Genomic DNA, 56,655 nt, shown 5'->3' on the forward strand with positions numbered 1-56,655 from the left:
AAGGCCTCGTCTGAGCGACCCCGATGCGAGCGCCGGCGAGGTGAAGGCCGATCCTGCGAGCGCGCTGTGCCTGTCCTGCGGCCTGTGCTGCGATGGTGGGCTGTTCGTTTGGGTCTCGCTGAACGACAGCGACCGGGAGCGTCTTCGATCGAACGGACTGTACGCTCCCGAGCGGCTGCCACATCCTTGTCCGAACTACAGCACGCCGGCGTGCACCATCTACGCGATCAGGCCCCGGCAGTGCCGCGAATACCGATGCGAGGTCTTGAAGGCGCTCGGCGATGGCGAACTCGACGAAAAAGTCGCGCACGGCCTGGTCGCCGAAGCACTGACCATGCGAGCCCGCGTGACCACGCTGCTACCCGAAGGAACCTCGTTCGCCGGCTTCGCCGAGGATTTGAAGACCGGCGCGCCCGAAAGCCGTTCACCCGCTCGACTGCCGGCACTCGCCCGGTTTCTCGCCTATCGCATGTTTGTCGAGCGTCATTTCCTCAGCCCCGATTCCCACTGGCTCTCACGGGAAAAAGCATAGCGCCGCCGACGGTATCTTTGCAGCCGCAGACCTGTCCTGTAGTGGCCGCAAATCATGGACCATTTCGCCGCCAAGATCGAAACGCTCGAGCATCAGTCGATGCGCTCGTGGATGCAACGCGACCGCAACGCGATGAAAGCACTCGCCTCGCGCGATTTCATTTTCCTGCTCGGGTCGACCAAGCCGGCGATCCTCGACCGGGCGAGTTGGCTGGAGGCGGCGACCACCCGCTTCCGCCTGACGTCTTATCGCTTCGGCGAGGTCTACGTGCGGCGGCACGGTTCAGCGGCGGTGTTCGCCGCGCCGATTACGCTCGAAGCGTCGCTCGGGGAGGACGACTGGTCGGGCACGGCGTGGCTGACCGACCTATGGGGCCGCTCCGCGGTCCGCCGCAAATGGCGGCTGATCGAACGCGTGCTCTCACGCCCCGACACCAACGAGAACGCCCCGCCCGCGATCCGCTCGATGCAGCTCTGGCGCTAGGTCGCCGGCTCAGTCGCCGGTCAAGATTCGGTCGACCAGTTCCTTCACCGTCGGGGTGAAGTTGTTCGAGTAGAACGGGTCCTGCTTGAAACGGTAGGCTGCGTGCCCCGCGAACATCAGATTGTCGGCGACCGGCTGGCCATGCGCGATGTCCTGCAGGGTTTTCTGGATGCAGAAGCTGCGCGGGTCGGCGAGGCGGCCGGTCGTGTAGTCGTCGTGATCCTTCCAGCTCGAAAACTGGCAATGGGACAGGCAACCCATGCAGTCCTTCTGGTCCTGGCGGATGATGTCGCGGCTCGTCGGAGTCACGTAGACGATGGTGTCGTCTGGCGTCTTGAGCGCCTCGGTATAACCTTGCGCGAACCACGCACAGGCGCGTTCGTAGTCCTTCGGTGCTACCCAGAAGTTCTTGCCGCGCACGCCGACATCGAGCTGCCGGGTGTGCTCGCCGGCGGCCACTTTGCTGAACGGGATTTGCCGTTCGGAGCGGTGAATGAGGTCCCACAGGAAATCGTTCTTCACCGCCGAGCTGTAGAAGCCAGTGGGTGAGAACTTGTGCAGCAGCACGTCGCCGTCGTCGAGCTCGCGCAGCGCGTCCTTCCAATCCTGCGGGATCGGGCTTTCGACGGTCAGCAGCGGACGGGTGCCGAACTGGAACACGATCTTGCCGAGCTCGGGATTGTCGATCCAGTCGTTCCATTCGCGCAGGAACCACACGCCGCCGGCCATGACGATCGCGGTGTCCTCGGACACGCCTTCGGCGCGCATGGTCTCGCGCAGCGCCTTGACCCGCGGATAGGGATCTTCGGGCTTCAGCGGGTCTTCAGCGTTCGAGAGGCCGTTGTGCCCGCCAGCAAGCCAGGGATCCTCATAGACCACCGCGGCCATCAGGTCTGCGACCTTGCTGTAGCTGCGCTTCCACAACGCGCGAAATGCGCGCGCGGAGCTGATGATCGGCAGATAGTGAACGTTGAAGCGCTGGGCGATCTCGGCCAGCTTGTAGGGCATTCCCGCCCCGCAGGTCACCCCGGTGACCATGCCGCGGGTCCGTTCCAGCACGCCTTCTAGAACCTGCTGCGCGCCGCCCATTTCCCACAGCACATTGATGTTGATCGCGCCCTTGCCACTGGCGACATCGTAAGCGCGCTTCACCTGCTCGACCGCGCCGTCGATGGCGTAGCGGATCAGCTGCTCGTGCCGTTCCTTGCGGGTTAGCGCGTCGTAGACCTGCGGGATGATCTTGCCTTCGGCGTCGTAGCTGTCGGCGTTGACCGCGCTGACCGTGCCGATGCCGCCCGCGGCCGCCCACGCGCCCGAACTCATATGATTGGTCGCCGAGACGCCCTTGCCGCCTTCGACCAGCGGCCAGACTTCGCGTCCGCCGTAGAGTATCGGCTGCAATCCCTTGAACGCCATCGAGCTTACCAAATCCTCTGTTGCCGGGTCAGTGCGCCGCGGCGCCGGCGGTTCCCGGGTCTTGCCGGCACCCCTTGATCGCTTGCGGTTCAGGTCGCTTAGCCGCTCGCTTGAACTGTGCATAGTACCCCGCCAGTTCGGGGGCGTCCTTGAACGTCTCGAGCGTGAAGCCGACCCGCTCGAACTCGCAGCTCAGCAGCAGCGGATCGATGCCGTGACGGTTGGTCGGACGGTTGACGTCGACCACGATGATCCGGCCGTCGGCCTTGAGCGACGGCCATAGCCGCCAGAGGAACGCGTAGGGCTCCTGCACCTCGTGGTACATGTGGATCAGGAACACGCGATCGAACGAACCGTCAGGCAGCTTGGGGTCATCCGGCGTGCCGAGCCGGATCGACACGTTGTCGAGCCGTTCGCGCTCGACCCGCTGCCCAAGCCGCTCGAGTGCGCCGCGGTCGATGTCCTCCGCCAGCACGCGCCCGTGGGCGCCGACTTTCTCCGCGAGGCGGATCGTGTAGTAACCCTCGCCCGCGCCGATATCGGCGACGGTCATGCCCGGCTTGATCTCGGCGAGGTCCATGACTTTCTGCGCCTCGCCGACGCTGTCGCGTTCGGTCTCGGTCGAGAACTGGTTCGAGCCGAGCTCCGATACGGCACGCTGGGCGCGCGGGAAATCTCGCGATGTCTCCGGACGATCGGCGTTCTCATCCGAAGCCGCCGGATTGCAGCCCGCGAGCAGCAACGTCAGCAACGCAATCTGCGCGCGAAGGCGCATCAGTCGGCATCCTCGACATCGACGCTCTCGCCGGTCACCCGCTGCGCCAGGGCGGCGGAGATGAACGGGTCGAGCGCACCATCAAGCACATCATCCGGTGCGGGCGAGGTGTACCCGGTGCGCAAGTCCTTCACCATCTGGTACGGCTGCAGGACGTAGCTGCGGATCTGGTGGCCCCAGCCAATGTCGGTCTTGCTCGCGTGCTCGGCGCTGGCGGCTTCCTCACGCTTGCGCATTTCCTCTTCGAACATGCGCGCCTTGAGCATGTTCATCGCGATCTCGCGGTTCTTGTGCTGGCTGCGGTCGATTTGGCTCGCGACGATGATGTTGGTCGGTACGTGAGTGATCCGCACCGCGCTGTCCGTCGTGTTCACGTGCTGTCCACCCGCGCCCGATGCGCGGTAGGTATCGATACGAAGGTCAGCGGGATTAATCTCGATCGAGATATTGTCGTCGATCACCGGATAGACCCACACCGAGCTGAAACTGGTGTGCCGCCGCGCGCTCGAATCGTACGGACTGATGCGAACCAGGCGGTGGACGCCGCTCTCTGTCTTGGCGTAGCCGTAGGCGTTCTCGCCCTTCACCAGCAGCGTCGCGCTCTTGATGCCCGCCTGGTCACCCGAGTGGTAGTCGACCAGATCGACCTTGAAGCCGCGCCGCTCGGCCCAACGGGTGTACATCCGCTGGAGCATTTCGGCCCAGTCCTGGCTCTCGGTGCCGCCCGCGCCCGCGTGGATTTCGATGTACGTATCGTTGCCGTCAGCCTCACCGGATAACAAGGCCTGCACCTTGTCGGCATCGGCTCGCTCGGCGAGACGCGCGAGTGTTTCGAGGCCCTCGCGCTCGATTTCGGTGTCGCTCTCGGCCTCGCCCATTTCGACGAACTCGACCGCGTCGCCCATCTCGGCGGTGATTTGGTTGACCGTGCCGATCGCCGCATCGAGCCGCCGCCGTTCGCGCATGACCGCTTCGGCGTCCTTGGGGTCGTTCCACAGGTTGGGGTCCTCGACCCGGGCATTAAGCTCGTCGAGCCGGCGCAGCGCGCGCTCCCAGTCGAGCGACTGGCGCACAAGCGCCAGCGCTGCATTGATGCGATCGATATGGGCCTGCCCTTCGGCACGCATGGGAACGTAACTCCAATGGAAATGCGGCCCGCCGCTTAGCGGAGGCCGGGGGGAAGCGAAAGGTGCGGACGCGCGATGATCAGGTGCGGCGTTTCGCCTGCAGCTTCTTGACCGCGTCGAGCGTCAGGCGGACGTGGTCCTTGTAGTCGAGATCGGAGTGCACGAACACGATCCGGCCCTTGCGATCGATGACGTAACTGGTTCGTTCGGTCAGGCCGGTCTGCTTGCCTTCCGAAACCAGCGCCGCCTGATATGCCGAAACGATCTTGGGCGTGGCTGCGGCAACGGCGAACTTGTCGCGGCATTCTTCCGTCGAAAAGCGCTTGAGCGTCTCGATATCGTCGTTCGACATCCCGATGACCGTCGCGCCATACTTGGCGAACTCGGGCGTCATCTCGGCGAATTCGTGCGCTTCGAGCGTGCACCCCTTGGTGAACGCCTTGGGGTAGAAATAGAGCACCACCGGGCCCTTCGCGAGCGCGGTGCGCAGGTTGAAGCCGAACGCCTTGCCGCCCAGCGCGGCCTGGGTGGCGAACATCGGCGCCTTCGCTCCCATAGGAAGTGCAGCGCTGGCAGGAACTGCCGCGAGAGCAGCGGCGGCGAGGAGTGCGGCTAGCTTCTTCATGTCCGTTCCTTCCTTGGCGTCCGAACCAGGCTCAATAGATACCGCCCTGCTCTTCGACGAAGTCGGTCTTCGCCGCTTCCTCGTTCTTGCGCGTGACCGCCGCTTGTGCGTTGGCTTGGCGGCCGCGGCGAATGAGCTCGAGGATCTCGTTGCGCTTGGAGGCGATCTCGTCCTGGCGAGTGGCCCGCGGCGGTTCGGTGTCGGGCTTGAAGGCCTCCCAGATGACCGCAGCCTTGGCGTCGCCGGTTGGCCATGCATCGAACACCCGCTTGCCACTCTGGCGATCGATCCGGACCATGCGCACGCCGGCAGGGGCGACGAACGGCTCGTCCGACCAGCGGTCGCGGGTCGCCTTGACGAAATCGATGAAGATCGGCGCACCGGTGTTGCCGCCTTGCACCCACCCGCCGAGGTTCCGCGGCTTGTCGAACCCGATGTAGGCCCCCGCGACGATATCGGGCGAACCGCCCACGAACCACGCGTTGGTCGGGCCGGTGGTGGTGCCGGTCTTGCCGAACAACGGCAGGCCGAGCGACGCAACGCGAACCGCGGTACCGCGCTGGACCACGCCTTCGAGCATGTGGACCACCTGATAAGCCGTGCGCGCGTCCATCACTTGCCGCCCTGAGGCGCCGATGCGCGGCATCGCCTTGCCGTCCCATTCCGCCATGTTGCAACGGGCGCACTCACGCTTGTCGGCGCGCCAGATGACCTTGCCGTTACGGTCCTGCACGTAGTCGATCAGCGTCGGGTTATGCATCCGGCCGAAGTTCGCCAGCGTGGCGTAGGCGTTGACCATCTTGAGCACGGTGGTGTCGCCCGCACCGAGCGCAAATGCCGGATAGGGCTTGTACGAACCGATCCCCATCCGCTCGAACGTGCGCACCACGTTGGGCATGCCGGCGTCCATCGCGATGTGGACAGTCATGAGGTTGCGGCTCTGTTCGAGGCCCCAGCGCATCGTGTGCACCCCGCCGCCCCCGCCGCCGAAGTTGCGGAAGCACTTCTCGCCCAGCGCCGCACCCTGATAGAAGCAATAGGCCTGGTCGGGCACTTCGCTCGCTGGGGTCATGCCCTGGTCGAGCCCGGTCGCGTAGACGAACGGCTTGATGGTGGAGCCGGGTTGACGGAGCGCCTGGGTGGCGCGGTTGAAGTCGGTCAGCCGGTTATCGAACCCACCCTGGAGCGCCATCACCCGACCCGTCGCGGGTTCCTCGACAACCATGCCGCCCGAAACCTCGGGGATGGTGCGCACGGCGTAGGAATTGCCGACCGGCGCCACTGCAATCACGTCGCCAGCCTTCAGCGCATCCGGCATCCCGGTCAGAGGCGCGGTGTCGCCATCGGAGAATCCGATCGTTCCGCTGCCGCCGCTGCGCTTGGTGACGACGCCGATGCGCCAGTCCTTGTACCCGATCCCGAGCGGCGAAGCGGCAAGCTGCGACTGCCAGGTATCATTATCGACATCGATATGCGCGACCGGGCCGGTCCAGCCCTTGCCCGCGCTGTAGCGCAGGATGCCGCCCCGCAGGGCGTCGCGGGCCGCGATCTGCAGTTTCGGGTCGAGCGAGGTCCGCACCCACAGTCCGCCGGCATAGACGCTGTTCTTGCTGTCCTCCGCCGTCTCGCCGAACTTGGCCATCAGCTCGCGGCGGACCTCTTCCAGGTAATATCCCGCATCGACCGACGGCACGCTCGAGCGCGAAGGCTTGAGGCCCAGCGGCTGGGCCTTCGCAGTCGCTGCCTGCTGCGCGGTGATGAAGTCGTTCTCGACCATCTGGTCAAGCACGAAATTGCGCCGGGCGATGGCCTTCGCCTCGTACTTTTTGCGCCCGTATTGTTCGGGCGCCTTGGGCAGGATCGCCAGGAACGCCGCCTCGTGCAGGTCGAGGTCGCCGACGTCCTTGTCGAAGTAAGCGCGAGACGCCGCTTGCACGCCGTAGGACCGGCGGCCGAGCGGAATCTCGTTGAGATAGAGTTCGAGGATCTGCGGCTTGGTCAGCACGCCCTCGATCCGCCGCGCCAGGATCATCTCCTTGAGCTTGCGGGTGACCGAGTATTCGTTGCCGAGCAGGATGTTCTTGGCCACCTGCTGGGTGATGGTCGAGCCGCCGACCGCACGCTCGCCCGAGCCAGCCTTGCGGGCGTAATCGAACACCGCGCCGATCGTGCCGGTGATGTCGACACCGCCGTGGCTGAAGAAGGTCTTGTCCTCGGCAGCAAGAAAGGCCTCGATCAGTTCTTGCGGGAAGTCCGCATACTGCAGCTGCACCCGCCGCTCGCGGGCGTAGGAATGGACGATCTGCCCGTCGATCCCGCGGACGATGGTGGGGAGCGGCGGCTGGTAGTCGACCAGAGTTTCGGCGTCGGGCAAGTCCTTGGCCAGGACCGCCCACCCGATCAGCATCAGGATCAGGCCCGCGCCGATCAGGCTGCTGAGCCAGCGAAACCAGCGTTTCTCGCGCCAATTGCCGCGGAACCACTGCGCTACGCCTTGGGTATCGCGGCGAATGCGGTAGCGGAAATGATCTAGGGTGGTGCTGTCAGCCATGAATTGCGCGGGCCTTAGCATCGCCCAACGGCTGGTGGAAAGGTCAATCCTGGCGCGATTGCCGGGCGAAATAGATGCGGATCGCGCGCGCAAGTACGTCGGCGAATTTCTGACGGCCCTCCGGCGATGCCAGCTGGCTCGCCTCGTCGCGGTTTGAGATGAAGCCGGCTTCGTAGAGCACCGACGGCACATCCGGCGCGCGCAACACGGCCAGCCCCGCCGACCGCCGCGTCTGCGGGTGAAAGCGCAAAATGCCGGTCCCTTCGCGAGCGATCAGGCGCGAAAATTCCGCGCTATCGGCTTGGGTGCGGCGCTGGGATAGCTCCACCAGGATCGAGTTCACGGCATCGCTTTGGCCGGACAGTTCGATTCCGTTCACCGCGTCAGCCGCATTCTCGCGCGCCGCAAACCGGGCCGCGGCCTCGCTCGAGGCCTCGTTCGAAAGCGTGTAGATGCTGGCGCCCTCCACCTGGTCTTCGGTCCCAGCCGAATCGGCATGGATCGAAAGGAACAGGTCCGCGCCCAACTCCCGCGCGATCGCGAACCGCTCGCCGAGCACGAGGAAGCGATCGTCGTCGCGCGTGAGCGCCACGCGTATCCCGCCCTCCTTTACCAGCTCGTCCCGCAGCGCCGTGGCCAGCCCCAGCACGAGGTCCTTTTCGCGGAACCCCTGTCCGCTCGCGCCCGGGTCGTGCCCGCCATGCCCGGCATCGATCACCACCAGCGGCCGCGATTTATCGGGCGGACCATAAACGCGCGGCAGATCGACCGGCTCTCCCGCTGACGGCAGCTCGAAGCGGATCACGTAACCTCGACCCAATGCCGGCACCGGCAACGTCAATCCGAACGCATACAACGCCGCCAGGATCGCCACCGGCGCAAGGAAGACCAACCAAAGCTGCGCTCGCAACGACATTGCGCACGATGGTTAAGGCGTTGCGTCATGCGCGCGCAATATGGTTGCTCCCAATAACCCACGATGCTAGCACGCGGGCCGACCGGGGCGACTGCCCGATTGTGCCTGACGAAGCGCTCACTCACGCGCCAAGCATGGGCCGGCCCGGCCACCGACCGACGCATCCGCGACGGTTCGTTACCAGGTTGACGCAAGTGATGAGCTTCCCCTCCCAGCAGATCGCGTCGCCGCCCTCGGGCGGCCGCGCGGGCTTCGCCGGCCGGGGCGCGTATCACGCGCACCAGCGCATCCTTGCAGACACATCATCCCGGCCCGCCGCCCTGCGCGCGGGCCGGTTCGTATTCGCCGCCCGGCTCTGCAAGCCGGCCGGCGGTTCACCCATAGCGCGCGCGCCCTCCCCTTCACTCGATGGAGATCGAGCCCGGCCGGCACGCGCACGGAGAAATTACAATGGCAACGCGCATGCTTATCGATGCGCGCCACCCGGAAGAAACCCGGGTGGCGGTGGTCCAAGGTAACCGGATCGAAGAATTCGATTTCGAGTCTGCCGAACACAAGCAGATCAAGGGCAATATCTATCTCGCCAAGGTCACTCGGGTAGAACCGAGCCTGCAGGCGGCGTTCGTCGATTTCGGCGGCAACCGGCACGGCTTCCTCGCCTTCAGCGAGATCCATCCGGACTACTACATGATCCCCAAGGAGGATCGCGAGCGCCTGCTGGCCGAGGAAGCCGCGGCGGCCGAAGAGGAAGCCGAGCTCCGCGCGCAGGAGGAAGAGGAAGGCCACTCTCCCGGCGAGGAATACGACGCCGATGACGAGACCGGCGAGTCGCTGGTCGAGGAAATCGCCGAAGACGGCGTCGAGGAAATCGACACCTCCGAGAAGGACGACGTCGCCACGATTGAAGGCGGCCACGTCGAAGACGGCGAAGACGACGAGCGTACCGACGAGGAGACCGACGGATCTAACGGCGATGATCGCCGTGGCCGCGGCCGCGGGCGCCGCCAGGGCAAAGGCGGCCGCAGCCGCGCCAAGGAAGTCGACGAAGTCCGCGCCAAGCGCATGGCGCTGCGCCGGCGCTACAAGATCCAGGACGTCATCCAGCGCCGCCAGGTGCTGCTGGTCCAGGTCGTCAAGGAAGAGCGCGGCAACAAGGGCGCCGCACTGACCACCTACCTCAGCCTCGCCGGTCGTTACTGTGTGCTGATGCCGAACTCGAGCCACGGCGGCGGCATCAGCCGCAAGATCAGCTCGGCAGCGGACCGCAAGCGGCTGAAGACGATCGTCAGCGACCTGTCGCTGCCGCGCTCGATGGGCCTGATCGTTCGCACTGCCGGCCTTCAGCGCACCAAGCCGGAGATCAAGCGTGACTTCGACTACCTCGCCCGGCTGTGGGACGAGATTCGCGAGACCACGCTAAAGTCCAGCGCGCCGGCGCTGATCCACTCGGACAGTGACCTGATCAAGCGCGCGATCCGCGACATATACAACAAGGAAATCGAAGAGGTCGTGGTCGAGGGCGAGCAGGGCTATCGCCTTGCCCGCGAGTTCATGAAGCTGTTGATGCCGAGCCACGCGCGGCGGGTGAAGGCGTACTCGGATCCCGTGCCGCTGTTCCAGCGCTACGGTGCCGAGGATCAGCTGCGTGCGATGTACGATCCGGTCGTGCAGTTGAAGAGCGGCGGGTATCTCGTCATCAACCCGACCGAGGCGCTGGTGTCGATCGACATCAACTCGGGCCGCTCGACCAAGGAGCACGGGATCGAGGCGACCGCGCTCAACACCAACCTCGAAGCCGCGCGCGAGATCGCGCGTCAGTTGCGCCTGCGCGACATGGCTGGCCTGGTGGTGATCGACTTCATCGACATGGAGTACAACAACAACATCCGGAAGGTCGAAAAGGCCATGAAGGATGCGTTGAAGAACGACCGCGCGCGCATCCAGGTCGGCCGCATCTCGGGCTTCGGTCTGATGGAGATGAGCCGCCAGCGCCTGCGCACCGGCGTGCTCGAGGCGACCACCCGTGAATGCCCGCACTGTGACGGCACCGGTTTGGTCCGCACGGCGTCGTCGGCCGGTCTCAGCGCCCTGCGCCTGATCGAGGACGAAGCGGCCAAGGGTCGCGGCACGGTGATCAGCCTGTTCGCCTCGACCGAGGCGGCGGTGTACCTGCTCAACGCCAAGCGCGCCGATCTCGCCGAAATCGAGGACCGCTACGGCGTCAACGTCGAGGTCCTGCCGGAGGGCGAGCAGGAAGGCGCCAAGATGCGCGTCGCCAGCAGCGGCCCGCGCCCGACCACCCCGCCCAAGTTCGCGCCGATCGTCGACGAGATCGACGACGAGCCGATCGAGGACGAGGACGACTACGAGGCGGAAGCCGAGGAGCGGTCCGACGAGGACGAGCGTCCGCGCCGGAACAAGCGCCGCCGTGGCGGCCGCAACCGCCGCGATCGGGATGACGCGAACGGAAACGAAAGCGCCCTCGCGTCGAGCTCTGACGATGGCGCGGACGAAGAGGCCGGTGAGGCTCGCGCTGAGTACGCTGACGCGGAAGGCGACGAGGACAAGCCCCGCAAGCGTCGCCGCCGGGGTGGCCGGCGCAGGCGCGGCCGCGGTCGCGGCGAAGGCGATGAGGCTGTCGCCGGTGAAGAGACCGAAGCAATCGACGAGACCGTAGGCGAGCAGCTGTCCGACGACATCGCGGTCGTCGCGGAGCCGAGCGACGAAGGCGCCGCCGAAGAGCAGCCCAAGAAGCGTTCGCGCCGCAAGAAGGCCGAGGCCGAGCCCGTCGCGGAGGTCGCAGCGGCTCCGGAGCCTGAAGCGACTGCTCCCGAGGCGACCGAAGAGAAGCCAAAGCGCAGCCGCCGGAAGAAGGCTGAACCCGAGGCGGTTGAGGCCGCTGCTCCGGTTCCCGCCGAAGATGCTCCGACCAAGCCGAAGCGTTCGCGCGCGAAGAAGGCCGCGCCCGAGGCAGCTCCCGCGGAGGCAGTCAGCGCCGATCCCGTCACCGCGCCTGCAGAGGAGACGGTGACAGCTGAAGCCGAGGAGCCCGCCTCGCAGCCGGCCAAGCGCGGCGGCTGGTGGCAGCGCACCTTCGGCGAGTGACGACCAGCGAAGCCGCCGCCGCGCCCCCGGCTCACCACCGGGCCGGCGGCGGCTTTCGCAATCCTCCCGGCAGTCCGCGCCAGACCGCCACGCTGCGCGATTTCCTGCGCTTCATGCTGGTCGATATGCGCCGCGCGAAGGTGCCGGCCATCCCTGCCGGCCATGTCGCACCCACCGCGCCCGACCTTGCCGCGCTTAGGGAAAACGAAATCGCCTGGCTTGGCCACGCTTGCTTTGCCTTGCGCATGGCCGGCGAGCTGGTCCTGACCGATCCCTATCTGGGTCCAACCGCTGGTCCGTTCGGATTGGGACCGAAGCGGTTCATCGCCTCGCCCATCGCGGCGCGTGAGCTACCCCGCGTCGACCTGATCGCGATCAGCCACAATCACTACGACCACATCGATGTCGGCGCGCTCGAGGCCTATCGCTGGCGGGAAGAGACGCCGGTGATTTGTCCGCTCGGAGTGGCATCACTCATCCGCCGGTGCGGTTTCACCACGGTAATCGAGCTCGACTGGTGGCAGGATTGGCAGCTCGACGGACTGGCTGTGACCTGTTTGCCCGCCGTGCACTTCTCCGGCCGCGGTCCGTTCGATCGCAACCGCACGTTGTGGTGCAGTTTCGCCTTCCAGTCCGACAGCCGCAAAGTGTGGTTTGGTGGCGATACCGCGCCGGGTGCGGTGTTCCGCGAGATCGGCGAGCGCGCAGGCCCGTTCGACCTCGCGATCGTCGGCATCGGCGCCTACGAGCCGCGCTCGATCATGCAAGCCAGCCACGCCACGCCCGAGGAGGCCATCGGCATCGCCCGAGACCTGAAAGCGCGCACCGCATTGGGCATGCATTGGGGCACGATCATGCTCACACCCGAGGATCCGTTCGAGGCGCCCGAGCGCTTCCGCACGGCCGCGCTCGAGCAGCAATTCGGGGAGGCCAATGCGTTGACCATGCCGATCGGCGGCGTGCGGGCGTTCTGAGCCGGATGGCCGTCTCCGCCCTTGTCCTCGCGGGTTCTCGCCCCGGTCCCGATCCGCTCCTTGCTGGGACCGGGCTTGCGAGTAAGGCCCAACTGCCGATCGCCGGCGTCCCGATGCTGGCGCGCGTCCTCACCGCGCTCCAGACCGCGCCGGATGTCGGCAAGATCACCGTGGTGGCGCAAGATACCGCGCCCCTCGCCGCCGATCCGCAGGTCGCCGATGCCGCTGCTGGTGTTGCATGGCTCGACTCCCCCGGGTCGATTGCCGACGCGGTGCGGGCCGCGATCGAAACCGCGGACGGACCATTGTTCGTGACCACGGCGGATAACGTTCTCCTCACCCCGGCGATAATCGCGCAGTTCCTGGCCGACGCCAACGGCAGCGATGTCGCAGTCGGCCTCGTCGAGCGCCGCTCGATCGCCGCGGCTGGCCATTCGACCCAGCGCACCTGGCTCAAGTTCCGCGGAGGGCAGTGGTCGGGCGCGAACCTGTTCTACCTCGGCGGGCCGCAAGCCCTGCCGCTGGTCGAGTTCTGGCGCGGGCTGGAGCAGGATCGCAAAAAGGGGATGAAGATCGTCGGCGCGGTCGGTCCGTTGATGTTGCTCGGGGCGCTATTGCGGGTGGTCGACATCCACGGGTTTGCCGGGCGCGTCGCGCGGCGGTTCGGCCTTAATGGCAAGGTTGTGCCAATGGCAGACGCCGCCGCCTGCATCGATGCCGACAAGCCCGCCGATATCCCGGTGATCGAAGCGATCCTGGCGCAGCGTCAGGCTGCGGCGAGAGCCTCGTCTACCGCTGCCAGCGCGAGCGCCAGTTCCTCGTCGTAAGGCATCGTCGCGTCGAGATCGACGATCCGCGCTCCGTGGAAACGGAGCTGCGGCACCGTGGCGACCTTCTGCTCGATCAACTTGCGATCGTGATCTGGCTTGCGCGCCATCACCGTATCGACGTCGATGTTGAGCCGGATGACCAGGGTCGGCACCCAGATCGCCATACCGGCATAGAGCGCGCGCTCACGATGCTGAAGCGCCGCGATGGCCGCGTTCGGCGCCTTGCCGGCCAGGATCGGCCCGTCGTGCAGGCCAGGCACCTCAAGCTGCGGATAGCGATCGGTGACGATCGTCACCCCTTCCCTGCGCCGCTCCAGCAAGGCATCGAACCGCGCGCGCCGCTTGCGTGAGCGGCGCAGCGCATAACGCGCCGCCAGCATCCCGGGGATTGTCGCCTGCGGATCGCGCAGGGTATCGGCCATCCCTTCGAGATAACGCTGCAGCGGCGCGCCGATCAGCGGCCAGCGGCCGATCGCCCTGCCCTGCTCACCGGAGCCGAGCCCGAGATAGCCCATCTCGGTTGGACGGCTCTTCGCGACATGCGCGAGGATGTCGGCCGCCAGGGTCGACTTGCCCGACCCGTCGCTGCCGACCACCGCGATCAGCGGCGCGACCGGACGCTCATCGCGCACGGTCGCCACGCTCAGCTCAGTTCCTTGAAGAACCCGATCATCTTGAGGCCGCCGATGACGAAGCGCACGACGATCAGCGCGGCGTAGGCATAGACCCACGAACCGTGCAGCGCGGCAACGTCGAAGCCGGTCCGCGCCCACCAGGTGAGGAACACGCCGGTCGCCAGCAGGAACAGCTTGTTCTGTTCGCGCCAGATCATCCGCTTCCACCAGAACGGGTACTTCGGCGGCACCCATCCGTGAAAGCGCGGCATCAGCGAGGGTACGTCCTTGGCCCATGCGGCATGTGCCTCGCCGAACTTGCCGCGCAGGAATTCTTCCTCGTAAGTCGAGATCCGCTCGTAGATCAGCACCCCGAGCAGGAACACCAGCGCGCCGAACACCCAGCTACCCGACAGCATCGCGAGCCCGGTGAAGTTTAGGATGCGGCCAACGTAGAGCGGGTTGCGCACCAGGCTGTAAGGCCCGGTCGTATTCAGCTCCGAGGCCTCGGCCGCAACCTTGGCGCGGCCCGAGGTGCCCAGGGCAGCCCACCCACTGGTAAACACACGCACAAGCGCGCCCAGGCTGGCGACGCCGAGCGACAGCCAGAACCACGCGCAATCGCCCTCCATCGTGCGGAACGGTCCCATGTCGCGGGTGCACCACGCGATCAGCGTCGCAATCGCGATGACCGTGTAGATGTAGGTGCCGCGGATGAAGAACAGGCGCTTGCCGCTGCGGGCGAGTTCGTGCTGGTACATGGGAGTGGGGTCGCCGTGCTGGCCCGCCGCGAATGCGCGCGCGGGCGAGGAAAATCCGGCGCGCCCTTAGCGGGAGGCGCCCCGTTTCGTCAATGGACCGGGGTCCCCGCCCGGACGAGCCGCAGGCGCAGCGCCACCTTGCCGAGCGAAGCGCGATCGTCCAGCGGCAACGAGATCCGCAGCGACGCCCAGATCGACAGCGCGCCGATCACGATGATCGCCGGGATGGCCAGCTCGTTGGTCAACGCGACGTCCGCGATGTCCGCTGCGATGCCGCCGATCAGCGCGATCGCGGCGACCTTCAGCGTGACGAGCGGAAAGCGCCGGTCGAAGGGATGCAAGTTCTCAGTCACGAGGAGCTGGATCATCGGGATAAGGGCCATGGTCACGAAGCCGATCGCCATCGCGAGGGTGATGCCAGTGAGCGCATCGAGAGGTCCCACAATCTCGCGCCCCGCCAGCACCGCGACCGCAACGCCGAACACACTGGCGGTGATCTGGTGCTTATAGTGCGCGATGACCTGCAGGACTGGCAGCGAGATACCCACCACCGCTTCCAGCGCACGGCCGAAGACCAGGATCACCACGGCCGCAGCAGCCACGTCGGCCTGTCCGCCGAACAGGCTCAGGATCGAATAACGCCCTCCAGCGATGACCGCCGCCAGCGGAAAGGCGATCGCGACGATCACCCGGACCGCGTAACTGTAGATCGCGGCCACTTGCGCGCGGTCGGCCTTCTCCGCACTCGCCGCGAGGGGAGCCATCACGTACACGAAGGCGATCCGCACTAGTTGCACCACGCTCGAGAGCTTGCGGGCGATGGTGAACAGCCCCGATGCCTTTGCGCCGGCCGCGCCAGGCAGCAACTGGTTGAGGATCAGCGCCGGGGATTCGCTGAAGATCCGCGCGACGATATTCGACGGCAGCACCGACAGGCCCGCCCAGAAGGTATGCCGCGCGCACTCGCCCCACCAAGCCCCGGTAAACAGGAGATCGAGGCGGTAGTACTGGCGCAGAAGCCGCACGCACAGGATTGCGGTGAGGAACAGAGAAATGATGTGCGCGATGAACAGCCCGCGCAGGCCCATCCCCAGTAGGAAGAACAACCCCGCCAGCACGAGGCGGATGATCTGCTCCCACACGATCCTGAGACGGATTTCCGCGCCGAACACCATGCGTGCTCGAAGCGCCGAGGTGGCGATCTCGACAAACGCCCACAGCGGCAGGGTCCAGATGAACAGGCGCACCGCCGGTATCAGCAGGTGCTCGTCGTCTTCGGCGACGTTGAGCAGCGGCGCGAGATCGGCCGCGTAGAACGAGATCAGCGCGGCAATCACGATGCACGGCCCCACCCCGAACAGCATTGCTGTGCGCAGCGCCTCCGCCGCCTCTTCGTCGGTCGCGGACTTCGGCACGGTGCGCTGCATTGCGCTGGTCATACCGAGGTCGAAGATGTTCTCGATCAGGTTCACCGTCGACCACATCACCGCGTACATGCCGTATCCGGCCAGGCCGAACATCAGCACGTAGAGCGGCTGCGCGACGATCTCGACCACCGCACCCATGCGCGCGAGGATCGTCGAGCCGAGCCCGCGGGCTACGCGGCGGCTGTCGATGCTTTCGGGGGGAGTCTCGCTGTCGCTCATCGGACAGCGGCGCCGTATCGGCAAATCGGGCGGAGGGAAAGCATGGCCGTGCAATCAGGTGTTTGGATGTTGCGGTTATGACAATCGCCCGCCCTTGCCCTCTTGACCCGACGCGTTAGAGAGACCGCGACCGACACCTCGCAGGACCGCCGCCGATGGCCACCTTCACGCTGCCCAAGAACTCCAAGATCAACGGCAAGGGGCGCAGCCACCGCGCCGAGGGCGCCCAGCGGATCAAGTCCTTCCGCATCTATCGTTTCGACCCCGATAGCGGCGAGAACCCGCGCTACGACACGTTCGAGATCGACCTCGACGACTGCGGGCCGATGGTCCTCGACGCGCTGATCAAGATCAAGAACGAGATCGATCCCACGCTCACCTTCCGCCGCTCGTGCCGCGAGGGCATCTGCGGGTCGTGCTCGATGAACATGAACGGCCGCAACGGCCTCGCTTGCACCACCGCGATGGAGGACCTCGACGGCGACGTGCGGATCACCCCGCTGCCGGCGATGCACGTGATCAAGGATCTGGTCCCCGATTTCACGCACTTCTACGCGCAGTACGCCTCGATCAAGCCGTGGCTGCAGACCGTCACCCCGACGCCCTCGGGCAAGGAGCGGCTGCAGAGCCCTGAGCAGCGCGAGCGCCTCGATGGTCTTTACGAGTGCATCCTGTGCGCATGCTGCTCGACGGCGTGCCCCAGCTATTGGTGGAACGCCGACCGCTTCCTCGGCCCGGCTGTCCTGCTCCAGGCTTATCGCTGGCTGGCCGATAGCCGCGACGAGATGACCGGCGAGCGGCTCGAAGCGCTGGAGGACCCGTTCCGCCTCTACCGCTGCCACACGATCATGAACTGCGCCAACGTCTGCCCGAAGGGTCTGAGCCCGGCCAAGGCGATCGCCGAAATCAAGAAGCTGCAGGTCGAAAAGCACGCCTGAGGTGGAGCGCGAAGAAGACAAGCGCTTCTTCCGCTACAAGCCGGCGGAGGACCACCCGGGCTGGTACACCTGGAACATCATCGACGAGACCCGCTTCAACCACGCGGTGATGGGCCCGATGCTTATCCGGCTCGAAGGCGACAAGTGCCGGGTCCGCATGACGCCCGAGCGCAAGCACTCCAACCTGCAGGACATGATCCACGGTGCGGTGACGCTGGCGTTGATCGATATCTCGCTGTTCGCCGGGATGCGCACGCTCACTGACAACGAAGGCGCGCGGGCGGTGACGCTGGAGCTGTCGACCCAGTTCATCGGCGCGGGGCGGATGGAAGAACCGCTCGATTCGGTGGTCGAGGTGCTGCGCGAGACCGGGCGCATGGTCTTCATGCGCGGGCAGGTCGAACAGGCTGAGCACCTCGTCGCGTCGTTCTCGGGACTGGTTCGCAAGGCGCCCCGGCCGTGAGCCAGCTGATGGCGCGTTACGACGCGCTGGTTGCCGCGGGCGAGCTCAAGCCCGACCCCGACCAGCAGAACGCCGCGCGTGCACTCGCCGCGTTGCAGGGCCAGCTCGAGGCGGCCGAAAAAGGCGGCTTCCTCGGCAAGCTGCTCGGCCTCAAGCCAGCGACCATTCGCGGCATTTACCTGTGGGGCGGCGTGGGACGCGGCAAGTCGATGTTGATGGACCTGTTCGTCGAGACGCTCGCAATCCCGGACAAGCGCCGCGTCCACTTCCACGCTTTCATGCTCGAGGTCGACGGCCTGATCCGCGAGGAGCGCGCGAAGGAAGCGGGCGACCCGATCGCTCCCAGCGCCGCGCGCATCGCCGAGCAGGTCCGCTGCCTTGCCTTCGACGAAATGGTGGTCACAAACACCGCCGACGCGGCGATCATGGCGCGCCTGTTCACCGCGCTGATTGTCGACGAGGGCGTCACGGTGGTCACCACCAGCAACCGGCCGCCACGCGACCTCTACAAGGATGGGCTCAATCGGTCGCTGTTCCTGCCGTTCATCGACCTCGTCGAGCAGCGGTTCGACGTGATCCCGCTCAACGGCGCGACCGACTACCGGCTCGACCGTCTCGCCGGCATCGACACCTGGCATTCGCCGCTGGGAGACGAGGCCACCGCCAAGGTGCGCGAAGCCTTCTTCCGCCTCACCGACTACAACCCCGAGGATGCCGCCAACGTCCCCAGCGCCGAGATGGACCTCGGCGGCGGCCGGACGCTGCATGTTCCCAAGAGCCTCAAGGGCGTCGCGGTATTCAGCTTCAAGCGGCTGTGCGGCGAGAACCGCGGCGCGGCTGACTACCTCGCGATCGCCCACGCCTATCACACGGTGATCGTGGTCGGCATCCCGGTGATGGACCGCGACAACCGCGACCAGGCGCTGCGCTTCACCAAGCTGATCGACGCGCTCTACGAAAACAACGTCAAGCTCTTCGCCACCGCCGCTGCCGAACCTGATGCGCTCTATCCGTCAGGCGACGGCAGCTTCGAATTCGCCCGCACTGTCAGCCGGCTCGAGGAAATGCGCAGTGCCGAATACATGGCGCACGGTCACGGCGTGGAGGGTTGAACCGCCTGAGCCGGCTCGCCACATAAGGATCATTCCGGCGGCAACACCCCGCCGATGTGGACTGAATCCCATGATCGACATTCGCCCTCACGCCGGCCTGGCGCACCGCGACCACGGTTGGCTCGACACCCGCTATCACTTCAGCTTTTCCGACTACCACGACCCCTCCCGCATGGGCTGGGGTGCGTTGCGCGTGTGGAACGACGACAAGATCGCGGCCAAGAGCGGATTTCCGCCGCACTCGCACAGCGACATGGAGATCGTCACCTTCGTGCACTCGGGCGCGATCACCCACCAGGATTCGCTCGGCAACCGCGGCCGCACCGGCGCGGGCGACGTGCAGGTGATGAGCGCCGGCACGGGCATCACCCACGCCGAGTACAACCTCGAGGACGAGGACACGACGCTGTTCCAGCTCTGGATCATCCCCGACCGCGCCGGCGAGCAGCCGAGCTGGGGCGCGCGCGAGTTCCCGCACGACGACCGCGCCGGACGCTGGGTCACGCTGGCGAGCGGCCAGAGCGGCGCTGACGATGCCCTGCCGATCCGCGCCGACGCCAGCGTGCTGGCGGCCACCTTGCGCGCGGGCGAGAGGGTTTCCTACCCGGCCGATGCCGGGCGGCACCAGTATCTCGTCTCGATCAACGGCAAGGTGCGGGTCAACGGCCACGACGCCGGGGCGCGCGACGGGGTGGCGATCACCGGCGAGAGCGCGATCGAGGTTGAGGCGATCGAGGACGCGGAACTGGTCCTCGTCGATACCCGCTGACGCCTAAGCGGCGCCCAGCCGCGTCAGCGATTTGTCCAGCATGAGCAGCTGCCACAGCAGCCGCGAGTGATCGCTGCGGCCGGAGATATGCGCTTCCGCGAGCGCGGAAATCCGGCCGCTGTCGAACCATCCCGTACGAGCGAGCGCGGCGCCGCGCCCGATCGCGCGTGCCTCGCTCGCCAAGGGCCCGCGCAGCCACTGCGCGATCGGTGTCACGAAGCCCTGCTTCGGACGGTAGAGCACCTCGTTAGGTAGGTACCGCTCCATCGCGTGCTTGAGCAGCCACTTGCCCTGCCCGCGGCGGATGCGCAGGTTCTCGGGGAGTGTGGCGGCGAACTCGATCAGCCGGTGGTCGAGCAACGGCTCGCGCGCCTCCAGGCTCACCGCCATGCTGGTGCGATCGACCTTGGTGAGAATATCGCCCGGCAACCAGAACATAAGATCGGCATACTGGGCGCGGTCGAGGCCCGAGCGCGCGGGCGCGCCGCGCATCAGCGCGGTAAGAGGTTGCTCGGCACGATAGTCACCCAGCTCTCCCCGAAACGCGTCGCTGTAGAGGCTTGCGCGGATTTCCGGCGCGGTCACGGCGAGTGCGCGAGCGTATCCCTCCTCACCCGAAGCGGCGAGTGACTGAAAAGTGGTCTTGGCCCTGAGCGCACGCGGTGCCCAGTCGGCCTTGGGCCAGAGTTTTCCGAGTGCGCCGAAGACCGGCGCGCGCAGTCCGTGCGGCATCAACGAGCGGGCGCGTTCTTCGGCGGCATGGAACCCCTGGCGCCGGTAACCGGCGAACGCCTCGTCCGCTCCATCGCCCGACAACGCCACCGTGACCGTCTCGCGCGCGAGCTGGCACACCCGCCAGGTCGGCAGTGCGGAGGCGTCGGCGAACGGCTCGTCGAACATCGCCGCGAGCCGGTCGATTTCGCCGAAATCGTGGGCCGAGACGATCCGCTCGCGGTGGTCGGTCGCGAACCGTGCGGCGACCTGTCGAGCGTACGAGGTTTCATCGAGGCCCGCCTCGTCGAATCCGATCGAGCAGGTGCGCACCGGCTCGCGTGAGGCTTCCGCCATCAGCGCGACGACGCTGGAGCTATCGACGCCGCCCGACAGGAACGCGCCGAGCGGCACGTCGGCGACCATCCGGCTCGACACCGCCTCGCGGAGGCGAAAAAGCAGCTCGGCTTCGAGATCCTCAGACCTGTCGCGCCGCCGCTCGGCAAACGAGATGTCCCACCAGCGCACCGGAGCGGCCGGCGGCGCATCATGCTTGAGCAGGCGGTAGTGGCCCGCGGGCAGCTTCTCGACACCCGACAGGATCGAGCGGTGATCGGGCACGTAGCCCCACGTCAGGTAATCCTCGACCGCCAGCGGATCGATTTCGCGCCGTAGCAGCGGGTGGGCGAGCAGCGCCTTGAGCTCGGACGCAAACGCCAGGCTGCCATCGCTCAGCAGCGCGGTGAAGAGCGGCTTCACCCCGAGCCGGTCGCGTGCGAGAAACAACTCGCGCCGATTGAGGTCGTAGATTGCGAAGGCGAACATGCCGTTGAATCGGCTCAGGCACGCGGGCCCCCACTGCTGCCACGCGGCCAGGATGACCTCGCTGTCGCCTTGCGTGCGGAAGCGCGCGCCCAGCGTCTCAAGTTCGCGCCGCAACTCCCTGTAATTGTAGATTTCGCCGTTGTAGACGAGCATCGCTCGCTCGTCGAACGAGGGCATGGGTTGCGGCGATCCAGCAAGGTCGATGATCGACAGCCGGCGATGGCCGAGCCCCACTCCGGGCGCTGTCCACACGCCTTCCCCGTCCGGCCCCCGATGCGCGATCGCATCGCACATCCGGCTGACCCGCGCGGGATCGACTGGCTTGGGCGTGCCGCAATGAAAGATCCCCGCAATCCCGCACATAGGCGCGCGGCCTAGCCTAGCTGGAACAAGGCGGCAAAGGCGATTGCGGCCCCGACGATCCCGGCCATTGCCCAATCCGGCGCGATGGCGCGCGGCGCGATGCGGCTGGCGATTGCGTCGGCTTCGCCGGCTGAGAGCCCGGCGTCGGCGGGCTCGCGCTCGAAGTAACGCCAAGCAACCCCCAGCACCGCCGCGATGACGACCGCGAAGAACACCCAGCCATAGACGATGTGATCGAAGCCCCCGGCGCGCTCCGCGCCGACGTATTGCGCGACGAAGATAGTGCCCCATGCGCGCACCCCGTTCGCGAGGATCGAGGTCACCGCGGCGGCGATCACGAACACAATGCGCCGCTTCCAGTTGGCGAACGACGTCCAAGCGACCAAGGTCCCGAGCGCGATCATCGCGATCAGGAACTTCACGCCCGAGCATTCCTCCGCGACCACGAAGCGGCCCGCGGGGGTATCGATGAACAGCCCGTGGAGCTCGGCCGGCACCCCGCTGACATGCGTTAGGGCGATTGCGATGCGGGCGGTCACCTCCTGCAGCGGCACGACGATTTCGTCGCCGAACGGTACCAGGAACAGCGCGTAGAACAGCGGGAATGCCAGCACGAGTGCAGCGCGAACGCCGAGCAAAGCCACCACACTTCCCTGGAGCGCAAGCACCGCGCCGGCCTGCGCGATCAGGTTGATCCCGGCGAGCCTGCCGATCGCGCACAGCCCGAGACCTGCCGCAGTGGCCGCCAAGCCTGGCCACCACGCGACGGGGGCGAGCTTCGCCAGCGTTTCGCGCCGTAGCCATACCAGCCAGGCCAGGATCGGCGGAATGAGCAGGATATGAGCGTAGGTATCGATGTCCCACCACTGGTGGGCCATTTCCCGCCATTCGGGCCATGTGACCGCGAACAGCGCCGCGCACGCCAGCACCAGGCGCGTCAGGGACGCCCGCCACGGACTTGCTGCGCCGCCCACATCCCGGCCCCAGAGCGCGGCGGCCTCAGGCGGCATTGCGCGACTCCGGCACCCCGAGCCCGACGATATCCTCCAGCGGTGCGAGGGCAGCAGCCCAACACTTGTGATCGACGACAAATCGACGGGCCGACGCGCCCATGGCCAATGCGGTACTCCCACCTGCCAGAAGCGCGCACGCGTGCTCGATCAAGCCGGTGTCGTTCTCCGCGATGGCGTAGTCCCGTCCATCGACCGCATCGATGCCGGTCGCGGCTTCGGGCGTCAACAACACCGGACGCGCCATCGCCATGGCTTCGAGCACCTTGTTCTGCACGCCTCGCGCGATGGCGAGCGGCGCAACGACCAGGTCGGCGGCGGCGAGGAAAGGCCGCACATCAGGCACCTCGCCCCACACCCTCGTGCCGTTGACGCCATCGAACGCGCGCACCTCTGCCGTGGGCGCGCGCCCGACGATGTGAAGCTGCGCTGCGGGATGCTGCTCACGGATCGCCGGCATCAGAGCGGTCGCCGTGCGCTGAGCGGCCGCGATGTTGGGGGGATAATCCATCTGCCCCGTGAAGACGATGTGCGGACCGCACTCGTCTTGCAGCGCGGGGTGCGGAGCAACCGCTTGCGGATCGAAGAGCGCCGTGTCGATCCCGTTGCCGACCGCCACGATGTTGGCCCGACTAGCGCCGATGCGGCTGCGGAACAGCGCCGCCTCTGCCTCGGTTATCAGCAGTGTCGCATCCGCGCGTTCGGCAAGGCGCGCCTCCTCCGCGGCCAGCAGCCGCCCTTCCCGCGCATCGATCCATCCGCGCGGGCCCCGACGCTCAGTCGCGTAAGCCTCGAACTTGGCCGAATCGACGTCGCACAAGTCGACAACAAGACGCCCGCGCCAGGAAGCGGGAACATATTGCCACATCTGCCCGGAGAACACGAAGATCGTCTCGATCGGCCGGGTCGCGAGGGTGCGCGCGATCCACGCGCGCAAATCCGGACTGTCGAAGGCGGTCATGCTGACCGCCTTACCGCTTACTAATGCGCGCAAACCCGCCCTCCCCAGGCTTGCCGGACGACGCGCGAGGCAATGGCTGGCTGCAACCTTCGCCAGGAGCGGCTCTGCTGCGAAATCCCCGTCCGTCTCACCGAGTGTGGCGACATGGACCGGCCCGAGCGCGGCAAGCGCCTTCAGCAGGTGATGCGAGCGGATCTTGTCGCCGCGATCCGGCGGAAACGGGATCCGGTGCGCGATGAACAGCGTCTCGCCCATCATGCCAATCCGCGCGCGATCGGGGGTCCGAGGCGGTTGGCGACAGTGAGCGGCAGCCGCTTCCACAGCGCGATCTTCGCCGAGTACGCCTCGCTGGTCGGGTCGACGTTGCGCGGCGCGTGGCCTGGCGCATGCCATGCGGCGTAGGTCAGCGGCTCGGGCGCGAAGCCCCAGTTCTTCTTGTACGCATACGGACCGCTACCGACCTTCGAGCGTCCGAAATCGAACGTGTGGCAACCCCGCCGGCGGGCGTGACACATGAGCTCGTAATACAGCCGCTCGTTCGCCTTCGTGGCGCGCGCGGCGAAGGTGCCCCCACCCCAGTAAGGCATCGCGACACCGCGATGGTAGAGCGTCAGGACGCTGGCGATCGGCACGCCGTCGAGGTGCAGCGTCACGATGTCCGCGTCATCGGAAAACGCATCGAGCACGGCATCGAACAGCGCGCGCGGGAACACCGGTGTGCCGAGGTTGCGCACGCTTTCGGCGTAAACCGCATAGTGCGCCACACGGTCGGCCTCGCCGGTGCCGTGACTGACTACGAACGGCAGCTCGAGGCCTTTGCGCAGATCCGCTCGCTGCTTGCGCGGAACGGACAGTAACTGCGCTTCGTCAGTGTCGGCCAATGGCGCGGCGAAGTTGGCGTGCTTGCCGCTGACGACATGCCAATCCTCCGGCGTATCGCCGCCACGGAGCTCGACAGACGTGCAGGACCGGCGCTCGGCCAACTCGGCTGCCGCCTCGCCAAGCCGGGCAGCAGTTGTTGCGCTATCGGTCAGGATGCCCCCGCCCACCGCAAACCCGCTGGAAACCAGCGCAGCCGGAAACAGCGGCGAGCGCACCTCGGTCAGCGGCAGCCAGCCCGTCAGCGCGCCGCGCTTTTCGGCGATCAGGCCAAGCGCGCGCTGGCCGGTGCCCCGCTCTACCGCGCGCAGCCAGGCGGGGCGATGGAACGGGGCCGCGTCCCGCTCGGCCACGAAGCTCTCGATGCGGGCAACCTCGTTACGGTCGCTGAGATCGACCAGAGATACCCTGTCGAGCGCCGGAGAGAACGGCGCGTTCATGCAGCCAGGCTGGTCGCAAGCTCGGCCTCGCGGTGGGCGAGCAGGTCCATCCGGCCCCAAGCGAACTCATGCACCAGCTCGGTCAGCTTGCCGGCCATCTTGTCGAGGTTGGTGTAGTGCCGCAGCTTCGAGCGCATCGAGGCGTTGGGCACCCGCGGCTGCTCCGGGTCGACCTCCCACGGGTGGAAATAGAACACCGCGGGCCGCCGCTCGGTGCGGTTGACCTGGCGGATCGCCCAGCGGCTGAAGCCGTAGGGCAGCACGCGGAAGAAGCCGCCCCCGCCCGCCGCTACGCGCCGTCCGCCGAGGATCGCGGTGGTCACCGGGATCTCGACCAGGTCGTGCCAGGCGAGCGGCGTAAAAGCGAAGCGCGGCGCCTCGCGCCAGCCATAATGATCGTGCGCCACCGGCGCGACCGAGGAGCTGTAGGCATAGCCCTGCTCGGCGAGCTCCATGTAGGCCCACGGGGTGCGCTGATCGATCGAGAAGCTCGGCGCGCGGTAGCCGGTGACGGGAGCTCCGCTCGCGTCTTCCAGCACCTTGCGCGCGCGGGCGATGTCCTCGGCGAAGGTCCTGCGGTCGAGCGTGAACACGCGCGCGTGATCCCACCCGTGGCTGGCGACTTCGTGACCCGCTTCGGCAATGCGGCGGATCAGCGCGGCGTTGCGGCGCGCCACCCAGCCCAGGGTGAAGAAGGTCGCCTTCACGTCGGCCTCGGCAAACATGTCGAGGATGCGCAGGACGTTGTCGCTCACGCGCAGCGGCAAGCTGTCCCAGCTATCGCGCGCGATCACGTTCTCGAACGCGCCGACCTGAAACCAGTCCTCGACGTCGACCGAGAGGCCGTTGACGATCCTGTGCTGTGGGACGGTGAGCACCGTCATGGTCGCTCGCCTTTCGTCAGGCCGCTGCGCGCGGCTTATCGCTCTCGAACCATTCGATCAGCATGGTCAGCACGTGGCGGACCGCGTCCTCCTGCTCAGCGAGGCGGTGTTCGATCGCCTTGAGTCGCTCGGTCCATTCATCAGACATCGCTGCCGGCTTCGCCTCGGCGAGTTCGGCCACGGCTCGCTGCAATTCGAATATCTGCACATCGCGGTCCGCGAGCAGGTCCTCGACCCCCGCGGGCGGTGACGCCGGAACCGGCGCGGGCTCGACTTTCGCCAGCGGCTGCGGCGCGGCGGCGGGAAACGCGCTGTCGCCCTCCATCTCCTTGCGCACCGACGCGAGCATCGCGGAATCTATCCGCGTGCGCTGCTCGACCGCGCCCAGCAGCAGGAGCCGGCTCATGATCTGGTTCACCCGGCGCGGAATGCCGGTGGTGGCGTCGAACAGTTCGGCGAAGACGCGCTGGTCGAAAGCCGGATTGCCGTCCCAGCCGACGCACTGCAGGCGGTGGGTGATGTAAGGTTCGATCTCACTCGCGCCCATCGCCTCGAGGTGGTGAGCCGCGATCACGCGCTGGCGGAGCTGCTCGAGCTCAATATGCTCGGCCAGCATCTGCTTGAACTCGGGCTGGCCCAGCAGCAGCGTCTGCAGCAGCGGATGCGCGCCGAGCTGGAAGTTCGACAGCATGCGCAGCTCTTCGAGCGCCTCCACGCTGAGGTTCTGCGATTCGTCGACCACCAGCAGGCAGCGCCGCCCGGCGCGTGCCTCTTCGTGAAGAAAGCCCTCGATCGCGCCCAGCGCCGAGGCCTTGTCGTGCCCTTCGATGTCCAGCCCGAACGCCTGCGCCGCCACGTGCACCAGTTCCGCACCGTCGAGGTTGCTGGTCACGATCTGGCCGACCGTCAGCTGCGCGGGATCGATCTTGCGCATCAGGTGCGCGACGAGGGTCGACTTGCCCGCGCCCACCTCGCCGGTGATGACGATGAAGCCCTCACCCTGCGCCAGTCCGTAGCCGAGGTAGCTCAGCGCCTTGCGGTGCGTCGCGCTCTCGAAATAGAATTGCGGATCGGGCGTGAGCTGGAAGGGCCGCCCGGCCAGGCCGTAGAAATCATCGAACATCGTCAGTGGTCTTTCCTTGGCCCTCAGTGGAAGTCGTAGCGCAGGCCGAGCAGCGCCGATGCGGTGGTGAGGTTCTGGCCCGCGACCGATCCGTCGAGATGGTCGATCCCGACCGCGGCGTTGGCCGACAGCCCGTCGATCAGGTAGCGGCGATAGGCAGCCGATGCCCCGAGCACGGTCGCATCGCCCGCCCCCGCAACGCCGCTCGTCAGCCAGTTGGCGTAAGCGTTGACGTTGAAGTTCGAACGCGCGTCAATCTGGCCGGACAGGTAGGCGGCGAGCCAATAGCTCTCGTCCACCACGCCGTTCGCGGCAGCGAGCACCGTTCCGGGAGCCGCGATGAACTTGCGGCGGTCGTAGCCCGCGCCGATGCCGGCGCTCATGCGGCCGATCTGGCGAGCGTAGCTTGCATTGATCCCGCGGCCACGGAACACCGCCGAGCGGATCGAGCCGAGCACGCCAACGAGGCAGTTGTTGCCCTGCAGGCTGGCGACGCAACCGGTGACATCGCCGGTGATTGCGTTGCGGTTGGCGACGAAGTCGGTCGGCAGCGCGGCGAGCGCGTTGGTGAGCTGCCCGCCGAACCCGGTGATCCCGTCGTACACCGACAGGTTGACCGAACTGCGGCTGCTCGGCGCCCAGGCGAAGCTGCCGTAGTAGGTCGTCGAATCGTAGCGCTTGCCAATGTGCGCCTCGGCCGAAGTGCGCGTGCTCGGGCGCCACATCACGCCGACATCCCAGATCAGTCCGTCGGTATCGTAGGCGAGTTGGCGCGGCGCGCTCTTGTCGGTGACGAAGCGGCCATCGGCGCCGATGACCGGAACCCCGCCCGCGGTGCGCACGGCATCGCGGCTGGAGATCTCGACATCCTCATAACCGACCCCGCCAACTGCGGCGAGACCCGGCGTGAGCGGTACGCTGACGTCGGCGCGAACGTGCATGTCCCTTACCCGCTGGTCGAGGTTGGACACGTCTTCCTGATAGAAACCGCCGCCGACGCCGACACCAACCGGCAGGACCTCGCCGGCACGCGTTCCGACGTGCACGTTGGCGCTCTGCGCCAGGCTATCGTCGAACACATCGACTGCCGGCCCGCCGGGTGTGGCGGCGATGGCGTCGGGCGCTTCGGCGCGGGTGTAGCCGACGCGGTAGTTGGCATTGATTTCGGCGTCCCCGGTCCGCGTGTGCAGATTGGGCCCGGCATAGGCGGAATAGAGCCGGCTCTCGTTGGCCCCGCCCCGTCCGGTGCCGACCGTCGCGCCGCCATTGGCATCGACGCGGGTGCGCGTGGCGAGTGCTCCGGCCTCAACCGACAGTGCATGTGGCACCACGCTCGCATAGCCGCGCGCGACGCCTGAAACGGTGGTGCTGTCCGCGACCCCGTTGTCGTAGCCGAAGGTCCGTTCGACCCGGACCGAGGCTGCAACGCCGTTGTTGCGACCTTGCACGCTCACATCGGCGCCGGCGGCAACCTGGGTGTAGGTCACGCTGTCGCTGTTGGGCGAAAGCTCGGCGCTCAGCACCTGATTGGCCTCGATGTACGGCGCGACGCGCACTTGGCGCGTCTGCTGGCCTTCGGGCTCCTTCGCGGCGGCGGGCGCGGCGATCGCCATCGCGGCGACCCCCATCGCCAGACGGTATGTCCACTTGGTCATGGGCTTACCCCTCGTACCCATAGTAGGTCCCGAAGCGCCGCCCGCTCGGGCTGAAGTGCGTCGCGTTGAGCAGCAGCTTGATGTCGGGACAGGCGCCGAGCAGCTGCACGGCATCTTCAAGAGCATTGCGCCCGGTCTTGTCGGCGCGCGCGACCAGCACGGCTTGGCCCACGTGGCGCGCCAGATCGGCGGCCGGCGACGCGGCGAGCGCGGGCGGGCTGTCAAATACGACCATTCGCTTGGGCGCGCCGCGCGTCAGGCGGTCGAGCACTTCGGTGGTGCGTGCGCTGGCGAGCCACTCGCTGTCGGCGTTGGTGGCGTTGCCCGCGGGCAGCACGAACAGGCCGGGAATGTCGGTCGCCATGACCAGGTCCTCGACCTTGAGCGAGGGATCGGCGAGCGCGTCCATCAGACCGGGCGCCTTGGGCAGGCCGAGCGTCGAGAGGATCGATGGCTTGGCGAAATCGGCATCGACCAGCACCACCTCGCCGTCGCGCTCCCCCGCCATCGCGATCGCGAGGTTGGTGGCACAGAAGGTCTTTCCGTCGCCCGGAAGCGGCGAACAGATGAGTACGCGGCGCGCGGCGGCGTCGCCGGCCGCCTCGGCCGAGGCGATCACCTGCCGCTTGATGATGCGAAATTCCTCGAGCAGCGCGGTCGCGCCGGCTTCGGGGACGATCATCCCGCGTTCGCGCAGGCGGTCGCGATCGATCTCATGACGCGCGCCTGCGAATTGGACCGCGTGTTCCACAGGAGCGACTAAGGGCGGCTCGGCAACCGTAGCCTCGGGCATTGCGCTAGGTCGGGCTTCCTGCGCGGGAGTGGGTGCGACAACCGGTTCCGGTGCCGGACGCACGCGCTTCGCCGCCGGCGGGACCAGGTGGGTCGGCACCGGGGCCGCGCGGAAGGAGTCCAGTCCGAAGGTGCCGCTGGCGCGCTCGAACAGCGACCGCTCCTCGGCGCCCTCGCCCTCGCCCGGAAGCGGGATCTTGCTGTGCTCGGTCATGCCACCATCCCCCGCTGGACGAACTCGATGGTGAGCAGCACCACGAACAGGCCGGCGAGCGACGCGCTGCCGGCGTAGAACATCTTCATCCGCTTCTTGCGCAGCGCCTTGGCCGTGTCGGTCAGGCTCTCCGAGATCGCGCCGAGCACCGGCAGGTCGAGCGCACGCTCGAGACCTGATGCGGTGGCGAAGGTCGAGCGCAACTGGGTGATACCGAAGGCGGCGCCGACGCCTGCGCCGAGGCCGAGGATGAGCACGCCGAACAGCAGCAGCGGGCGATTGGGCGAAGCGGGATTGCGCGGGGTCGACGGGGGATCGACCACATCGAATTTGAAGCTCGACCGTTCGCTCTCGACCTGCCCGCGCAGGCGCATCTCCTCGCGGTTCTGGAGGAGCTCGTCATACTTCTTCTTGAGCACTTCATAGTCGCGGCTGATGCGGTTGGCCTCGGCGGAAACCGCAGGTTCGGTCGCCTGGTCGGCCATCGCGCCGCTGACGTCTGACTGCAGCGCGGCCTTGCGCGCCATCAGCGCCTGCACGTTGGCCTCACGCTCGGCCTTGATCGAGACTAGGGAGGTGTAGGCCGGGTTCGGCATGCCGCCCGCGGCGCCGCCGCCCGAGCGCTGCAACAGCGCGATTTGCCGCTTGAGCGCAGCGACATCAGGGTGCGCGTCGGTCAGCCCGCGCGCCTGCATGCCCGCGAGCTGCGCCTGCGCCTGGCCGAGCGCGGTTCCATCGCCGCCCCCGCTCGACAGCGTGCGCGGAGTACCGGCGAGCTGGCCGTTGATCGCGGCGAGCGCGCTTTGCGCAGCCGCCAGGTCGGCGTCGACCCCGCGGACTTCCTGCCGGGTCGCCGACAGCCGGCCCGCGATAGCAGTGCTGCCGCCGACGAGATCAGGGTGCGCAGCCTCGAAGGCGGAGAGTTTCTGCTCGGCCGCTTCGAGTTCGGTTTTGCGTTGCTCGAGCTGCTGGTCGAGGAACACCACCGTTTCGGCCACTTCGCCGCGGTTGCCGGCGATGTTCTCCTCGCGGAAGATATCGATCAGCTTCTGGACCACGTCTTGCGCCAGTTTGGCGTTCTCGGCGTCCGACAGGCTCGACTTGCCGACCAGCGCGGTGATCGTGAACAGGTTGTCTTCCTGGCTTTCGACCTTCACGCTTTCGGCGAGGCCGGCGACCGTGCGCTCCATCTGGCGCTGGCTGGCGATGCCCTTGCCAAGCTCGGTGCTGCGGACGACCTTTTCCAGGTTCACCGCCCCCGCCAGCGTCTTGCGAACACGCTCGATCTCGCCCTTGCCGCCGTTGGCGATCTTGAGTTGGTCGGACAGCACATCGTCGAGCTGGACGAATATGCGCGCCTTCGATTCGTACTTGTTGGGGATCATCGCCACGGCCATCCAGCCGAGCAGGCACACGCCCCAGGCAACGCCCAGTACCAGCCACCGCCGGTGCCACGCCGATACCGCCGCCGCGCGCAGTTCCTCGAAGACCTCGTTCATTGCGTCAGGGCCCTCAGAACATGCTTTCGGGGATGATGATCACGTCGCCCGGCTGGAGCATGACGTTGGCGCGGCTCTCGCCCTTCTTGAGCAGGTCGCCGAGGCGCAGCGCGTATTCGCGCTGGCGGCCGAGCTGCTTGTCGAAGCGGATCAGCTTGGCCTTGTTGCCCGCGGCGAACTCGCTGAGCCCGCCGACCGCGATCATCGCGTCGAGCACGGTCATGTTGGCGCGGTAGGGAATGCTCGCCGGCTTCTCGGTGGCGCCGATCACGCGGACCTGCTGGCTGAAGGTGCCCGCGAAGTTGGTCACGATCACGCTGACCAGCGGATCCTCGATATACTGCGACAGCTGGAGGCGGATGTCCTCCGACAGCATCGCCGGGGTCTTGCCGACCGCGGGCATGTCGTTGACCAGCGGCGTGGTGATCCGGCCGTCGGGACGAACTTGGATTTTCTCCGCGCTCAGCTCCGGGTTGCGCCAGACATTGACGGTCAGCTCGTCGAGCGGGCCGATCACGTAGTCCTCACCCGGCCCTTCTTGCATTGCCACGAACGAGGCCGGCGGAAGCTGCCCGCCGCTTCCCGTCGTCGTGCATCCGCTGAGCGCCATCGCTGCAGCGGCAATGCAGCCGAGAATTCGGGCGGGACGGAAAAAGCGCATCGATGCATCCTTGCCTGAAGCGGCCCATGCGGTGCATGTTCCGGGAGCGACCCGGCACACCGCTTGGACGCGTGTATCCGGCCGCTATCTCGCGGAAATTGGTGAACATACCGTTAGGCTTGAAGCCGCTTAACCAGCCCGGTCCCGGCGCGGGACAGCGTTAGCGGAAAGGTTAAACCAGCAGCTCGCGCGCCGGCCCCTGGCCGAGGAACATCGCCGGCGAAGCGCTTGCGCCGTAGGCCCCGGCGCAGAACACCGCGACCAGATCGCCCACCTCCGCGCGCGGCAGGTGCGCCTTGTCGGCGAGGCGGTCGAGCGGGGTGCACAGACAGCCCACGACGTTCGCCTCTTCCTCCGGCGCGGCATCGAAGCGCGAGGCAATCGCGACCGGGTAGTTACGCCGCACCACAGTGCCGAAATTGCCTGAGGCGGCGAGCTGATGGTGCAATCCGCCGTCGGTTATGACGTAGATTTCGCCGTGACTTTCCTTTCGATCGACCACCGAACACAGGTAAACCCCCGCTTCGCCGACCAGATATCGGCCCAATTCGATGCACAATTCGGTGTCCACCAGTGTTTCGGGCAGTGTTTCGAGGTGTTTGGCCAGCTGTTCACCGACCCTAGTGAGGTCGACCGGCGTGTCCCCCGCAAAGTACGGAATGCCTAGCCCCCCGCCCATGTTTAGCTTGGGCAGCGGACCGTTACCGATCTCCCGCGCCAAACGGTCAGCGAGGGCGAGCACGTTGCCCTGCGTCTCCGCAATCGCCTCGGCATCGAGCGCCTGGCTGCCGGTGAAGATGTGCAGCCCCTGCCAGTCGGCGCCGGCGGCAATGATCTCCCGCGCCAGCGCCGGCACCCGCTCGGCATCCAAGCCGAACGGCTTGGCACCGCCGCCCATCTTCATGCCCGAGCCGCGCAACTCGAAGTAGGGATTGACCCGGACCGCGAGCCGCGGGGTCTTGCCGAGCCGATCTGCAATCGCCAGCGCGCGGCGGACTTCGTTTTCGCTCTCGCAGTTGAGCGTGGCGCCGGCATCAATCGCGCCTTCGATTTCGCTGTCGCGCTTCCCTGGCCCGGCAAAACTGACCAGCGCCGGATCGATCCCCGCCGCGATCACCATCGCCAGTTCGCCGCCGGACGCGATATCAAAGCCGTCGACCAGACCCGCCATATGCTCGAGCACCGGTCGCCAGGAATTCGCTTTCACCGCGTAGTGGATCGCGAGCCGCTCCGGCATTGCCGCTCGCAGCTCGGCCACCCGGCGATCGAGGTGTTCGCGCGAATAGACGAACAGCGGAGTGCCGCCCGCCTCGGTGACGAGGTCGCTGACTTTCCGCCCACCGATCGCCAGCTCGCCGTCCAACGCGGTGTAGCCCGCAGGAATGGGACCGAGCGGCTTCATGCGGCGAACTCCTGCGCGATGGCGTTGCGGTCGAGCTTGCCGTTAGGATTGCGCGGCATGACGTCGTAGCGGCTGATCAGACGCGGCTGCATGAAGTTCGGCAGCGCGGCGGACAGCGCCTTCTTGAGCGCATCCTCATCTAGATCAGGCCCGCGCACCGCAAGGCATACTGCCTGGCCCAGCTTGGGGTCGGGAATGCCCACGGCGACCGCTTCGGCCACCAGTCCCGTGGCCACCGCCGCATCCTCGACTTCCTGCGGACTGATGCGGTTGCCCGCGCTCTTGATCATCGCATCGCGCCGGCCAACGAAATAGAGCAGCCCGTCGGCCTCGCGGCGCACCCGGTCGCCCGACCACACCGCGGTGCCGCCGTAGGCCGAAGCAGCCGGCGCCGGCTTGAACCGCTCGGCGGTCCGCTCGGCGTCCTGCCAATAACCCTGCGCCACCAACGGCCCGGCGTGGACCAGTTCGCCCTCCTCGCCGTCCGCGGCGATTTCGCCATTGTCGGCGACCACCAGGATTTCGGCGAACGGGATGCCCTTGCCCATCGACGTTGGATGGCTGTCGACCAGCGAAGGGTCGAGGTAGGTCGAGCGGAACGCCTCGGTCAGGCCGTACATCGGGAACAGGCGCGCGGCGGGAAAGATGCGCCGCAGGTCGCGTACCAGACCCTCGGTCAGCGCGCCGCCGCTGTTGGTTAGGCGGCGCATCGAGGCAGTTGCGTCAGCGGGCCAGTCGATCTCGGTAAGTTGAACCCACAGCGGCGGCACCGCGGCCAGCGTCGTGACGCCATGCTTCGCGCACGCCTTCGCGACGTCGCGCGGCAGCAAGTAATCAAGCGGCGCCACTGCCCCGCCCGCATACCAGGTCGAGAGCAGCTGGTTCTGTCCGTAGTCGAAGCTCAGCGGCAGAACGGCCAACGTCACGTCATCCGACGCCATGTCGAGGTAGTGCGCCACGCTCACCGCGCCGAGCCACATGTTAGCATGGCTCAGCATCACCCCCTTGGGTTTGCCGGTCGAGCCGCTGGTGTAGAGGATCGCCGCCAGCTCCTCAGGATCGTGGTTCGACGGCCCAAGCGGCTCGCTGCCGGCAATTGCGTCCGCCAGCTCCTCCTCCGCCACCGACACGCAGCCCGGCGGCACATCGCCGTCCTCGAGCGTCGACAGCCGCGACCCCGTGCCGATCAGCAGCACCGATCCGCTATCGGCGAGAATATGCGCTGCCTGTATCCGCTTGAGCAGCGGGTTGATCGGCACGTGCACCAGCCCCGCCCGCGCACAGGCGAGCGGCAGGAGACAAGTGGCCTCGCCCTTCGCCGCCCAGCTTGCGATCCGGTCACCCTTGGCGGCCATGGTCAGCAGCCACGCCGCGAGGCGCCCGACACGGTTCCTTAAATCCTCGAAGGTTAACGTGGCCGCGCGCAGGATCAGCGCCGGTGCCCGTCCCTCGCCCCGTTCGGCGAGGTGATCGAGCGGCCGGGGCCGCGAATCGGGCGCTGAAGGCATGGTTACTCCGAAGGGACACGAACGCGTTGGTCGCGGTCAGCTATCACGGCACGGTTAACGTCTTGCAAGACGTGGCGAGCGCGCCGGGCGGCCCGTTCGATCGCCCGGAGTGGTTCGCGCTGCTTGCCGACGGCGGTAGCGAACCGTTGGTCGTGCTGGCGAGCGACGGAGCAGAAACCGTGGCTTTGCCGCTGACCGATACCGGGAGCCGGATCGAACCGCTACGCAACTGGTATGCGTTCACCTGGCGCCAACTTGGTGGAACGGGAGCTAGCCTCCTGGCCGCCGCGGCTCGCGAGCTGCGAGAACGGGGTCACCGCGTGACCCTGTGGCCGGTGCCCGATGAAGACGGCTCGGCAACGCGGCTCGCGCGGGCCTTCGCGGACGCCGGCTGGGCGGTCCGCACCGAGCCCTGCGATCACAACCATGTGCTCCCGGTCGAAGGCCGCAGTTTCGCCGAATACTGGGCGGCGCGCCCCGGCCAGATGCGCACGACACTGAAACGCAAGGCGAAAAAGGTGTCGGTCGAAATCCACGATCACTTCGATGCGGAGGCATGGTCGGCCTACGAAACGATCTACAACGAGAGTTGGAAGCCCGAAGAAGGCGACCCGGCCCTGCTGCGAAAATTCGCCGAAGCGGAAGGCGCGGCCGGCCGCATCCGCCTGGGCATCGCCCGTGCCGACGGCGAGGCGGTCGCAGCCCAATTCTGGACGGTCGAGAACGGCACCGCCTACATCCACAAGCTCGCGCACCGCGAGAGCGCGAAGCCGTTGTCCGCGGGGACCACGCTCAGTGCCGCGTTATTCGAGCGGGTGATCGACGTCGACCGGGTGGACCTCGTCGACTTCGGCACTGGCAACGACGCTTACAAGCGCGACTGGATGGAGGTGGACCGCCCGCGCTATCGCATCGATTGTCTCGATCCGAAACAGCCGCGCGCCTGGCCGGCGCTCGCAAAGCGTTTACTTGCGCGTAAACCAAGCGCCCGCTAGGGGCCGCGCGCATTTCGCGTGAGGGACCGTATGACGGTTGATCAGCATCACTTGGGGCCAAGCCGAACCGAGATCGACGCCAAGCTGCGTCGGATCCTGGTCGACGCCCTTGGTCTCGACGAAGACCGCGTGGCGGGGTTCGATAACGACACCGGCCTGTTCGGTCACTTGCCCGAGCTTGACTCCATGGCTGTCGCCGGTCTCCTGACCGAGATGGAAGACCAGCTCGACATCATCATCGACGATGAGGATGTCGATGGCGAAATGCTCGAAACCTACGGCGGCCTGCTCGCCTTCGCCGAGGCCAAAGCCGCTTCGGCGTGACCCCTTTCGAACTCATCGACTGGCCGTGCCCCGCCACTACCGGCGAGCGGCACGATGAATTGGCGCTCGTGTTCGACCGCGGGCGTGCGCAGCGCGTGCTCGTGCTGCCGGCGTGGTTCGATGAGGCGAACAAGCTGCGGCGTCAGACCGTCGAGGTCATGCGCCGGCTCGATTTGTCGGACGTCGATAGCGTACTGCCGGATCTGCCTGGTAACAACGAAAGTGCGGCGCCGCTCGCCGAACAGACGCTCGAGAGCTGGCGAGAGGCAGCGAGGGCGGCGGCCGAACATTTCCGGGCCACGCATGTGCTGACTATTCGTGCCGGGGTCCTGCTGACACCCGACGGCATCCCCGGGTGGCGCTATGCCCCGACCAGCGGCGCCAAGGTTCTGCGCTCTCTGCTGCGCGCGCGCACCATTGCGTCGCGCGAAGCGGGCCCTGCCGAGCGGACCGAGGACTTGCAGGCCCGCGCCCGCCGAGAGGGGATCGAGCTTGCCGGATGGCGCATCGGCGCGGAAATGTTCCGCGAGCTGGAAGAGGCTGAGCCCGCCACTCAGCTGATCGATATCGAGCAAGCCAGCGTGGGCGGCTCCGGCCTCTGGCTCCGTGCCGAGCCGGACGAGGATCCCGAGCAAGCCGATGCGCTCGCCGCCATGATCGCTATCCAGTTGGGCGGCGCGTGAACCGTCTTCACCTCACCTTCGAGTGCGCCGACAGCACGCTGGCAGGCACGCTCGACATGGCGTGCGGCGCCAGCGGCCTATTGCTGGTGAGCGGCGGTAACGAAATTCGTTCGGGCGCTTTTTCAGGGCAAGCGGCGCTGGCGGCGCGGATTGCCGCGGCCGGCTATCCCGTGTTCCGCTTCGATCGGCGCGGGATCGGCGACAGCGATGGTGAGAACAAGGGGTTCCGCAAGAGCGCCAAGGACATCGCCAGCGCGCTCGTCGCGTTCAAGGTGATCGCGCCGCAAATGCAGCGGGTGGTCGCGTTCGGCAATTGTGACGCGGCCAGTGCACTGATGCTGGCTGAGGGCGCGGATTGCGATGCGCTGGTGCTGTCCAATCCCTGGACCATCGAGGAGGGCCGCGACGAACTGCCGCCCGAGGCGGTGCGGGCGCGCTATGCCGAAAAACTCAAGAACCCGCGCGAGGTGGCGCGATTGCTCACTGGCGGGGTCAACCTCCGCAAGCTGGCGAAAGGCCTGATGCAGGCCGGCAAGCGCAAGGCGGCGCCGACTACGCTGGCGGGTGAGATGGCCGCGGGGCTTACCGCGTTCGGCGGGCCGGTGCGCATCCTACTCGCGGGCGCGGATCGGACCGCGCAAGTTTTCGCGAGCAACTGGGACGCGTCCGACTCCCGGGTCGCACGCTGCGAAGGCGCCGGGCACGCCTGGGCCGAACCGCAGGCGCGCGAGTTCCTTGACCGGCACTTGCTGCAAATGCTGCGCGGCTAGCGCACGAACAGGCTGGCGAGCTCGACGTGAGTCGACCAGCGGAATTGGCCCACCGGACGCAGTTCGGCGAGATGGAACCCCGCATCAACCAGCGTGCGAGCATCCTTCGCCCAGCTCGCGGGATTGCAGCTGATGTAGACGACCCGCGGGACCGCGCTCTCGGCGATCCGCGCCACCTGCTCGCGCGCCCCGGCCCGCGGCGGATCGAGCACCACGCCATCGAAGCGCGAGAGTTCGTCGGCCTGCAACGGGTTGCGGAACAGGTCGCGGTGATGCGCTTCGACCGGCCCTCCCGATCTGCTTGCCGCGAGCCGGCACGCCAGATGGGCATCGCGCGCCGCCTCGTACGCAGCGACTCGGCCTCCAAGTGCGAACGCAAATGTGCCGAGGCCCGAGAACAAATCGGCCAACATCGTAGCTGGGCCGAGCCACTCGCGCGCCGCAGCGACCAGCGCCTGCTCGCCGTCCGCGGTCGCTTGCAAGAAGGAGCCGACTGGTAGTGGAACCGGTGTGCCGCCCAAGGTGATGGTGACCGGCTCGGGCTCGAATACGGCTTCTGAGCCGTAACCCATGTCGACTGTCAGCCGCGCCAAACCGTTGTCGTTGGCGAACGCCAGCGCGGCCTCGGTCGCCGCCAGTCCGTCCATCGAGAAATTGCGCAGCCCGCAATCGACGCCCTGGTCGGCGAGCGTCAGGTCGATGTCGACGCCCCACCGCCCCCGCTGACTCGCGAGCATGCGGCGCAGGGGCTCGACGAGTGCGAACAATTCGGGCCGCAGCACGTGGCATTCGCGCATGTCGACGATCCGGTGCGAGGCCAGCTCGCGAAAACCGACCACCACGCGGCCGTCCTGGTTCGCGGCGTGCAGCGTGGTCCGGCGGCGCGAACGCGGCGGGGACAGGTGCGGGTCGGCGAGCACTTCGGGCTCGAGCCTCTGCGAACGCGCCGCAAACACCGCCCGATCGCGCACGAACGCCGCCAACGCCGCTTCGTCGAGATGCTGCAGCTGGCACCCGCCGCAGCGGCCGAAGTGACGGCACGGAGGGGTGGCGCGTTGCGGGCCCGGCTGCACGCTGCCATCGGACTGAATGACGTCACCCGGCGCGGCGAACGCGACGTGACGGCCGCTCGCGGTCACGCCATCGCCCTTCGCGGCGACGCGGATGATTTCCTCAGCTTCGGTCACAGGAAGCGGGCGTACGCTATTGAGATAGCTTGTGAAAGATCGCCGGCGGTCATCGCCGGGCCCGCCACCCGCGTTGCTTCGGCGTGCAGCCACACCGCCTCGCCTGCGGCGTCGAAGGGATCGCTCCCCGTAGCCAAACGGCTCGCGGCGAGACCAGCCAAGACATCGCCAGTGCCAGCGGTGGCGAGCCAGCTTGGACCGGGCTCGAAGAAAGCCAACCGGCCGTCCTGAGCCGCGAGGACGATATCCGGGCCCTTGGCCAGCACCGTCGTGCCCGTCAGCTCGGCAAGCGCTCGTGCCCTGTCGACCTTGCCTGTCCCATCGATCCCGAACGTCTGGCAGAGGACAGAGAGTTCACCCTCATGCGGAGTCAGCAGCAATCGCTGGCCTGCGACACCCTCCAACAGATCGTCATCGAGCAGGTGCAGCGCGTCGGCATCAACCACGGTCGGGACGCCGCGTTCGAGGACCTCGGCGAGCCGCTTTCGTGCATGCCCATCGCGGCCAAGGCCCGGGCCGATGAGCAACGCCGACCAGCGCCTGTCCTTCAGCGCATCACCAAGCGGCGCATCGTCGACCACCAACGCCGCCGGCGCAGCGGGAGGTGCACTATCGGACAGCAGTTTGACGTATCCCGCCCCGCCCCGCATCGCCGCCTCGGCCGCCAGCAAGGCGGCGCCCGGCATTGTGCCGCCGACGACACCAACCAACCCACGCGAATATTTGTGCGCGTCCCTCGCGGGGACTGGCAGTCTAGGACGCGGAAACACGGTCGCCGCGCCACCCACTGGCTCGATGCCGATGTCGACGCATCGGCGCTCGCCCATCAGGCCGAGCGCCGGCATCATAAAATGCGCAGGCTTCCACGCGCCCAGCGCGAGCGTGAGATCGCAGGGGACGACGGGGCCGAGCAGCGCCCCGTCATCGGTCGCGACACCGCTCGGCAGATCGACGGCGACGACGAAATCATGTCCAGCCGCGAGTGATTGCAACAATGCGGCGTGCTCAGCCGACAGCGGGCGCGACAAGCCTGAGCCGAACAGGCAATCGACCAGGATACCGCCGTGCGCGGTCGCGCTGATCTCACCCTGCCAAGCCGCGCGCGCTGCACGTGCCGCATCGGTCGCAGGCTCCATCGGGGCGAAAACGCGAACCGTCAGTCCACGATCGCGGAGCTCCCGCGCAATGACATAGCCGTCCCCGCCATTGTTGCCCGGCCCGCACAGCACCGTCACCGGGCGGCCCATCGCGACGCGCCAAATCCAGTCTGCGGCGCCCTTGCCGGCGCGCTGCATTAATTCGTCAACCGAGACTCCGCGCGCGACCAGCGCCTCCTCTGCCTCGCGCATCTGGACGGCGGTAAGGACCTGATCAGGGCTGCGCATCGAGATCGGCGGGGAAGCGGTAGCGATCAGGCCCGACGGCCACTTCCATTATCGGAGGATCGCCGCGGAGGGAGCTTACCGCCTCGTCCGCCCCGTCGATCGCGATCATGCTCTTGCGATCGAGTGCGATGCGGAAGCGGCGGAATGCACCGTTGGGATGGCGGACGACGAACTCCGGCCCCTCTTCGCCGGCGACCCTCTCGACCAGACAGTCGGGGCCGAACTGGCCGCCCTCACCCTGCGCGCACTCGATCCGCTGCGCGCCATCGTTGGCTTGCGGCTGCGCCTCGCCCTGCGAGCACGCGACCAGCGCCAACAATGGAACCGCCGGCCAGCGCTGCATCAGGCGCGCCTTATCCGCGAAAGATCGCGCACCGCGCCGCGCGCCGCGCTGGTAGTCATCGCCGCGTAAGCCTGGAGCGCGGTGGAAACCGCCCGCTGACGCGGCTTTTCCGGAAACCATCCGCGCTCGCCCTGCTCATCGGCGCGGCGCGTCAGCTCTTCCTGCGGGACGACCAGCGTGATCGAGCGCTGCGGGATGTCGATCTCGATCCAGTCACCGTCGCGGACCAGCCCGATCGTGCCGCCCTCGGCCGCCTCGGGGCTGACGTGCCCGATCGACAAACCGCTCGTGCCTCCCGAAAACCGCCCGTCGGTGATCAACGCGCACGCTGCCCCGAGGCCCTTCGATTTGAGGTAGCTGGTCGGGTAGAGCATCTCCTGCATTCCCGGCCCGCCGCGCGGCCCTTCGTAGCGGATCACCACCACATCGCCGCTGACGACCTGGTCGGTCAGGATCGCGGCAACCGCGGCATCCTGGCTTTCGTAAACCTTTGCTGGCCCGCCGAAGCTGAGGATGCTCTCGTCGACCCCCGCGGTCTTCACTATGCACCCGTCCTTGGCGAGATTGCCGTGCAGCACCGCCAATCCGCCGTCCTGGCTGAACGCGTGCTCCTTCGCGCGGATCACCCCAGCCTGCCGGTCGGTGTCGAGTTCATCCCAACGCCTGGCCTGGCTGAAGGCGGTCTGCGTCGGCACCCCGCCCGGTGCCGCACGATAGAAGTCCTGCACCGCCGGGCTGTTGGTGAGCCGCACGTCCCAATCGGCGAGCGCATCGCCCATCGTCGGCGAGTGGACCGTGGGCAGCGCGGTGTGAAGCAGCTGCGCCCGGTCGAGCTCGCCAAGGATCGCCATGATCCCGCCCGCGCGGTGAACATCTTCCATGTGCACGTCGCTCTTGGCCGGGGCGACCTTGCACAGGCACGGCACCTCGCGGCTGAGCCGGTCGATGTCGGACATCGTGAAGTCCACCCCCGCTTCGTGCGCGGCAGCGAGCAGGTGAAGCACGGTGTTGGTCGAGCCGCCCATGGCGATATCGAGGCTCATCGCGTTCTCGAAAGCTTCGAAGCTGGCGATCGAGCGCGGCAGCACACTGTCGTCGCCCTCGCCGTAATAGCGGCGGCACAGCTCGACCGCGAGGCGGCCGGCGCGCTCGAACAGGCCCTGCCGATCGGCGTGGGTAGCGAGAACCGAGCCATTGCCCGGCAGCGAGAGCCCCAGCGCCTCGGTCAGGCAGTTCATAGAGTTGGCGGTGAACATGCCCGAGCACGATCCGCAGGTCGGACAGGCCGCCTTCTCGATCGCGTCCACTTCCTCGTCGGTGAACTTCTCGTCGCCGGCGGCGACCATCGCATCGACCAGATCGAGCGCGACTTCCTTGCCCTTCACCACCACCTTGCCCGCTTCCATCGGGCCGCCGCTGACAAACACCACCGGGATGTTGATCCGCAGCGCCGCCATCAGCATGCCAGGCGTGATCTTGTCGCAGTTGGAGATGCACACCATCGCGTCGGCGCAGTGGGCGTTGACCATGTACTCGACGCTGTCGGCAATCAACTCTCTCGACGGGAGCGAGTAAAGCATCCCGTCGTGGCCCATGGCGATGCCATCATCGACCGCGATGGTGTTGAATTCCTTGGCGACCCCGCCCGCCGCCTCGATCTGCCGCGCGACCAGTTGGCCGAGATCCTTGAGGTGCACATGCCCCGGCACGAACTGGGTGAAGCTGTTGACCACCGCGACGATCGGCTTGCCGAAGTCGCCGTCCTTCATCCCCGTCGCGCGCCACAACCCGCGCGCGCCGGCCATGTTGCGGCCGTGGGTCGAGGTGCGGGAGCGGAGTTCGGGCATCGGTCGGGTCCTTGGCTGGAGCGCGAAGCCTAGTCCAGCGCACCGCGGCGCCCCAGCGGCTTTTCCTTACGCCGCCTCAAGCATGAGTGCCACCTGTCCCGCGACTTCGGCGAGCAGCGCGGCCCAGCGGGCTTGGCCGGCCTCGGTAGCGATCTGGTCCTGCCGCACCTCGATGCCGAGGTAGGGAATGCCGCGCGCCTCGGCATGGCGGTTCATCGTCGCGTTGAGCACTTTGCCCGAATAGGGCTCGTTGTCGCCGACGGTGAAGCCGCGCTGGCCGAGCAGGGGGATCGCGTGGCGGGCAGCGCGGTCGTCGGTGTTGTAGAGGATGCCGACCTCCCAAGGCCGCGCGGTGGGCGCGCTCCGGAGCGCCGGGGTGAAGCTGTGCAGCGAGACGAGCACAAGAGGTTCAACCTCGTCGATCCAGTGCGCGAACGCGGCGTGATAGGGGCGATGGAAGCGGCTCAACCTCCGCTCCACATCCGCGCCGATGTTGCCCGGGATGGTGTGGCCGTCGCTGACCGCGGGGACGACCGCTGGATCGTCCTCGTCCCGGTTGAGGTCGCAGACCAACCGGCTGACGCAGGCGATTTGGGCCGGAATGCCATGCCGGCGCGCCATCCGTTCGGCGACGCCCTCCACGCCGATATCGATCGCGATGTGCTCGTTGAGCAATCCGGGATCGATGCCCAGCACGACGTCGTCCGGCACATGGTTTGAGGCATGATCGGCGATCAGGAGCATGCCGTGCCGGCGCGGCGCCGGTCCGACATGACGCCACGGCTGCCACTCGGCGATCATGGGCGGAGCTTTCCGGTCATTTGCCACCAATCGGGATGATCGCGGGCAATGCGCTGCGCTGCTACGTCTCGTGCCTCGGGATCGGCATAGAGCGCAAAGCAGGTAGCGCCCGAGCCGGACATGCGGGCGAGGGTCGCAGCGTCGCGCAGGGTCGAAAGGACATCGGCAATCTGCGGGGCGAGCGCGATGGCGGGCGCTTCGAGATCGTTGCGCCCTCGTTCGGCGATCTGCGATGCGGGACCGACGGGCAGCGGCCCGCGATCCTCGCCATCCCATCCGGCGAACACCGGCCCGGTTGCGAGAGGCACGCGCGGGTTCACGAGCAGCACAGGAGTGCTTCCCAGATCGTTGACGACGCTCGACAAATCCGTGCCCGTGCCGTGCCCGAGACACATCCGGCTCTCGACACAGGCCGGCACATCCGCGCCAAGCGCTACTGCGCGGTCGCGCCAGTCTTCGGGCAGGCCGTGAAGCTCGTCGACGATCCGGAACACCGCCCCCGCATCGGCCGAACCGCCACCGAGCCCGGCAGCGACCGGCAGGTACTTCTCGAGCGCCACCGCGAGACGCTGCGACCGCGGCAACTTCGCGAGCGCCCGCCCAGCAATGTTGCCAAACGGATCAGTCAGTTGTGAGGCGAACTCGCCAACCACCGTCAACTCATCTTGCTCGGCCGGCCGCGCCGTCAGCACGTCCCCCGCGTCGACGAATGCAAACAGCGTCTCGAGCTCGTGATATCCGTCCTCACGCCGCCGCCGGACATGCAGCGCGAGGTTGATCTTGGCGTAGGCAATCTCGCGCAAGGCGCGGATCACATGTTCGGGTAGTTCGGTCCGCCGCCGCCTTCGGGCGTGACCCAGGTGATGTTCTGGTTGGGGTCCTTGATGTCGCAGGTCTTGCAGTGGACGCAGTTCTGCGAGTTGATCTGGAACCGCGGCTCGCCGGTGCTTTCATCGACCAGCCATTCGTACACGCCCGCCGGACAATAACGCTGAGAGGGGCCGGCATATACGCCGAGCTCGCTGCGCTTCTGCAGCTCATAGTCGGCGACCACGAGGTGGCACGGCTGGTTCTCGGCGTGGTTGGTGTAGCTGTAGGCGACGTTGGTCAGGCGGTCGAAGCTGATCACTCCGTCGGGCTTGGGATACTTGATCTGTGGATGAAGGTCCGCACGTTCGGTCATCTCGCTGTCCCAGTGATGCTTGAACGCTGGGATGATCGGCATTTTCAGGTAGCGGAGCCACATGTCGATGCCGGCGACGATCGTGCCCATGTCGCCGCCGAACTTGGCGACGGCGGGCTGCGCGTTCTGCACCAGCTTGAGCTCGGTCGCGATCCAGCTGTCGCGCACAGCCGCATCGTAATCCATGAGCGCGGTCTTCTCTTCGCCGCGCGCGATCGCGGCGGCGACCGCTTCGGCGGCGAGCATGCCGCTCTTGATCGCGGTGTGGCTACCCTTGATGCGGGGGACGTTCACGAAGCCCGCCGCGCACCCGATCAGCGCCCCGCCCGGGAACGCAAGCGTCGGCACCGATTGCCACCCGCCCTCGTTGATCGCGCGCGCGCCATAGGCGACCCGCTTGCCGCCTTCGAGATACTCGCGGATCGCGGGATGCTGCTTCCAGCGCTGGAATTCCTGGTACGGGCTGACCCACGGGTTGCGGTAGTCGAGCGCGGTGACGAAGCCGATCGCGATCTGGTTGTTGGCCTGATGGTAGAGGAACCCGCCGCCCCAGCTCTCGCTTTCCGACAGCGGCCAGCCCTGGGTGTGGATCACCCGGCCCGGCACGTGCTTGTCGGGATCGATGTCCCAGATTTCCTTGATGCCGAGCCCGTAGACCTGCGGCTGGCAATCGGCCTCCAGGTCGTACTTCGACTTCATTCGCTTGGTCAGGTGCCCGCGCGCGCCCTCGGCGAAGAGCGTGTACTTGGCGTGGATCTCCATGCCGGGCTGGAAATCGCCCTTGTGCTCGCCGTCGGCGGCGACGCCCATGTCCTGCGTGATCACGCCCGCGACCGCGCCGTCCTCGCCGATGATCACCTCGGCAGCGGGGAAGCCGGGGAAAACCATCACGCCGAGCGCCTCGGCCTGCTCGCCGAGCCAGCGGGTCATGTTGCCGAGGCTACCGGTGTAGCAGCCCTCGTTCGACATGAACGGCGGCATCATCAGGTGCGGCAGGCTGGTCTTGCCCTTCTTCGACAGGACCCAGTGCCAGTTGTCGGTGACGCGCACCTCGGCCATCGGGCAGCCCTGTTCGCGCCACTCGGGAAGCAGCTCATCGAGGCCTTTGGGATCGACCACGGCGCCCGACAGGATATGCGCCCCGATCTCGCTCCCTTTTTCGAGAACGATGACTTCGAGCTCGGCATTGATCTGCTTCAGCCGGATCGCGGCGGCAAGGCCGGCGGGGCCTCCGCCGACGATCACCACGTCGCACGGCATCGATTCGCGTTCAATCATGGCTGTTCGGCCCCTGTTCGGTCGGTCAATGAAGCGCTTGATTGCAGGCGCGGGCGAGGTCAAGACCCGATGCCGTGCCCAGCCCGTCTCCTCTCCAAGCCGACCTCGCCGCCGCCCTCGACTGGTGGCGCGAGGCAGGGGTCGATGCGGTGTTCGACGACGAGGCGAAAGGCTGGCTGGCAGAACCTGTCGCGAAGGCCGATGCGGCGGCGCCGACGTCCTCGAAGCCCGCTCCTCCAGTGCCCGCTCCGCCACCCGAGCTGCCCAAGCTCGGCGGACCGCGCGAGCAATGGCCGAGCGATCTGGCGACATTCCGGACCTGGTGGCTGACCGAGCCCTCGCTCGATGAAGGCGGCCTCGCACCGCGCGTCGCCCCGTCGGGAGAAACCGAGGCCGAGCTGATGGTACTGGTCGCGATGCCCGAGGAAGGCGACCGCGAGACGCTCCTGTCAGGTCCAGGCGGCGCACTGCTGGATGGTTTCCTCTCGGCAGCCAGATTGTCGCCGGATCAGGTCTATCGCGCCGCCGTGCTGCCCCGGCACACTCCGCTTGCCGACTGGCCGTCGCTGGCCCCGCAGGGACTCGGTGCGCTGCTCGCACATCACGTGGCGCTGGCGCGCCCCAAACGGCTGCTGGCCCTGGGGCGGAACATCCTGCCGCTTTGCGGGCACGATCCAGCGCAAGGCGCTCAAAAGTTACGCTCCTTTAACCATGAAGGCGGCAGGGTACCCGCGCTGGCTGAGGCGGGGCTCGAACGGCTGCTGGGCAATTGGCAGCTACGAGCCCGTCTGTGGCAGCGCTGGCTGGACTGGACGGACGGGCAAACATGGGACGAAAGGCACGGATAGCTTGGGCCGCGGCGGGCGCGTTCGCATGCGCGGTATCCACGCCCGCCCTCGCCAATTCCAGCGCCGCCGAATACTTCCGCGCCCGCGCCGTTTCGAGCAACGTTCCCGAACTGCTGAGCAAGAGCGAGCGCGACTGGTACAAGTCGCTGTTCGCCGCGATCGACTTCAAGGACTGGACGCGGGTCGATGCGATGTTCGCCGAAAAGCCCGACGGTCCGCTGCATCAGATCGCCCGCGCCGAGTATTATCTCGATTCCGCCAGCCCCAAGATCGAGCTGCCCGCGATCGAGGCGTGGCTGGCGCACGGCACGAACCTGCCGCAGTCGGCGCAGATCGCGAACCTGGGCCTCAAGCGCGGGCTGACCGCGATGCCGGACCTGCCCGCCGAACAGCAACTGGTGTCGCAAGGCTATGCCCCGCGCCGGGTGCAGCCGAGCAGCGTCAACGACGGCACGATGCCGGCAGAGATCAAGGCGGCGATCCTCGAACGGATCAAGGCCGACGATCCGGGCGGCGCGCGCATCCTCCTCGATGGCGTGGACGCGGGCCTCTCCAGCGAAGCGCGGGCGGAATGGCGCCAGCGGGTCGCCTGGAGCTATTACATCGAGAACCAGGACGCCGCCGCGCTCGCAATGGCGAACACGGTGCGCGATGGCGGCAGCGGTGCGTGGGTCGGCGAAGGCGACTGGGCTGCGGGTCTTGCGGCGTGGCGTCTCAACGATTGCGCCGGTGCGGCTGACGCATTCGGGCGCGCGGCGACATCGGCGCAGAACCTCGAGCTGACTGCGGCGGCGTACTATTGGTCCAGCCGGGCGCTTGTCCGCTGCCGCCAGCCGGAGAAGGCGGCCGAGCAGTTGCGCGGGGCCGCGCGGCTCGACGAGACGCTGTACGGCATGCTTGCCCGCGAGGCGCTCGGGCAGGAATTGCCGGGCGGCCGCAAGACCGCGGACTTCGATCTGGCGGATTGGCAGCGGCTGCGCGATGCGCCCAACGTGCGCACCGCGGTCGCGCTGGCGGAGATCGGGCGCGACTCGCTGGCCGACGAAGTCCTGCGGCACGAGGCCAAGATCGGCCCGGCGAACGAGTACGATGCGCTAAGCCGGCTCGCCCGCGAGCTGGGCCTGCCCTCGACTCAGTTGTGGATGGCCGCCAACGCTCCCCGTGGGGCCAAAGCTGAGGTGGCGCTGCGCTACCCCGCCCCGCATTGGCAGCCCAGCAATGGCTGGCAGGTCGATCCCGCGCTGGCCTTTGCCCACACGCTGCAGGAATCGCGCTTCCAGACGAACGCGGTCAGCCCGGCGCAGGCGAAGGGCCTGATGCAGATCACACCGATCACCGTGCGCCAGCACGCGCCGCGGCTGAACATGAATGCGAGCTACGTGAACCTGTCGGATCCCGCGACCAACCTCGCGTTCGGGCAGGAGAACCTCGAGATGCTGCGCGACAGCTCGGCGACGGGCGGACTGCTGCCGAAGATCATGGCCGCCTACAACGCGGGCCTGTCGCCGGTGACGCGCTGGAACAGCGAAGTCCGCGACCAGGGCGATCCGCTGCTCTACATGGAGAGCATCCCGTACTGGGAGACGCGCGGCTACGTCGCGATCGTGATGCGCAATTACTGGATGTATGAGCGGCAGGCGGGCGGTGCCTCGGACAGCCGCAAGGCGCTCGCGCAGGGGATGTGGCCGACGTTCCCAGAGCTCGCCGGCGGCGGTGCGGTGCGCCTGACCGCGGCACGCTGATGGCCATCGACCCGGCGCGCGAGTTCCGCGCCGTCAACATCGCCGTCCTCACCGTCTCCGACACCCGCACACCCGAGACCGACACCAGCGGCGACATCCTGGCCGAGCGGGTCAAGGGCGCGGGCCACAAGCTGGTCGCGCGCGCGATCGAGCAGGACGATGCCAGCTTGTTAGCCGACCGGCTCAACACGTGGATCGACGATCCTACGATCGACGTGATCGTCACCACCGGCGGCACGGGCCTGACGGGACGCGACGTCACGCCCGAGGCATTCGACCAGGTGAAGGACAAGGACATTCCCGGGTTCGGCGAGCTGTTCCGCATGATCAGCTATCGGTCGATCGGCACCAGCACGGTGCAGAGCCGTGCGTGCGCGGTGGTGGCGCGCGGTACTTACCTGTTCGCGCTGCCCGGCTCGAATGGCGCGGTGAAGGACGGCTGGGACGGCATTCTCGTCGAGCAACTCGACAGTCGCAATCGGCCCTGCAACTTCGTCGACCTGCTGCCCCGGTTGCGCGAAACCTGACCCCTTCCGACTCGCGAATGTTCCGTGTATGTTCTCGTGCATGGAACGCCGTCTCGAACCTCCGGTAGCCGGACGCGGCGCGCAGGGCGCGGCGGTGCCGACGCGATTCGGTCTCGCCACGCGGGAAGCGGACGGCGACTGGCGCGATTACATGGAACTGTTGGACGGCCCGCCGGTCAAGCTGCGGACGACGGTCACCGAAGAACATCCCAAGACGATCCTCAGCTTCAACACCTCACCCGACATCGGCTTCGATCGCTCGGTCAACGCCTTTCGGGGCTGTGAGCACGGCTGCATCTATTGCTTCGCGCGGCCGACGCACGCTTATCATGACCTCTCGCCCGGGCTTGATTTCGAAACCAAACTGTTCGTGAAGCCCGACGCCCCGCGGCTTCTGCGCGAGACTCTCGCCAAGCCGAAGTACCGTCCTCGGCCGATCGCGATGGGGACCAACACCGATCCGTATCAGACGATCGAGCGGACCTGGCGCATCACCCGCCAGGTGCTGGAGGTGTGCCTCGACGCGCGGCACCCGGTGACCATCACCACGAAATCCGACCGGGTGCTCGACGATCTCGACCTGCTCGCCGAGATGGCAGAGCAGCGCCTGGTCGCGGTGTGCGTGTCAGTGACCTCGCTCGATCCGGTGCTGTCGGGCAAGCTCGAACCGCGCGCGGCAGCGCCCGCCAAGCGACTCGCGGCGCTCGGCAAGCTGGTCGATGCCGGGGTGCCGGTGCACTGCTCGGTATCGCCGATCATCCCGGCGATCACCGACGGTTTCATGGAGGAGATCGTCAGCCGCGCTGCCGCGCTCGGCGTGCGCTCCGCGGGGTGGATCCCGCTGCGCCTGCCGCACGAGGTCGCGCCGCTCTTCCGCGAATGGTTGTCGGTCCATTTCCCCGAGCGCGGCGACAAGGTGATGAGCATCGTGCAGTCGATCCGCGGCGGGAAGGACAACGATCCCGACTTCTTCTCCCGGATGAAGCCGAGCGGGGTGTGGGCCGATCTTCTGCGCGCGCGCTTCGCTCTCGCCTGCAAGCGCGCCGGGATGCGCAAGGACCGCTTCGAGCTTGACTGCACCCGGTTCCGTCCGCCGGCGATGGGTGGGCAGCTGCGCCTTCTCTAAACAGTGAGATCGCGCTGCATGTAGAGCGTGTCGAGCACGCGCCCGAACTTGCGCCCGACGTTGCGCATGCGGCCCGCCTCGACGAACCCGGCGCGGGTGTGCAGCGCAACGCTGGCGGGCTCGGCACCGCCGATCACGGCGATCATTTGTTCGAAGCCGAAGTCCTTCGCCGCATCGATCAGCGCATCGAGCAATACACCGCCGAGGCCGCGTCCGGTTAGGCGGTGGTCGATGTAGATACTGTCCTCGCAGGTGCCCGCATAGGCTGGCCGGTCGCGGAACTGGCTGGCGTAGGCGTAGCCGGCGACCTGGCCATCGTATTCGACGACCAGGAAAGGCCAGCCGCGACCCGTAAGCGCGCCGATCTTGTCGCGCCAGAAGGCGGCGTCCGGCGGCTCGGTGTCGAAGCTCGCCGTACCGGTCAGCACATGATGCGCGTAGATCGCCGCGATCGCGTCCGCATCGCCGAGGACGACGGGACGGATCACCGGCGCCATCTCAGGCCGCCGTCAGGAAGGCGTCCTCGTCGAGCGCCATCACGGCTTCCGCGCCCGCCTCGATCTTCCGCCGCAGCGCGCCGGCATCGGGCCCGAAGCGCTCGAAGAAGTAGCGCGCGGTGGTGAGCTTGGCGCGATAGAACGCCTCGTCCCCGCTGCCCTGCGCCAGTGCGGCGGTGGAGGCCTTGGCCATCCGCAGCCACATCAGGCCAAGGCACACCACGCCCATGATATGCATGTATTGGTGCGCGCCGGCGCCCAAGTTGTTGGGGTTGGCCATCGCGTTCTGCATGAACCACATGGTCGCGGCTTTCTGCTCGCTGACCGCCTTGCCGAGCGCTTCACCCAAAGGAGCGAGGTCGCCCTTGGCCGCCGCCACTTCGTCGTCGACCAGCTTGAAGAACGCTTGGATCGCCGCCCCGCCCTTGCTGGCGAGCTTGCGGCCGCACAGGTCCATCGCCTGCACGCCATTGGTGCCTTCGTAGATTTGCGCGATGCGAGCGTCGCGGACGAACTGCTCCATGCCCCACTCGGCGATGTAGCCGTGCCCGCCGAAGACCTGCTGCATGTTGACCGCGACGTCGAAGCCCTTGTCGGTGCCGTAGCCCTTGATCACCGGCGTCAGCAGGCCGAGCAGCGCATCGGCATCGGCGCGCTCCTCCTCGGTCTCCGCATTGTGAGTGAGATCGACCAGCAGCCCGCCCCACAGGTACAGCGCGCGCATCGCTTCGGTGAACGCCTTGGCGTCCATCAACATCCGCCGCACGTCGGGGTGGACCATGATGGTGTCGGCCTTCTCGCCCGGCTCGGCGGGCCCGGTAAGCGCGCGACCCTGGCGCCGGTCGCGCGCATATGCGACCGCGTTCTGGTAGGCGACCTCGGCTTGGCTCAGCCCCTGGATGCCGACCCCGAGCCGCGCCGCGTTCATCATGATGAACATCGCGGCGAGGCCCTTCATCTCCTCGCCGAGCAGGTAGCCGGTCGCGCCGTCGTAGTTCATCACGCAGGTCGAGTTGCCGTGGATGCCCATCTTGTGCTCGAGCGAGCCGCACTGGACCGCGTTGCGCTCACCCAGCGAGCCGTCCGTGTCCACCAGGAACTTGGGCACGATGAACAGGCTGATGCCCTTGCTGCTGTCGGGCGCCCCCGGCGTCTTGGCGAGGACGAGGTGAATGATGTTCTCGGCGAGGTCGTGCTCGCCGGCTGAGATGAAGATCTTGGTGCCGGTGATCTTGTAGCTGCCGTCCGCCTGCGGCTCGGCGCGGGTGCGGATGAGGCCGAGGTCGGTGCCGCACTGCGGCTCGGTCAGGTTCATCGTCCCGAGCCACTGGTTGGCGATCATCTTCGGCGCGTAGAGCGCCTTCTGCTCTTCGCTGCCGACCACCAGGATCGCGCTGACCGCACCGTTGGTGAGGCCCGGGTACATCCCGAACGAGTGGTTGGCGCTGGAGACGAACTCTTCCAGCACGAAGCCCAGCACGTGGGGCATGCCCTGCCCGCCGTACTCGGACGGCGCCGCGAGCGTGCTCCAGCCCGCCTCGACATACTGGTCGAACGCCGCCTTGAACCCCGGGGGCGTGGTCACCGAACCGTCGGCATTGCGCGTGCACCCTTCGCGGTCGCCGACCTGGTTCAATGGCTGCAGCACCTCGGCCGCGAACTTGCCGCTCTCGTCAATCACCGTGTCGATCAGGTCGGGCGTCGCGCTCTCGAAGCCGGGCAGATTGCCGTAGCTTGCGAGGTCCAGCACCTCGTTGAGGATGAACTTCGCGTCGCGCGTGGGAGCGGTGTAAGTCGGCATTGTCAGTCCTTGAGTAAGGTCGGGCTCAGCCCTGTTCGCCCACTTGCTCGACGTGTGCGATGAAGGCGGTGAGCTCGGCGATCGCCGAATCGATATCGGCGCGCTGCTCTTTCATCTTCTCGATGTGCTCGCGGCATTTCTCGATCGTGACGCGGCGCTGTTCGACCCGCCCGTCGCCGAGATCGTACAGATCGATCATCTCGCGGATTTCGCCGAGACTGAAGCCGACGTTCTTCGCCCGCATGATCCACGCGAGCCGTGCGCGGTCACGCTTCGAATAGATGCGCGCGAGACCCACCCGGCGCGGGGCGATGAGTCCCTCATCTTCGTAGAAGCGCAAGGCGCGGGCGGTGCAGCCGAATTCTTCGGTCAGGTCGGAGATCGAGAACTGCTCGCGCTCAAGCCGGTCGGGGCGTTCGAGGTGAGCGCCCTGATGGGCTGCTTCGGCATTGCGCGCGGGTTCGGCCATGCGCGGGGCAATACCCGCCGCTTTACGTTCGCGTCAAGTATTGACGGGGCGGAGAGCGTCGTCTTCGAGCTGCCGGAAAAAGCAACTGTCCGCGCCCGTGTGGCAGGTCGGACCGGCCGGCCGGCACTCGAGAACGAGCGCATCCTGATCGCAATCGACCAGGATTCTTTCCACCGCCAGAACGTTGCCCGACGACTCGCCCTTCTTCCACAGTCGTCCGCGTGAGCGGGAGTGGAAGTGCGCGAAGCCGCTCGCGCGGGTCGCGGCGAGCGCTTCGGCGTCCATGAAGGCGACCATCAGGACGGCCTTGCTCTGCGCGTCGACGATGACCGCGGTCAGCAGCCCGCTGGCATCGAACTTGGGCTCGAATTCATCACTCACGGGCACGGGCTCCAGCACAAACCTTTGTTGCAACATAATCACAGATGTCGGGCAAAATCAGGTGCCTTCCAACATCCCGCTTTGATGGACGGCGGTTCAATGAGACACCGCGCGTGCAGTCCAATGGGGGCCGCGAACCGGAACGCCGGTGCCATCAGAGCGCCAGGTTCAGGGACCGCCGAGTGGAGCATGCGCCTGTCGCAAGATGGCGCGCGGCCCGCTCGGTAGACGATGAGGGATCGGATCCAGTCGGCCATGGGGGTGGCCGCCTTTAGCCGAGAGGCGGGTCCAGCGTATTTCGTCACGGTGCGCCCGGGGCTCACGCCCCGGGCGTTTCGTATTCGGGGACCACGCCGTCCGCCTCTTCCAGCACCCGCGCGAAGCACGCCACGATCACCTTGCTGGCACCCGCGCGCTTGAGCGTGCGCACGCAGGCATCGCTGGTAGCGCCGCTGGTGAGCACATCGTCGACCAGAATCACCTGGGAACCTTTCAGCATGGCAGCGCGTCTCGGCTCGACCGCCAGCGCACCGGATAGTGTTCGCGCGCGGGCCTTGCGCCCCAGACCGCCGAGCTTTGGGGTGCGCTTGCGGCGGACGAGGCCGTCGACAAGTAAATTCTGCCCGGTCAGCTTGGCGATCTGTTGTGCAAGAAGCGCCGCTTGGTTGTAGCCCCGCGACCACAGACGCCAGCGGTGGAGTGGAACGGGCACGACCAGCCACTCGCCCTCCAGCGCAGGGAGGCGAGCGGCGATCAGACGGGCCAGCATCGGTGCGAGGGCGATGCGCCGTCCGTGCTTGAACGCCAGCACCAGCTTGCGCGATCCGTCGCCATAGAGCGTGCCCGCCGCGATCCCGTCATGCTGCGGCGGGTCGGCGAGACAGGGAGCGCAGATCGCGCCGCTTGCTACCGAGTTGGCCTCGAACGGCCGCTGGCACTGTGCACAGGCAGGCGAGCCGGGGATGCGCAACTCGCCCCAGCATTCACCGCACAGGCCACTTTGCGCGCCGATAGCCGCTCCGCACAGAGGGCAGCGCGGCGGATAAACGAGATCGAGCAGCGGAGCGAAGCTCTCCCGCAATACTGCGCCCACTGCGTTCATCGCATTGCCCCTTGCAACGGGGCCGGGGATGGTGCGTTGCTTCGCCTATGAGTTCCGCCCTGCCCCCGGAGATTTTCAGCGCCCGCCGCAAATCGGCGCGAGCCGCGCGGGCCGAGGCGCTGCAGCGGCGCCGCGGCGCGGCGGACTGGCTGGCCGAAGCGCTGGTCGAGGATGCGCTCGAGCGGATCGAATTCATGCAGCTTCCGCCGGGCCGTGCGCTCATTATTGGCACCGGCGGCGCGGAGTTTGCCCGTATGCTGGAGCGGAAAGATTTTCGCGTCACGCTGGCCGACGCCGACTCGCTCGACCTGGAGCAGCCGCTGCCGTTTAGGGGCTTTGCGCTCATCGTCAGCTTGGCGGCGCTGGATACCGTCAACGACCTGCCGGGCGCACTGATCCACCAGCGCAACGTCCTGGCTCCGGGCGGGGTCATGCTGGCGAGCATGGTCGGCGCCGGCAGCCTGCCGCGCCTGCGCGCCGCCTTGCTGGCCGCCGACGGTGAGCGCCCGGCGGCGCGGCTCCATCCGGCGGTCGATGCGCGCTCGGGTGCCGGACTGCTGCAGCGAGCCGGTTTCATGCGGCAGGTCAGCGATTCCTGGACGCTGCGGCTGCGCTACGGGGCGATGGACGATCTCGTCGCCGATTTGCGCACGCAGGGCCTGACCAGCGCGCTCGTCGATAGCGCCCCCCCCTTGACCCGCGCCGGACTGGAGCGCGCCCGCTCCGCGTTCCTCGCCGAGGCCGATCGGCACGGCCGGGTGGTGGAAACGCTGGAAATCCTGACGCTTACCGCCTGGCATTAAGACCTGAGCGCAGCCTGCGCGGCAGCCAGCCGAGCGATCGGCACGCGGTAGGGGCTGGCGCTGACGTAGTCGAGACCGACTTCCTCGCAGAAAGTGATCGACGCCGGATCCCCGCCATGCTCGCCGCAAATGCCGAGCTTGATGTCGGGCTTGGTAGCTCGGCCCCGCTCGACGGCGAGCCGGACCAGTTGCCCCACCCCGTCGATGTCGAGGCTGACGAACGGATCGCGGGCGAAGATGCCCTTGTCGACGTAGGCGCCGAGGAAGCGCCCTGCATCGTCCCTCGAAAGCCCCAGAGTAGTCTGCGTCAAGTCGTTGGTGCCGAACGAGAAGAAGCGCGCTTCCTCGGCGATCTCGCCCGCCATCAGCGCGGCGCGCGGGAGCTCGATCATGGTGCCGACGAGGTAGTCGAGAGTGCGGCCCTTCTCGGCGAACACCTCGCTCGCCACGCGGTCGACCAGCGCGCGGAGGATTTCAAGCTCGCGCTTGGTCGCGACCAGCGGGATCATCACTTCGGGCACCGGGGCCTCACCGCTGGCGGCCGCGACATCGCAGGCGGCTTCGAAGATCGCGCGGGCCTGCATCTCGTAGATCTCGGGAAAGGTGATCCCGAGGCGGCAACCGCGATGGCCGAGCATGGGGTTGAACTCGTGGAGCTCGGCGGCGCGTCGCTTGAGGTGGTCGACGCCGTAGCCGGTTGCGTCGGCGAGCTCCTCGAACTCGGCATCGCCGTGGGGGAGGAACTCGTGCAGCGGTGGGTCGAGCAGGCGGATGGTGCACGGCAGGCCCGCCATCACCTCAAAGATTTGCGCGAAATCGGCGCGCTGCTCGGGGAGCAACAGCGCGAGTGCCTTGCGGCGGCCCGCCTCGTCCTCGGCGAGGATCATCTGGCGCACCGCACTGATGCGATCCGCATCGAAGAACATGTGCTCGGTGCGGCACAGGCCGATGCCCTCGGCGCCGAACTGGCGGGCCATCTTGCAGTCGGCCGGCGTCTCGGCGTTGGCACGCACTCTCATGCGGCGGTGGCGGTCGGCCCACTCCATCAGGACGCCGAAGTCGCCGGCAAGCTCGGGTTCGACCGTCGCGACGCGCCCAGCCATCACCTGGCCGGTGCTGCCGTCGAGCGTCAGCGTGTCACCCTCAGCCAGCTCACGCCCGCCGATCCGCAGCGTACGCGTCTTCAGATCGATCGACACTGCGCTTGCGCCGGAGACACAGCAGCGACCCATCCCGCGCGCTACCACCGCGGCGTGTGACGTCATGCCGCCACGCGCGGTCAGAATGCCCTGCGCGGCGTGCATGCCGTGGATGTCCTCGGGGCTGGTCTCGACCCGTACGAGGATCACCTTGTCGCCCCGCGCCGCCCAGGTCTCGGCGGTGTCGGCATCAAGCACAATCTTGCCGCTGGCTGCACCCGGCGAGGCCGGCAGGCCGGTGGTCAGCACATCGCGCGGCGCATTCGGATCGAGCGTCGGGTGCAGCAGCTGGTCGAGCGCCATCGGATCGACGCGCAGGATCGCGGTCTCCTCGTCGATCAGCCCCTCGCCCGCCATGTCGACCGCCATCTTGAGCGCGGCCTTGGCGGTGCGTTTGCCGCTGCGGGTCTGCAACATCCACAGCTTGCCACGCTCGACGGTGAATTCGATGTCCTGCATGTCGCGGTAGTGCGTCTCGAGCGTGTCGAACACACGGGCGAGCTCGGCGTAGGCATCGGGCATCGCTTCTTCCATGCTCAGCGGCTTGGCGTTGGCGCGCTCGCGGGCCGCCTTCGTCAGGTACTGCGGTGTGCGGATGCCGGCGACGACATCCTCACCCTGCGCGTTGACCAGCCATTCACCGTAGTAGGCGCGCTCGCCGGTGGCGGGGTCGCGGGTGAAGGCGACGCCGGTGGCGCTGGTCTCACCCATGTTGCCGAACACCATCGCCTGGACGTTGACCGCGGTGCCCCAGTCGCCGGGGATGTCGTTCAGGCGGCGGTAGACCTTGGCGCGGTCGC

53 protein-coding genes (2 of these 53 only partly in view) are annotated in these 56,655 nt (G+C 67.3%); 19 read left to right on the forward strand and 34 right to left on the reverse strand.

The genetic code is table 11. From position 1 onward, the window contains the following. The 3 genes in view from ELY12_RS01540 to ELY12_RS01550 are tightly spaced (at most 54 nt apart) and all read left to right on the forward strand, a layout consistent with a single transcriptional unit that may run on beyond the window. A protein-coding gene (locus ELY12_RS01540; RefSeq protein ID WP_126174942.1) for a 2-hydroxyacid dehydrogenase crosses the window boundary here: on the forward strand, positions 1-14 show its 3' portion. Its footprint begins 994 nt before the window's first position; the window shows 14 of its 1,008 coding nt (coding positions 995-1,008); the start codon falls outside the window, past its left edge; its stop codon occupies positions 12-14. Between the two features lie 26 nt (positions 15-40). Further along, on the forward strand, positions 41-532 hold the full coding sequence (locus ELY12_RS01545; protein ID WP_164549372.1) for a YkgJ family cysteine cluster protein: 492 nt from the start codon (positions 41-43) through the stop codon (positions 530-532). Positions 533-586: 54 nt separating this feature from the next. After that, a complete protein-coding gene (locus ELY12_RS01550) occupies positions 587-1,015 on the forward strand; it encodes a DUF4440 domain-containing protein (protein ID WP_126174944.1) in 429 nt (142 codons plus the stop codon). A gap of 9 nt (positions 1,016-1,024) precedes the next feature. Here the strand turns inward: ELY12_RS01550 and ELY12_RS01555 are convergent, their stop codons facing one another. The 6 genes from ELY12_RS01555 to ELY12_RS01580 all read right to left on the reverse strand — a co-directional run bounded on the left by ELY12_RS01555 (position 1,025) and on the right by ELY12_RS01580 (position 8,383). Next, on the reverse strand, positions 1,025-2,431 hold the full coding sequence (locus tag ELY12_RS01555; protein WP_126174945.1) for an NAD(P)H-dependent flavin oxidoreductase: 1,407 nt from the start codon (positions 2,429-2,431) through the stop codon (positions 1,025-1,027). A gap of 28 nt (positions 2,432-2,459) precedes the next feature. Next, positions 2,460-3,206, reverse strand: a complete 747-nt coding sequence (locus ELY12_RS01560) for a class I SAM-dependent methyltransferase (protein WP_126174946.1) — start codon at positions 3,204-3,206, stop codon at positions 2,460-2,462. Next, complete coding sequence (gene prfB, locus ELY12_RS01565) at positions 3,206-4,333, reverse strand: peptide chain release factor 2 (protein ID WP_126174947.1); 1,128 nt, start codon at positions 4,331-4,333, stop codon at positions 3,206-3,208. Before prfB ends, ELY12_RS01560 begins: the two co-directional genes overlap by 1 nt. Positions 4,334-4,412: 79 nt before the next feature. Beyond that, a complete protein-coding gene (locus ELY12_RS01570; protein WP_126174948.1) occupies positions 4,413-4,958 on the reverse strand; it encodes a peroxiredoxin in 546 nt (181 codons plus the stop codon). A gap of 31 nt (positions 4,959-4,989) precedes the next feature. Beyond that, positions 4,990-7,509 carry a penicillin-binding protein 1A gene (locus tag ELY12_RS01575; protein ID WP_126174949.1) on the reverse strand — a complete coding sequence of 840 codons (2,520 nt, stop codon included), beginning with the start codon at positions 7,507-7,509 and terminating at the stop codon, positions 4,990-4,992. Positions 7,510-7,552: 43 nt separating this feature from the next. Next, positions 7,553-8,383, reverse strand: coding sequence for an N-acetylmuramoyl-L-alanine amidase family protein (locus ELY12_RS01580; protein WP_338142038.1), 831 nt, complete (start codon positions 8,381-8,383; stop codon positions 7,553-7,555). Positions 8,384-8,875: 492 nt separating this feature from the next. On the opposite strand from ELY12_RS01580, the gene ELY12_RS01585 reads away from it, so the two are divergent. The 3 genes from ELY12_RS01585 to ELY12_RS01595 all read left to right on the forward strand — a co-directional run bounded on the left by ELY12_RS01585 (position 8,876) and on the right by ELY12_RS01595 (position 13,331). Then, positions 8,876-11,530, forward strand: coding sequence for an Rne/Rng family ribonuclease (locus ELY12_RS01585; RefSeq protein WP_126174951.1), 2,655 nt, complete (start codon positions 8,876-8,878; stop codon positions 11,528-11,530). Next, entirely contained in the window at positions 11,527-12,504 is a 978-nt protein-coding gene (locus tag ELY12_RS01590) for an MBL fold metallo-hydrolase (RefSeq protein WP_126174952.1), read from the forward strand. The genes ELY12_RS01585 and ELY12_RS01590 overlap by 4 nt, the downstream gene beginning before the upstream one ends. 113 nt (positions 12,505-12,617) lie before the next feature. Beyond that, positions 12,618-13,331, forward strand: coding sequence for an NTP transferase domain-containing protein (locus ELY12_RS01595; RefSeq protein WP_420907040.1), 714 nt, complete (start codon positions 12,618-12,620; stop codon positions 13,329-13,331). On the opposite strand, the gene ELY12_RS01600 is transcribed toward ELY12_RS01595, so the two are convergent. The 3 genes from ELY12_RS01600 to ELY12_RS01610 form a co-directional block, all read right to left on the reverse strand. Then, the gene (locus ELY12_RS01600; protein ID WP_126174954.1) at positions 13,271-13,975 is read right to left on the reverse strand and encodes a nucleoside/nucleotide kinase family protein; all 705 of its coding nucleotides are present in this window, start codon (positions 13,973-13,975) and stop codon (positions 13,271-13,273) included. The genes ELY12_RS01595 and ELY12_RS01600 overlap by 61 nt on opposite strands. A 2-nt stretch (positions 13,976-13,977) precedes the next feature. After that, the gene (locus ELY12_RS01605; protein ID WP_126174955.1) at positions 13,978-14,709 is read right to left on the reverse strand and encodes a methyltransferase family protein; all 732 of its coding nucleotides are present in this window, start codon (positions 14,707-14,709) and stop codon (positions 13,978-13,980) included. Between the two features lie 89 nt (positions 14,710-14,798). Further along, complete coding sequence (locus tag ELY12_RS01610) at positions 14,799-16,355, reverse strand: lipopolysaccharide biosynthesis protein (protein WP_126174956.1); 1,557 nt, start codon at positions 16,353-16,355, stop codon at positions 14,799-14,801. A 155-nt stretch (positions 16,356-16,510) separates the two neighbouring features. Between ELY12_RS01610 and ELY12_RS01615 the strand changes: the two genes are divergently transcribed. The 4 genes from ELY12_RS01615 (at position 16,511) to ELY12_RS01630 (ending at position 19,637) form a co-directional block, all read left to right on the forward strand. Beyond that, positions 16,511-17,293: a succinate dehydrogenase iron-sulfur subunit gene (locus tag ELY12_RS01615; RefSeq protein ID WP_126174957.1), complete on the forward strand. Its 783-nt coding sequence runs from the start codon at positions 16,511-16,513 to the stop codon at positions 17,291-17,293. 1 nt (position 17,294) lies between these two features. Next, positions 17,295-17,756 carry a PaaI family thioesterase gene (locus ELY12_RS01620; protein WP_241229675.1) on the forward strand — a complete coding sequence of 154 codons (462 nt, stop codon included), beginning with the start codon at positions 17,295-17,297 and terminating at the stop codon, positions 17,754-17,756. Continuing rightward, a complete protein-coding gene (gene zapE / locus ELY12_RS01625) occupies positions 17,753-18,868 on the forward strand; it encodes a cell division protein ZapE (protein ID WP_126174958.1) in 1,116 nt (371 codons plus the stop codon). The genes ELY12_RS01620 and zapE overlap by 4 nt, the downstream gene beginning before the upstream one ends. Before the next feature lie 70 nt (positions 18,869-18,938). Then, complete coding sequence (locus tag ELY12_RS01630) at positions 18,939-19,637, forward strand: pirin family protein (RefSeq protein WP_126174959.1); 699 nt, start codon at positions 18,939-18,941, stop codon at positions 19,635-19,637. Positions 19,638-19,640: 3 nt separating this feature from the next. Here ELY12_RS01630 and ELY12_RS01635 read toward each other — a convergent pair whose 3' ends face one another. From ELY12_RS01635 to ELY12_RS01690, 12 genes are all read right to left on the reverse strand, one after another. Beyond that, the gene (locus ELY12_RS01635; protein WP_126174960.1) at positions 19,641-21,536 is read right to left on the reverse strand and encodes an XrtA/PEP-CTERM system amidotransferase; all 1,896 of its coding nucleotides are present in this window, start codon (positions 21,534-21,536) and stop codon (positions 19,641-19,643) included. 11 nt (positions 21,537-21,547) lie between these two features. Further along, complete coding sequence (xrtA, locus tag ELY12_RS01640) at positions 21,548-22,546, reverse strand: exosortase A (RefSeq protein ID WP_126174961.1); 999 nt, start codon at positions 22,544-22,546, stop codon at positions 21,548-21,550. Then, positions 22,536-23,765 carry a TIGR03087 family PEP-CTERM/XrtA system glycosyltransferase gene (locus ELY12_RS01645; protein WP_338142039.1) on the reverse strand — a complete coding sequence of 410 codons (1,230 nt, stop codon included), beginning with the start codon at positions 23,763-23,765 and terminating at the stop codon, positions 22,536-22,538. The genes xrtA and ELY12_RS01645 overlap by 11 nt, the downstream gene beginning before the upstream one ends. Next, a complete protein-coding gene (locus tag ELY12_RS01650; RefSeq protein ID WP_126174962.1) occupies positions 23,762-24,826 on the reverse strand; it encodes a FemAB family XrtA/PEP-CTERM system-associated protein in 1,065 nt (354 codons plus the stop codon). The genes ELY12_RS01645 and ELY12_RS01650 overlap by 4 nt, the downstream gene beginning before the upstream one ends. Continuing rightward, entirely contained in the window at positions 24,823-25,710 is an 888-nt protein-coding gene (locus ELY12_RS01655) for an XrtA system polysaccharide deacetylase (RefSeq protein WP_126174963.1), read from the reverse strand. Before ELY12_RS01655 ends, ELY12_RS01650 begins: the two co-directional genes overlap by 4 nt. A 16-nt stretch (positions 25,711-25,726) precedes the next feature. Next, a complete protein-coding gene (locus tag ELY12_RS01660) occupies positions 25,727-26,833 on the reverse strand; it encodes an XrtA/PEP-CTERM system-associated ATPase (RefSeq protein WP_126174964.1) in 1,107 nt (368 codons plus the stop codon). 23 nt (positions 26,834-26,856) lie between these two features. Continuing rightward, on the reverse strand, positions 26,857-28,488 hold the full coding sequence (locus tag ELY12_RS01665; protein WP_241229676.1) for a preprotein translocase subunit YajC: 1,632 nt from the start codon (positions 28,486-28,488) through the stop codon (positions 26,857-26,859). 4 nt (positions 28,489-28,492) lie between these two features. Beyond that, the gene (locus tag ELY12_RS01670; protein ID WP_126174965.1) at positions 28,493-29,494 is read right to left on the reverse strand and encodes a capsular biosynthesis protein; all 1,002 of its coding nucleotides are present in this window, start codon (positions 29,492-29,494) and stop codon (positions 28,493-28,495) included. Continuing rightward, positions 29,491-30,993 carry an XrtA system polysaccharide chain length determinant gene (locus ELY12_RS01675; RefSeq protein ID WP_126174966.1) on the reverse strand — a complete coding sequence of 501 codons (1,503 nt, stop codon included), beginning with the start codon at positions 30,991-30,993 and terminating at the stop codon, positions 29,491-29,493. Before ELY12_RS01675 ends, ELY12_RS01670 begins: the two co-directional genes overlap by 4 nt. A 13-nt stretch (positions 30,994-31,006) precedes the next feature. Next, positions 31,007-31,654: an XrtA/PEP-CTERM system exopolysaccharide export protein gene (locus ELY12_RS01680; RefSeq protein ID WP_126174967.1), complete on the reverse strand. Its 648-nt coding sequence runs from the start codon at positions 31,652-31,654 to the stop codon at positions 31,007-31,009. 172 nt (positions 31,655-31,826) lie between these two features. After that, positions 31,827-33,056, reverse strand: coding sequence for a pyridoxal-dependent decarboxylase, exosortase A system-associated (locus tag ELY12_RS01685; protein WP_126174968.1), 1,230 nt, complete (start codon positions 33,054-33,056; stop codon positions 31,827-31,829). Further along, on the reverse strand, positions 33,053-34,564 hold the full coding sequence (locus tag ELY12_RS01690; RefSeq protein ID WP_126174969.1) for an acyl-CoA ligase (AMP-forming), exosortase A system-associated: 1,512 nt from the start codon (positions 34,562-34,564) through the stop codon (positions 33,053-33,055). Before ELY12_RS01690 ends, ELY12_RS01685 begins: the two co-directional genes overlap by 4 nt. A 152-nt stretch (positions 34,565-34,716) precedes the next feature. Between ELY12_RS01690 and ELY12_RS01695 the strand changes: the two genes are divergently transcribed. The 4 genes from ELY12_RS01695 (at position 34,717) to ELY12_RS01710 (ending at position 37,336) form a co-directional block, all read left to right on the forward strand. Continuing rightward, positions 34,717-35,559, forward strand: coding sequence for a GNAT family N-acetyltransferase (locus ELY12_RS01695; RefSeq protein WP_338142042.1), 843 nt, complete (start codon positions 34,717-34,719; stop codon positions 35,557-35,559). 30 nt (positions 35,560-35,589) lie between these two features. After that, positions 35,590-35,883: a phosphopantetheine-binding protein gene (locus tag ELY12_RS01700; RefSeq protein WP_126174971.1), complete on the forward strand. Its 294-nt coding sequence runs from the start codon at positions 35,590-35,592 to the stop codon at positions 35,881-35,883. A 68-nt stretch (positions 35,884-35,951) separates the two neighbouring features. Further along, positions 35,952-36,566, forward strand: a complete 615-nt coding sequence (locus tag ELY12_RS01705; protein WP_420907043.1) for an alpha/beta hydrolase family protein — start codon at positions 35,952-35,954, stop codon at positions 36,564-36,566. Next, positions 36,563-37,336 carry a hydrolase 1, exosortase A system-associated gene (locus ELY12_RS01710; RefSeq protein ID WP_126174972.1) on the forward strand — a complete coding sequence of 258 codons (774 nt, stop codon included), beginning with the start codon at positions 36,563-36,565 and terminating at the stop codon, positions 37,334-37,336. Before ELY12_RS01705 ends, ELY12_RS01710 begins: the two co-directional genes overlap by 4 nt. Here ELY12_RS01710 and ELY12_RS01715 read toward each other — a convergent pair. From ELY12_RS01715 to ELY12_RS01745, 7 genes are all read right to left on the reverse strand, one after another. Then, entirely contained in the window at positions 37,333-38,523 is a 1,191-nt protein-coding gene (locus ELY12_RS01715) for a class I SAM-dependent RNA methyltransferase (RefSeq protein WP_126174973.1), read from the reverse strand. The genes ELY12_RS01710 and ELY12_RS01715 overlap by 4 nt on opposite strands. Continuing rightward, positions 38,520-39,908, reverse strand: a complete 1,389-nt coding sequence (locus ELY12_RS01720; RefSeq protein WP_126174974.1) for an NAD(P)H-hydrate dehydratase — start codon at positions 39,906-39,908, stop codon at positions 38,520-38,522. Before ELY12_RS01720 ends, ELY12_RS01715 begins: the two co-directional genes overlap by 4 nt. Beyond that, positions 39,895-40,251, reverse strand: coding sequence for a hypothetical protein (locus tag ELY12_RS01725; RefSeq protein ID WP_126174975.1), 357 nt, complete (start codon positions 40,249-40,251; stop codon positions 39,895-39,897). Before ELY12_RS01725 ends, ELY12_RS01720 begins: the two co-directional genes overlap by 14 nt. Continuing rightward, a complete protein-coding gene (gene ilvD, locus ELY12_RS01730) occupies positions 40,251-42,098 on the reverse strand; it encodes a dihydroxy-acid dehydratase (RefSeq protein WP_126174976.1) in 1,848 nt (615 codons plus the stop codon). The genes ELY12_RS01725 and ilvD overlap by 1 nt, the downstream gene beginning before the upstream one ends. A 66-nt stretch (positions 42,099-42,164) precedes the next feature. Next, a complete protein-coding gene (locus tag ELY12_RS01735; RefSeq protein ID WP_126174977.1) occupies positions 42,165-42,899 on the reverse strand; it encodes an N-formylglutamate amidohydrolase in 735 nt (244 codons plus the stop codon). Beyond that, positions 42,896-43,702 carry a 4-(cytidine 5'-diphospho)-2-C-methyl-D-erythritol kinase gene (locus tag ELY12_RS01740; RefSeq protein WP_126174978.1) on the reverse strand — a complete coding sequence of 269 codons (807 nt, stop codon included), beginning with the start codon at positions 43,700-43,702 and terminating at the stop codon, positions 42,896-42,898. Before ELY12_RS01740 ends, ELY12_RS01735 begins: the two co-directional genes overlap by 4 nt. An 8-nt stretch (positions 43,703-43,710) precedes the next feature. Further along, on the reverse strand, positions 43,711-45,360 hold the full coding sequence (locus tag ELY12_RS01745; RefSeq protein ID WP_126174979.1) for an electron transfer flavoprotein-ubiquinone oxidoreductase: 1,650 nt from the start codon (positions 45,358-45,360) through the stop codon (positions 43,711-43,713). Positions 45,361-45,434: 74 nt separating this feature from the next. Between ELY12_RS01745 and ELY12_RS01750 the strand changes: the two genes are divergently transcribed. From ELY12_RS01750 to ELY12_RS01765, 4 genes are read left to right on the forward strand one after another with little or no spacing between them, the layout of a single operon-like run. After that, positions 45,435-46,208: a uracil-DNA glycosylase family protein gene (locus tag ELY12_RS01750; RefSeq protein ID WP_126174980.1), complete on the forward strand. Its 774-nt coding sequence runs from the start codon at positions 45,435-45,437 to the stop codon at positions 46,206-46,208. Further along, positions 46,187-47,950 carry a lytic transglycosylase domain-containing protein gene (locus ELY12_RS01755; RefSeq protein WP_126174981.1) on the forward strand — a complete coding sequence of 588 codons (1,764 nt, stop codon included), beginning with the start codon at positions 46,187-46,189 and terminating at the stop codon, positions 47,948-47,950. The genes ELY12_RS01750 and ELY12_RS01755 overlap by 22 nt, the downstream gene beginning before the upstream one ends. After that, a complete protein-coding gene (moaB, locus tag ELY12_RS01760) occupies positions 47,950-48,477 on the forward strand; it encodes a molybdenum cofactor biosynthesis protein B (protein ID WP_126174982.1) in 528 nt (175 codons plus the stop codon). The genes ELY12_RS01755 and moaB overlap by 1 nt, the downstream gene beginning before the upstream one ends. Before the next feature lie 40 nt (positions 48,478-48,517). Next, the gene (locus ELY12_RS01765) at positions 48,518-49,603 is read left to right on the forward strand and encodes a PA0069 family radical SAM protein (protein ID WP_126174983.1); all 1,086 of its coding nucleotides are present in this window, start codon (positions 48,518-48,520) and stop codon (positions 49,601-49,603) included. Here the strand turns inward: ELY12_RS01765 and ELY12_RS01770 are convergent. From ELY12_RS01770 to ELY12_RS01790, 5 genes are all read right to left on the reverse strand, one after another. Further along, on the reverse strand, positions 49,600-50,100 hold the full coding sequence (locus tag ELY12_RS01770; RefSeq protein ID WP_126174984.1) for a GNAT family N-acetyltransferase: 501 nt from the start codon (positions 50,098-50,100) through the stop codon (positions 49,600-49,602). The genes ELY12_RS01765 and ELY12_RS01770 overlap by 4 nt on opposite strands. Before the next feature lies 1 nt (position 50,101). Then, positions 50,102-51,901, reverse strand: a complete 1,800-nt coding sequence (locus ELY12_RS01775; protein ID WP_126174985.1) for an acyl-CoA dehydrogenase C-terminal domain-containing protein — start codon at positions 51,899-51,901, stop codon at positions 50,102-50,104. Between the two features lie 25 nt (positions 51,902-51,926). Beyond that, positions 51,927-52,370, reverse strand: coding sequence for a MerR family transcriptional regulator (locus ELY12_RS01780; protein ID WP_126174986.1), 444 nt, complete (start codon positions 52,368-52,370; stop codon positions 51,927-51,929). 33 nt (positions 52,371-52,403) lie between these two features. Beyond that, positions 52,404-52,769, reverse strand: a complete 366-nt coding sequence (gene hisI / locus ELY12_RS01785; RefSeq protein WP_241229679.1) for a phosphoribosyl-AMP cyclohydrolase — start codon at positions 52,767-52,769, stop codon at positions 52,404-52,406. Between the two features lie 301 nt (positions 52,770-53,070). Continuing rightward, complete coding sequence (locus ELY12_RS01790) at positions 53,071-53,853, reverse strand: ComF family protein (protein ID WP_126174988.1); 783 nt, start codon at positions 53,851-53,853, stop codon at positions 53,071-53,073. Between the two features lie 47 nt (positions 53,854-53,900). Here ELY12_RS01790 and ELY12_RS01795 point away from each other — a divergent pair, with 47 nt between their 5' ends. Beyond that, a complete protein-coding gene (locus ELY12_RS01795; protein WP_126174989.1) occupies positions 53,901-54,656 on the forward strand; it encodes a methyltransferase domain-containing protein in 756 nt (251 codons plus the stop codon). Here the strand turns inward: ELY12_RS01795 and ppdK are convergent. Continuing rightward, positions 54,653-56,655, reverse strand: the 3' portion of a protein-coding gene (ppdK, locus tag ELY12_RS01800) for a pyruvate, phosphate dikinase (protein WP_126174990.1). It continues 661 nt past the right edge of the window; the window shows 2,003 of its 2,664 coding nt (coding positions 662-2,664); its start codon lies off the right edge, out of view; its stop codon occupies positions 54,653-54,655. The two genes, ELY12_RS01795 and ppdK, sit on opposite strands and share 4 nt — an antisense overlap.

The organism is Tsuneonella rigui, assembly GCF_003958625.1.
GTDB classification, from domain to species: Bacteria; Pseudomonadota; Alphaproteobacteria; order Sphingomonadales; family Sphingomonadaceae; genus Tsuneonella; species Tsuneonella rigui.

Excerpts from the sequence above, each read along its gene's own strand:
- ELY12_RS01685 (WP_126174968.1), bottom strand. The coding sequence starts at position 33,056 with ATGAAGCCGCTCGGTCCCATTCCTGCGGGCTACACCGCGTTGGACGGC.
- ELY12_RS01665 (WP_241229676.1), bottom strand. The coding sequence starts at position 28,488 with ATGACCAAGTGGACATACCGTCTGGCGATGGGGGTCGCCGCGATGGCG.
- ELY12_RS01570 (WP_126174948.1), bottom strand. The coding sequence starts at position 4,958 with ATGAAGAAGCTAGCCGCACTCCTCGCCGCCGCTGCTCTCGCGGCAGTT.
- ELY12_RS01765 (WP_126174983.1), top strand. The coding sequence starts at position 48,518 with ATGGAACGCCGTCTCGAACCTCCGGTAGCCGGACGCGGCGCGCAGGGC.
- ELY12_RS01655 (WP_126174963.1), bottom strand. The coding sequence starts at position 25,710 with ATGACGGTGCTCACCGTCCCACAGCACAGGATCGTCAACGGCCTCTCG.
- ELY12_RS01630 (WP_126174959.1), top strand. The coding sequence starts at position 18,939 with ATGATCGACATTCGCCCTCACGCCGGCCTGGCGCACCGCGACCACGGT.
- ELY12_RS01790 (WP_126174988.1), bottom strand. The coding sequence starts at position 53,853 with ATGAACGCAGTGGGCGCAGTATTGCGGGAGAGCTTCGCTCCGCTGCTC.
- prfB (WP_126174947.1), bottom strand. The coding sequence starts at position 4,333 with ATGCGTGCCGAAGGGCAGGCCCATATCGATCGCATCAATGCAGCGCTG.
- ELY12_RS01635 (WP_126174960.1), bottom strand. The coding sequence starts at position 21,536 with ATGTGCGGGATTGCGGGGATCTTTCATTGCGGCACGCCCAAGCCAGTC.
- ELY12_RS01670 (WP_126174965.1), bottom strand. The coding sequence starts at position 29,494 with ATGACCGAGCACAGCAAGATCCCGCTTCCGGGCGAGGGCGAGGGCGCC.
- ELY12_RS01775 (WP_126174985.1), bottom strand. The coding sequence starts at position 51,901 with ATGCCGACTTACACCGCTCCCACGCGCGACGCGAAGTTCATCCTCAAC.
- ELY12_RS01650 (WP_126174962.1), bottom strand. The coding sequence starts at position 24,826 with ATGAACGCGCCGTTCTCTCCGGCGCTCGACAGGGTATCTCTGGTCGAT.
- moaB (WP_126174982.1), top strand. The coding sequence starts at position 47,950 with ATGGCCATCGACCCGGCGCGCGAGTTCCGCGCCGTCAACATCGCCGTC.
- ELY12_RS01770 (WP_126174984.1), bottom strand. The coding sequence starts at position 50,100 with ATGGCGCCGGTGATCCGTCCCGTCGTCCTCGGCGATGCGGACGCGATC.
- ELY12_RS01595 (WP_420907040.1), top strand. The coding sequence starts at position 12,618 with ATGCTGGCGCGCGTCCTCACCGCGCTCCAGACCGCGCCGGATGTCGGC.
- ELY12_RS01550 (WP_126174944.1), top strand. The coding sequence starts at position 587 with ATGGACCATTTCGCCGCCAAGATCGAAACGCTCGAGCATCAGTCGATG.
- ELY12_RS01795 (WP_126174989.1), top strand. The coding sequence starts at position 53,901 with ATGAGTTCCGCCCTGCCCCCGGAGATTTTCAGCGCCCGCCGCAAATCG.
- ELY12_RS01555 (WP_126174945.1), bottom strand. The coding sequence starts at position 2,431 with ATGGCGTTCAAGGGATTGCAGCCGATACTCTACGGCGGACGCGAAGTC.
- ELY12_RS01560 (WP_126174946.1), bottom strand. The coding sequence starts at position 3,206 with ATGCGCCTTCGCGCGCAGATTGCGTTGCTGACGTTGCTGCTCGCGGGC.
- ELY12_RS01675 (WP_126174966.1), bottom strand. The coding sequence starts at position 30,993 with ATGAACGAGGTCTTCGAGGAACTGCGCGCGGCGGCGGTATCGGCGTGG.
- ELY12_RS01725 (WP_126174975.1), bottom strand. The coding sequence starts at position 40,251 with ATGCAGCGCTGGCCGGCGGTTCCATTGTTGGCGCTGGTCGCGTGCTCG.
- ELY12_RS01735 (WP_126174977.1), bottom strand. The coding sequence starts at position 42,899 with ATGATCGCCGAGTGGCAGCCGTGGCGTCATGTCGGACCGGCGCCGCGC.
- ELY12_RS01745 (WP_126174979.1), bottom strand. The coding sequence starts at position 45,360 with ATGATTGAACGCGAATCGATGCCGTGCGACGTGGTGATCGTCGGCGGA.
- ELY12_RS01610 (WP_126174956.1), bottom strand. The coding sequence starts at position 16,355 with ATGAGCGACAGCGAGACTCCCCCCGAAAGCATCGACAGCCGCCGCGTA.
- ELY12_RS01680 (WP_126174967.1), bottom strand. The coding sequence starts at position 31,654 with ATGCGCTTTTTCCGTCCCGCCCGAATTCTCGGCTGCATTGCCGCTGCA.
- ELY12_RS01605 (WP_126174955.1), bottom strand. The coding sequence starts at position 14,709 with ATGTACCAGCACGAACTCGCCCGCAGCGGCAAGCGCCTGTTCTTCATC.
- ELY12_RS01645 (WP_338142039.1), bottom strand. The coding sequence starts at position 23,765 with ATGATGGGCGAGACGCTGTTCATCGCGCACCGGATCCCGTTTCCGCCG.
- ELY12_RS01755 (WP_126174981.1), top strand. The coding sequence starts at position 46,187 with ATGGGACGAAAGGCACGGATAGCTTGGGCCGCGGCGGGCGCGTTCGCA.
- xrtA (WP_126174961.1), bottom strand. The coding sequence starts at position 22,546 with ATGCCGCCTGAGGCCGCCGCGCTCTGGGGCCGGGATGTGGGCGGCGCA.
- ELY12_RS01720 (WP_126174974.1), bottom strand. The coding sequence starts at position 39,908 with ATGCGCAGCCCTGATCAGGTCCTTACCGCCGTCCAGATGCGCGAGGCA.
- ELY12_RS01690 (WP_126174969.1), bottom strand. The coding sequence starts at position 34,564 with ATGCCTTCAGCGCCCGATTCGCGGCCCCGGCCGCTCGATCACCTCGCC.
- ilvD (WP_126174976.1), bottom strand. The coding sequence starts at position 42,098 with ATGCCCGAACTCCGCTCCCGCACCTCGACCCACGGCCGCAACATGGCC.
- ELY12_RS01780 (WP_126174986.1), bottom strand. The coding sequence starts at position 52,370 with ATGGCCGAACCCGCGCGCAATGCCGAAGCAGCCCATCAGGGCGCTCAC.
- ELY12_RS01585 (WP_126174951.1), top strand. The coding sequence starts at position 8,876 with ATGGCAACGCGCATGCTTATCGATGCGCGCCACCCGGAAGAAACCCGG.
- ELY12_RS01615 (WP_126174957.1), top strand. The coding sequence starts at position 16,511 with ATGGCCACCTTCACGCTGCCCAAGAACTCCAAGATCAACGGCAAGGGG.
- ELY12_RS01700 (WP_126174971.1), top strand. The coding sequence starts at position 35,590 with ATGACGGTTGATCAGCATCACTTGGGGCCAAGCCGAACCGAGATCGAC.
- ELY12_RS01575 (WP_126174949.1), bottom strand. The coding sequence starts at position 7,509 with ATGGCTGACAGCACCACCCTAGATCATTTCCGCTACCGCATTCGCCGC.
- ELY12_RS01660 (WP_126174964.1), bottom strand. The coding sequence starts at position 26,833 with ATGTTCGATGATTTCTACGGCCTGGCCGGGCGGCCCTTCCAGCTCACG.